A 43,210-nucleotide genomic window follows, 5' to 3' on the forward strand; every position below is an offset into this window, starting at 1 on the left:
GTGGTGGTGGTGGCGGTGCTGCTAGTGCTTCTGCTCAACCAACCCAAACCAAAGCTGCAACAGGCGGCGGTGGCGGTGGTGGTAACGCAAGCGCAGCTCCAGCCGCAGGCTCAAGCATTGGCAAACTTTCCGAAAAATACGAAACCGGCGGACGTGGCCCAGGCACCGTTTCATCGGGCAAGGGCGACCGTGGTGGTCCCTCGTATGGTTCATACCAAATGACCAGCCAAACTATCATCAAAAAAGATGGTCGCGAGGTTGTGGTCAATGGTGGACGGGTCGCCGAATTCTTGCGCAACCCAGCTGGCCAACAATATGCTAAAGAATTCGAAGGCTTGCGCCCAGGTAGCGCCGAATTTACTGCCAAATGGAAACAAATCGCTGCGCGCGATCCAGAAGGCTTTAAAGCTTCACAACATCAGTATATTGAAAATACCCACTATCAACCCCAAGTTAACAAACTCAGAGCAGCAGGCCTCGATGTGAGCAAATACTCACCAGCCCTACGCGATGTTGTTTGGTCAACGTCAGTCCAACATGGCCCAGGCGCAAGCGTTATCACCAACGCGCTCAAAGGCCAAAATATCAGCCAAATGAGCGAATCGCAAATTATTAATGCGATTTACACCGAACGCAGCAAAACGCTGCCAAACGGACGCTTAGCCTATTTCAAAAGCACCAGCGATACCCAACAAATTCAAGGCTTGAAAAACCGCTTCGTCGGCGAACGCAAAGATGCCTTGAATATGTTAAACCACTAAACCTCGTTCTTTTTTTAATTAGTCAACGCCCCGCTGATCAATTGATCAAGCGGGGCGTTGGCCTATCTGCGCTCAGTTTGAGCTACCTATGGCACGATGTACCAAACGTTATCAACTTTTTTCAAGGTTGATTCATTGCCACTTGCGCCTGGGGCAATGCCACCATCGGCTAAGTCGATTGATTGCGATTGACCATCAACCGCCATGACCATGGTGCCACCACTAATTTTGACAACAGCCGTATCGCCTGATTCAGATACTTTTTCAAACTTTACATTTTCGAGTTTAGCTTCAATTTTGCCACCCATCGGAGCCATTTGTTGCAGTTGTTCAAGCAAGGCAGCTTTTTGGGTTGCTCGTTGGTCGGGGGCAAAATAGCCAGCAAGTTTATCGGCAATTTCTTCTTGTTTTGCAGCTTCACCTAAAGCAGGATCGTTAATCCCAGCCACAAAATCCTTGAGAAAGTTTTCTGAACGTACTTCGGGAGTTTCTGCTGGCGAGCCACCACAAGCCACTAAAAGACCCATCACCAACAACAACATCAGACTCGATGCCAAACGACGAACTTGTTTCATACAGCGTTTCCTCACAGGCCCTATCGCTAGGGAAAATTTCCACAATCGCAAGCATAGCAGGCGTGTCAAGCAGTTAACAAGCTGATTGGATCAACCACAGTCGCCTTGGTTGCCACCACCAGCCCAGCATAGGCTGGCAGCCCTAAACGTGGATACCCTACCTCTCTAGCAATTTCATCGCCATAAAACGCTGCAAATTGGGTTGGTTGCTCGCGTGAATCGAGATATTCTGTGATACGCTCACCCATAGCAGCTAACTCAGCTTCGCTATAGGACAGCAAAGCTTGGCCCGCAAAACGGGTAACCGCACCCTCTTGGCGCAGCATTGCAGCCAAGGTCTGGGCCTCGCCATGCACCAAACGATAACTAGCGCGATAGATTGCCGCGCGAAGTGCTTGGCGAACCAATTCTGGCGTTGGGGCAACACTTGTCCAACTATACACTGGCAGCCAATTACTTTTCACATTCAGAATTGGGCTAAAACGATAGGCCCAATCGGTGAAATTATGCTGCGTCCAGCCACCTAATGCATCATCAACCACAACCAACGTTACGCGCATAGAACAATCAAGCGGCGGCAATTCCGCTTGCAACTCGGCGATCGTTTGTTGGGCAATTGTTTCTGCATGAAAGGCTAAAAGTGCAGCGTAATGCGCTGGCACATGCTCCTTGCCCATCGGGTTGAGTGGCGCAAATGGCCAATCAAGTCCATCGCGTTTTTCATTGGTCATACTTGCAAGATAGGCCTCGAAGCGGGCTGGCCCACGCGGCAGATCGTAAATCGCCCGCTGGCGCAGCAAACTTGGGATATAGGCAATCTGCATCGAATCCTCCTTTCCTTACCCATAATCATTGATGAACAATATTTACCTCGCAATAAGCAAAAGCTTTGACCAAAAATATTAATTTTTATTTGCTTCATGCATCCTGATTAAGCGTCTTTTGCGGTATTCCATTCGAGCTATTAAGGCTCAAATAAAATTGTGCCCTATCAATAATTGATGTTCCCAACGGAAAATAGGCTTGACGATTCATTTGAGAACGCTGCTCAGTTAAATGCCACGCAATATGACTAATAAAATAGGCGGGTGCAAGATTCTTATCCAGATCATAGAGATACCATGAATCAAATTCAGCACTTTTATCCAGAAAAGGTCGGTGTGAAAATTGAATAAACATTGATGAACCAAAAGCAACAAAATCAATTACCCGTGCAGAATGGTTGGCTACAGCTTCATGCAATACCTGAAGAATTATTTTTGGATCGATTTGAGGTTCTTCGTAGATAAATAATCCAGCAAAGCAGCGTGTATCAGGTTCGCTATTATAGCGAATATCTGCAATATTATTAGCCAATTTTGTGAGCGTCTCCAGCAATTGTGTCTTAGTTTGTTTGCTCTTGACCTCAATGATTGCGCGAACCGCATCTGAAGTTACAATCGTCAGATCATGATCTTTAAATAAAGTTGGCTTACGACTATCAGTAATTAAAATATCTTGCTGAGTTGAGCCATTACCGTTGGGAAAGCTCACAAAGCCAGTCCCAATCCGCATAATTTCTGGCACATGTTGGCGCAAAATTTTGCGCAGGATTGCTTCTTTATGTTCACCATCACTAAGCCAATGTTTTGTATCGCCCAATAACAAGCGAATTCGGTTTTTAATCGCTTTAAATTCCTCATTGATTGATTCATAGTACCCTAATAAAGATGTGGATTTTGATTGATTAGGCGACATTTGCTTGGCTCCTTGCATAGATGCAGGCACATAATCAGCAATAGGAAGGTCTTGGAATGCGCTGTGGTAGTCGGTAAGTAACTGGGCAGAATCAGGTGTTAATTCACGCACACCTCTAAGTGTTTGTTGATCAATGAGGCCATTAGCCTTAAAAAAGAGCGGCTTCTGAGCATGAGCACTATTAAACCGTAAAGCACGTACAACCTGATCTGGAATACGCTGCTTGAAGTTCATCAGGGTTGCTTGTTGTGCTAGCAGATGATCATCTGCAGGCCATATTTCATCAACCTGCATATTTAAGCGTTTGGCAGCAGTCGCTGCATCACAGATTTCCCCGACCAACATAGCTCCCAACAAATAAAGCAGTCCTTCCTGCACGGTTAGAACATACACATAGTCGCCAACTTGGATGCCGCGCTTAAGGAATAAATTACTCGCTGTATAGTCAAGTAATTGATCCTGTTCAGTTTGGGCAAGAACATCCCAAGTTTGGTTTGTCCAGTAATGGGTAAAGTAACGCGGCATTAGATTATTCCTTCTCGCTATACCAATAGGATAAGTCAATTCAAAGCCACAATGGTGGATTAAACCAACAAATAGTCTACACATCCTAATCAGAACATATTAATCCTCATTAAACGATTGTGTCGGCTGCTTGTTGCCTAAGCTAGGCTGCTTCAAGCAAAATTCATTAATAATTACTTAAAATAGCTGAATGTATGCGTTAATTGAAGCTCATGGCGTAGATGCATTCGTAGGGCTGTCGTAACGCTGCTAGTTGTACTTTTTTCAAGTGTCGCATACAATAGAGTGAGATCGCTACGCCATTATCGCGCTCCATATACCACAGAAAGGATGCAGCGATGCCCCCAATTCAAAAAGCGTTTGTTATGGTTGTCGAAGATAACGCCGACAACATGTGGATTATTACCGAAATGCTCAATGATGACCCACGCGTGCGCTATTGTAATGTTCGGCCATCAGGAAAGCAGCTTTTCGCATTTATGGCAAAAAATGACGTTCCACCAATTAATTTAGTCTTGCTTGATTTAAATTTGCCTGGTGATGACGGATATAGCATTCTCGAAAAGATTCGGGTTCATCCAAAACTACTGAATGCAATCGTGGTTGCAGTTAGTGCCGATAACACGGCAGAAGACGTTGCCAAAGTACGCGCTGCGGGGTTCGATGGGTTTATTGGCAAACCTTTACGCCACGATCGGTTTCCAGAACAATTACAACGGGTAATGGATGGCGAAGGTGTCTGGGAGCCAGATTAGGCCTAAGTACGTCGGGATACAACCATGGGTGCACTCAATGGGTTGAGTTCACCCATTTATTGGTTAAGCAAACAGTTTATAATCACGCGAGCCAGCCAGTTGAAATGCTAAACGCAAGGCATGCTGCAAATCGTTGGTCGTGCGCGTACCAGCTAAATCCATGCTCAACGAGACCAAAATTTGGGCCACATCGGGCGAAATTCCACACAAAATAATTTGGGTTCCGAGCAAGCGCGCCGATTGCGCCAGCTGCAACAGGCTATTGGCGGCAGTGTAATCAAGCGCCGCAATCCCCGTAATATCAATAATACAAACCGTTGCATGATGTTGGCTGATCGTTTGCAAGACGTTGGCGGTTATTTGGCTGGCGCGCTCTTGATCAACCGTGCCAATCAGCGGCAACAGCACCACTGCATCGGCAATTTGCAGCAATGGAGCAGAAAGCTCGCGAATGGTTTGTAGCAATTGCTCTTGCTGTTGATAGACATCGGTTAATCGGCTGAGGGTTTGCTCAAGCTGGGCATTGGCTTGGGCCAAATCACGCTGCTGCTGCTGATCGCGCAAATGCCCAAGCGTAATCGCCAAAGCGCTACCAATGCGGTTGGCAAAAATATTGAATAACGACACCTCAACGGTGCTAAATGTCTGGCCTTTCAAGCGCCCAGCGTAGATCCAACCCAACAATTCACCTTCGTTCCAAATTGGCAGGCTCATAGCCGCTTGCATCGGATATTGGTCTTGCAAGGGATCAATTGGCCATGGCAGCGCTTCGCCAGCCTGCCATGCCTGGCTATAGGTACCAAGTTGGGCTGGCTCGGTTAGCTCGATCGTGGCCAAAACTCGCTTGAGCCGCACGCCCCGCGCAGCCTTGGCAATCAATCGCAATGGCGATTCGAGCAAATAGCAAATCGCCACTTCGCAGGCAAACAATCTGGTTACTTTATCGAGGGCAACATCCAACGTGGCCTCAATCGTTGTTAACGTTAAAGGCAGCGACGATATTTCATAGAGAATGGCTAGTTCGATTTCACGATTGAGCATACAACGTCATCCGTTCAATGGTCAGGCCTGACCAATAGCGTACACAACAACGGTTTTATTGTGAAACAACGCGCCGCCAGTTTCCGCCGCAGCAATTTCGCCAAAGCTAAACATGCCAATCACTGGCACATCCAAGCCTGCGACCTCGCGAATGCGTTGAACTTCGGTTGCAGCCTCGTCGCCAAGCATTGCCAAGCGTGACACACAATCGAAAATAATTAAGGCTGCTGGTGGCCCATCGAGCGCTGCTAAAGCCCGTTTGGTAGCGAGTTGGGCTGCATTAAACAAGGTTTCGGGCGAGCCATGCATAATGTGTGCAACCACGTTTTTGGGCACGCTGGCGATACATTCAATCGAGCCATCGGGATGGGTGCGCAGTGGATCACGAATCAAAAACTCGCCATTAATTTGGGGCAAGCCAATTGGATGGTCAATCACAAAGCGGCCAAAATTTTCGACGGTTAAATCGGGAAACAGTTCTTGGTAGACCGCAAAAGCAGGCCGCCCATCAAGCTCATAGATGATTGTGCCTTCGCTGCGGGTAACGACTAAGCCACGGGCTGCTGGCTCCCAGCCATGTTGCACCCCAATGCCCATTGGCGTGGGCGATTGCAACACGCCAACAGCAGCTCCATCGCTAATGACCTGATCGTTGACAAATTGATAGGTCTGCTTGAACTTGAAACTATCGCCAGCGCCGCCGCCAACCATCGGGCAGAGCGGGCCAAAAGCGGCAGTTGCATGTTGCACAAAATCGGTCAAGGTTCCAGCCAAGCCATCGACCAGCACGAGCGCAGCCTGCGAACCAGCTGCCTGATCCAACGCATCCTCTAATTGATCGGCCAATTGATCGGCAACCTTGCTGGGATCGGCTTTTACGCCAGCCACTAAGCCTAAATCGAGTTTGAGGGCATCGGATGTTAGCGCCAGCACCACCACGCCGTTGGTGTAGGTACCAGCATTGCTAATAATACCGCCTGCGCAGCAACCAATTAATGGCGCTTGCTGGCTAGCAGCGCGAATCCCCTGAACAACGGCTGCTTGATCGTAGGTATCGGTGGTAAAAGCGATTAAACAAGTGGGCGAATGGGGGGCAAGCTGCGAGCAAGCTTGCTCGGCGGCGGAAAAACCAGCGTTATAGCTGTGCTCAATCTGCGATGCACCGGTAGCTGCGTGGGTTGTCATGGTGGATACCTCACAACACAAAAGATGCAGAGACTTCATTGTCGTAAGTGCGGATTAGCTAGGCCTAGGATACGATGGAAAGTGGCATGTAGGCAATCAACAGAAGGGTGAGAATAGGCGTGAAAGATGCATTGCAACGAAGCTGTGTAGTTGCTGAGGCTAGGCTACACAGCTTCGTTAATCTGGAATTAGCCCTCAAGTTCGTCGGCCAACTCGCGCACAGCACGCTTGGCATACAACCAAACCGTACCAAGTTTGGGGGCGGCGATAGTTTTATCGAAGACCATAACTAACAAAAATTGCTTGCCAACATCAAAAATATAAAAATCGTAGATGTCGCCTTCGTGCATATACAGGCCACTGCCAGGATCGTTATGCAACTGGCGGGTATAATCGACCATCGTCGAAAAGCTGGTCGCCAACAAAGGCAAAAACGGCGGCAATGGCAACGAGGTGTGGCCTTCTTCAACCAAAGGCACGCCCCAACGATCGGTCAAAATTGTTGATTGCGCACCGAGCTGCACCCCGAGATCCTTGAGTTTAGCAACCAAGGGAGCCAAGGTTTCGGCAGTCAAGACCAACGAACCACCGCTACGCAACTTCGTACCAAACACATCATCGGCATTGGTTGCTGGTGGTGGGGTTTGCTGGGCTGGCGGCGGCGTTTGTTGGGTTGGCGCAGCAGGCCGCGCTGGCGTTGCCGCTGGGCGCGTCGGTTGTTGGGCCGCAGGCCGTGGGCTAACTGGTGGTGGCGCTGAACGCGTTGCTGGCGCTGGGCGAGCACTCACTGGCGGTGGCGCAGTGCGCGAACGCTGTGGTGGCGCAGTTGGGCGTGGGCTGACTGGTGGCGGCCCTTTGCCGGTACTCGTAGGCACAGGCGCTGGCGCAGTTGTCCGCGCTACGGGAGTTGGTGCTTTAGAAACTGGTGGCGGGCCACCCATTTTGGCGGGCGCAGGCGCTTTAGAAACGCTTGGCGGTGGGGCAAAGCGCGAAGGAGCTTGAGGCTGTGGTTCTGGCTCTGGCTCTGGTTCGTACACTGGTTCTGGCTCGACCGGACGCGGCGGTGGCGCTGCTTGCAATGCTTCATCTAAAGCATCAAGCACCAAAACTGCCGTCAAATTGCGGTCAATGAACCGAAATACGCCGCGCTGCGCTGCTTGCTCGGCAACCTCTGGGTTGGCCGAACGAGCGACCAGAATCACCCGTGTGTCGGGCGCAAAATTTGGCACAAGATCAGCCAAATCCAAGCCGCTAAACCCGGGCAAATCATAATCGGCAATCAAGACATCGGGCGCAATTTGCTGCAATTCCCACAATGCCTCGTTGGACGATTGCAGCATAGAAAGCTCAATTTCGCCTGTGACAGCCGTACTCAGCGATTGAAGCACCGTATTATCACCAGCTACCACAAAGACCCTGTAGCCCATACAAACTCCTACTTGTGAGGCTAAAGCCCCCGCTGTGGCAGTGCAACCGTGAACGTACTGCCGCGACCTTCTTCGCTTTGAACCCAAACATGACCATTATGCAATGCAACCAGCCCTTGCACAAGGGCTAAACCTACTCCAGTACCCCCATACTCACGGGTGAGTGATTGGGCTACTTGGTAAAACCGATCGAAAATTCGTTGCAACTGTGATTCAGGAATCCCAATGCCCGAATCGCTGATGCTGACAAAGACCCATGGCCCAGGTTGCAGCGTGCCTTTGAAATAGTTGTGTTCATAGGGCACTGTTTGCACCGTCTCACACCAAGCCCGCAGCGTAATAATGCCTTCAGCTGGCGTAAATTTCATGGCGTTTGAGAGCAAACTCATCAACACCAAAGCAATTATGGAACGATCTGCATACAAGGTGCAGAGTGCATCGGGCGGAGTGGCCAATGAGATCGTTTGGGCTTTCTTTTGGGCCAGCCCTTGCATTTGCTCGATAACTTCATAGAGCAATTCATCAAGCACAATTGGCTCGACCTGCAACTCAGTTTGGCGCGTATCCAAACGCCGCAGGTGCGTCATATCGTCGATAATTTCCTTCATACGCTGAGCGCTCTCGACCAAACGATCAAGATAGGTGCGAATTGGCTGCTCGCTGCGTTCTTGAATCACGATGCCATAGCCAAGCACCACCGCCAGCGGCGTGCGCAACTCGTGCGAGGTGATCGAAATAAACTCGCTTTTCAGCCGGTCAAGCTCTTGCAACCGCCCATTAGCCTCTTGCACCCGCGTAAAAAGTTGGGCATTATTCAAGGCAGATGCTGCTTGATTCAGCAACAGCATCATGCCTTCGATCTGGGCGCTGGGCAAGGCTTCGGTATAATCAAACAAGGCACTGCCGATCATCGCCCCGCCAACGCGCAAGGGAAACGTAATGACGTTATGTTCAGTATTCGCCAAATTGAGCGTGGTTTGAATTGGCTGTTGCTGGTGATAGGTTTCCTGCAATAACTGCCAACCAGCTTCATTTAATTGGGGATGACTGGCTTGGCCCATCAACAAGCGTGGCGCTTCATCAGGCTGTTGCAACAAGAAATAGCCAAATTGACAACCAATTTCGCTATTGGTGACGCGCACAATCTCGCCGCACAATTCGCTCAGCGAAAGCGTGCGATTAAAGGCGCTGCTTAATTCGAGTTGATGCACAATTGCTTCAAGCTTGACCTTTTGCAGCACCGTTGCTCGTTGATGCAGCACTTGAGCCACCGTCAAGCGCATTTCTTCAATCTCAAAGGGCTTGCTAAGGTAGCTGGTTACGCCCTGTTGCACCGCCTCGCGCAGCGTTTCCAAGGTGGTTTGGCCAGTCATGATAATCACGGCCAAACCTGGATTTAAGGCCCGAGCCTGCCGAGCCAACTCAAGGCCGCTCATCTCAGGCATTTTAATATCGGTCAACAACAAATCGAATACTTGATGGCGCATATAATCTAGCGCGACCAAGCCCGATGTTGTATCAACAACCTGATAGCCGACATTGCGCAGCGCTTTCGAGCAATAGCGGCAAATCGTCGTATCATCATCAACAACAAGAATAGTCGGAGCACGACTATACTCAGAGGCTTCGTTGGGTTGGCGTTCGGTCATGGCCAACTACACTCCTCGATCAACCTAGCTTGGTAGGATCAGGGTGACAGGGGTTCAAGTGCTGCTGCCGGTAGCAGCGTTTGCTTCCCATCACTAAGGGTTATTTCAACGACATGCGAACGAACACCAGAAGGCAAGAGTTGGGGCAAGGCTGGGAAACTACGCACAGTACCAACCGTGCCGCGATGCGGGCCAGCCACAATCCGCGCTGGGCTGCCAACCGCCAAACTTGCTTTAATCACGGCTGCTTGCTCAATATTGCGTACCCGCGAGAGTGGAATCACCACCCGTGGGCGGCGTTGAGGGCTACGGAGTTGGGTAACGCCTTCGATCAATGCTTCTTGTTGATCATACAACGACAGCGTTTTGAACAACGCTTCGTTCATGGGATGCACCCCAAAGCCTTCGGTGATCATCAAGGTCAGGCCGGGATCACGATTGTAGGGCGGGGCTGGTAAGCGCCACGTATTATAGCCTGTGCGCCAAGCATCAAAGCCATCGTCGCCAAGGAAATCACGCAATTCGTGTTCTTCGATACCGCCAACGATTACACCACGCACTTGCTCATCGATTGCCCTGCGTAGGGCTGCTGCCGTAATGCTCGCGCCGCCAATCAAAATTGCATAGGCCGAACGGGCATCAATCGAGCTAATATCAACCTGCTCTTTGGGGTCAGTGACCAACAAGCGCAGCACCCCAAAACGCTCACCGCCAAGGCCAAAAATGCCTTGCACATACGAGGCTGGCGTTTCGATAATCACCGTGCGCGAATCAGGCACTTCCATCACAATCCCGCGAACTTGGGCTTTAAGCTCAATTGGCAGTGGATTAGGCGTGAGGGTGACATAGCCTGTGCTGCGATCAATCGTTGTTATTGTACCAGCAACCGGAGCCACCACGGTAGAGCCAGCAATTAACCCAGCCCGCGCCAGCACTTCACCCTTGGCGACTTTATTGCCCTCTTCTTTTTTCATTTTCGAATAGACTTGGGTCGGCAACACGCCAAGATCGCGCGCAATATTAATAATTTGTGGATCAAGTGGATATTGCGCCCGCAACACGATATCATCTGGCTCGACCCGACTGCCAACCCGCACCAGCACTTCTCCTTCAACTGGCAGTTGGCGTTCGATGCGTGCAACCGTATGCATGACGACCGGGGCAGCACCATCAGGGTAGTAGTGCGTCATTGGTTGGGTCTCCTACAGGGCAGTGGCAACAGGCTGCATTATAGCATAGCCCGGCCCGCTCTATATAGTCGTTTTTTGGGCCATAGCAAGCCCGAATTCGGGTTCGCTTGGAGCAAAAAATAGCTCCTTCGCCACCCTTCCGTGCCTTCGCCGGAGGCAAACGCAGGGGGTTTCAGCCCCCTGCACCCCCAAATAGGTGGGTTGTGGATTGTTATTAAGCTTGCTTAACCCCAAACTTCGCGATCTTCGCGGTTGCCTAAACCAAATCTCGAACCACTGAATTAGCGACTATTCAGCTCGACGCTACAGCGCAACAATTCGGCCACACTCCAAGCCTGCCATGGACAACCACGCGGCGTAATTGGCGTGTCACCATCGAAAATCTCGCTCACCGAACCAATTCCCGCATCGCGCAGGTGATCAGCGAACGGCTGCAAATAGCTACGCGCTTGCTCAACGCCATAGACTTTGCTGACCGAACTGACAAATGGGCCAATCAGCCAGCCCCACGTAATGCCTTGATGATACGAAGCATCGCGGGTTTTCAAATCGCCGCCATAGCTGCCAAGATAGTGTTGGTCGTGCGGAGCCAACGAGCGCAAACCATACGAGGTTACGAGATGGCGAGCGCAACTATCAACGACAGCCTTAGCTTTGGCATCGTCAAGCGGCGAGTGTGCAACCGAAACTGCAAACAATTGATTAGGCCGCAACGCAGGATCAGCGCCATGTGGGCCGTCAATCACATCGTAGAGATAGCCATGCTCAGCCGACCAAAAGCGTTGAAAACCAGTTGCCACTTGTTCAGCAGCCAGCCGAAAGCGCTCAACATCGTGATCATAGCCCAACAAGGTGGCAAATTCGCCCAAGGTGCGCAGCGCGCTATACCACAAGGCGTTAATTTCAACCGCTTTGCCTTCGCGCGGCGTGACCACCCAATCCTCAAACTTGGCATCCATCCATGTCAATTGCACATTAGGTTCGCCAGCAGTCAACAGATAATCATCGGCAACTTTGATCGAGTAGCGCGTGCCGCGTTCATGCCAATCGATAATTTCAACCAGTTTGGGATACAAATCGGCAACCAGTTGAATATCGCCAGTGGCTTGATAGACCGTGCGCAGCGCTTGAAAAAACCAGAGTGTTGCATCAACGGTGTTGTATTCTGGCTCAGCGCCAACATCAGGAAAGCGGTTGGGCAACATGCCTTGGCTCAAAAAATGGCTCCATGTGCGCAACACATCAGCCGCCAAATTGGCCCGCCCAGTTGCCATCAACAAGCCAGGCAAGGCAATCATCGTGTCGCGGCCCCAATCGCTGAACCATGGATAGCCAGCAATCACGCTCCAGCCTTGCCATGTGCTGCCATCGGGCAATTGCACCGCCCGCCGCACCATAAATTGATCGGCGGCATACACCAGTTGCTTGATAAAATCGGGGGCTTTTTGCAAGAGCCGCGCTTGCTCCAACAAGGCTGCTTGGCGGGCTTGTTCCCGCGCCAAAGCTTGAAGGCCAGCGGTGCTTGGCTCGGCCTCGGTCGAAAAGACCAAGGTCAAGCTTTGGCCTGGTTGCAAGGTTGCGCTAAATTCGCCAGCCTGCAATAACCGTGCTGTGTCGGGGTAGCCACGTTCAAGTTCTTCGCGATAGTAAATTTCTTCGACCCACGTTGCTGGCTCGCTTTGCCAGGTTGCTTGGTCGCTGAGCAGCCGCACGTTGGTTCCAGTAGGAGTCGTCATCAGCACGCCATTGGCTAATGCGCCAAAAAGTGGCTGCCAATCGGCCTCAACCGTCGTATCGTGGTGATCGCGCTCTGTGAGCAAAGGCCGCAGGTTGAGGTTAATCGGGTCGTTGCCGCGCTCGTGGGTCAACAGCACATAGGTTGTATTCGCGCCATCTTCCATCCAAATGCGTTGGCTCAGCACTGCTTCGGCCAAAGCATAGCGCGCGGTTGGAATCGTGCCATCTAATTGCCAGGTTTCAAGGTTGCGATAGCCTTCGCTTAATCGGCCATCGCTATATTCAAAGCTGCTTAATGCGTAGGTTTCGCTGCCATACTGCGCGTTTGCTTGCAAGCCACCAACCAGCAAGGTTCGGCCTAGTGGTGGCTCCAAGGCGGCAATCAACAAGCCATGATATTTACGAATTGGCGCATTTGCCAAGAGCGAACCCATGGCATAGGCTCCAGCGCCATTGGTCACAATCCACTCGCGGCGCAAGGCGGCAGCGGGATGCCCAAGAATTTCACGTCCAAACATAGTGTTATGTCCTGCTAAAATGGTCGGCTTTGGCTGCGATTATAGCAGAGCAGCCGGCTCAATTTGAATTTGCTCAGCTCGATAGATTAAGCGTGCCCGCGCTCCATAGCTGATCGTCGCAATCCATGGCAGCAATAATTCCAGCATACTTGGCGATTGAAAATGTTGCATTTTGGTCGCTGGATGGGGATAATAGATGTAGCCCGCATAGGTTTGGGCTTGCCAAAGCAGCTGGCAACGGATAAATGAAAAATCTTCTGGCGGGTGTAAATCTGTCCAGCGCACCGCCCGAAAGCTATAATCTGCTTGGAGCAAACGCCATTGGGCTGGCTGAATATCAAAATTAATTGTTGCCAACTGCAAGCCACTGAGATCAAGCCCCAACGCGGCAAAATAGGGCTGTTGCATGGCAATTGTGCCCGCTGGATACGGCGAATCGCTGGCTTGGCCCGAAGCTACGCCATGGCCACGAATAACGGTTCCATCAACCCACGCTTGCATCATAGCTCCACCGTTCGCTGAATTGCCAGCTAAGTGTAAAACAAAACTGCAGGAATACAAACAGCACCATAAATTCATGGTGCTGTTGCAAAGCAAACTATGTGCTAAATGTAATGCTACATTGGATTGGCAATCGTGTTCCCTCACCCCCCAGCCCCCTCTCCCACTGGACGCGAGCGAGGGGGAGCACCGTTTTCACCGACGAATGACGCAAGAACCAGCGGGTTAAAGCCCCGCTCCCAGCGGATGGGAGCGGGGTTGGGGTGAGGGGATCAGGCGGTTGTTAACGTGATAAACCAGTACAGCTAGGCGTTATTGTGGTGGCGCAGCGTTCATGTCCATATAGAAGAATTCCCAAATGTGACCATCGAGATCTTGAATGGCGCGGCTATACATAGAACCCATTTCAATTGGCTCGCTAAAGCTGGTAGCGCCAAGCGAAAGCGCCTTGGCATACATTTTGTCGACGGCTTCGCGGTTGTCCATCGTCAACGAAACTAGCACTTCGGTCGCGCTACGGGCATCGCTAATCCCAGCATTTTTTGGAATAAATTCTTTGAACTTGGGATGAGTCAGCAGCATCACATAAATTGTTTCGCTAATCACAATGCTTGAGGCAGTTTCATCAGTAAATTGGAGATTTTGTTCGAAGCCCAGGCCTTTGAAAAATTCAATTGATTTGGGGAGGTCTTGCACTGCGAGATTAATAAACACTTGAGTACTCATGTAGTCACTCCTTACATTCAACACAAACTCAATCCTGAACACTGGTTTCATCAGCAAATGTTAGGCCCTTGGCGGCCAACGCCTCGCGCAACTGGCGGATGCCTTTTGGCCCCATGCCATGCAGTTTGCCAAGCTCACGGGTGGTCACTTCAGTCAACTGGGCCAAACTCGTGTAGCCAGCATGCAGCAAGGCCGCGTAGGCAGGTCGGCCTAGCTTAGCCGGAAAGTCATCGGTTGGTTGCTCAGCTGCGTTCATCGGCCAAGTTCCTCCGTTGCTAATAAAACAAATGTTCTATTTCAGTATACGCGCTTACTTCAAAAAGTCAAGTAGCAATTGCATAAAAACAAGCGAATATGTGAGCTAAATTTGGCTATACTACCAATAGATTCTTGCGTGGAGTGAAGTATGATCAAGCCATTATTGTTAAGTGTCGATAGCCAGCCACTCTATCAACAACTGTATCAACATTTGCGCCAAGCGATTTTAACTGGCGAGCTTAAACGCGGCATGCAACTGCCCTCAAGCCGCAGTCTGGCTAGCCAACTCAGCCTTTCGCGCAATACAGTGCTGAATGCCTACGAGCAATTAATCGCCGAAGGCTATCTTGAAAGTTATAGTGGCCAAGGCACATTTGTATCGAGTAGTTTGCCAGAGCTTGATCTCCCAACGCTGCAATCAAATATCCCCGCTCATACCAGCCAAGCCCAACATCGCTTGGCTGACCATGCCTTAGACCAAATGTATGCTCCGCAGATGACCGACAACGCAACCAGTGCACACTTAATCGGCCAACCACTCAGCTCAGGCATTCCAGCCATCGCCGATTTCCCGAGCGGCTTATGGCAACGGTTGCAACATCAACAAATTCGCCATTTAGGCAAGGCCAGCCTAGGCTATCAAGATGCAAAAGGCTATGCACCCTTACGCGAAGCCATCGCCAAGCACATCAGCTTAACGCGCCAAGTGCAATGCAGCCCTGAACAAATTTTGATTACAAATGGTGCGCAGGCAGCGCTCAATTTGGCCATTCATGGCTTGCTCAACCCTGGCGAACAGGCTTGGATGGAAGATCCTGGCTATTTGGGAGTGCGTGGGGTATTGTTGGGGGCTGGAGCGACCATCGTGCCAGTGCCAGTCGATCACGATGGCTTGCAGGTGGCCAGCGGCATTGCGCTCGCACCCCATGCCCGCTTGGTGTATGTTACGCCATCGCATCAATTTCCGCTTGGCAGCACGCTGAGCCTCAGCCGTAGGTTGCAGCTTTTGGAATGGGCCGCCCAGCAACAAGCCTATATCTTGGAAGATGATTATGATAGCGAATATCGCTACGCTGGCCGCCCGATTGCCTCGCTGTATAGCCTTGATCAAGCAGAGCGCGTGCTCTACGTTGGCACATTCAGCAAAGTGCTGTTTCCTGCTTTGCGGATTGGCTATCTCGTTGTGCCGCCAAATTTGGTTGAGCCGTTCACGGTGTTGCGGCGCTTGGCCGATGTGCATACGCCATTGATTAACCAAGCTACCTTGGCCGAATTTATCAATGCAGGCCATTTCAGCCGTCATATTCATCGGATGTGCCAACTCTACGCCCAGCGCCGCGAATATATGCTGCAATTGCTCAACGAACTTGGCTTGGAAGTGAATGCACCGCCGGCGGGAATGTATTGCACAGCGTGGCTCCCAGCGGGCATCAATGCCCAAATGGTAAGCAGTTTAGCGGCGCAGCGCGGCCTGATGATCGAGAATGTCAACCATTTTGCGTTGCGGCCAATCAGTCGCCAAGGAATTTTAATTGGTTATGCAGGCTTTAGCCCCGAGGTTATGCGGGCTGGGATTGAGCAGCTGGGCCAGATTTTGCAGCAACTCCAAACTGGTACCATTAACTGATCAAAAATTGGCACTGGTAGGAACCACAGCCATTGCTAGAATACAGCTATCGAATTTCTTTTGTGTGAGGTTTCTAGCAATGACAGCTCGCTTAGATTATATGGCAACCGTGCCTGAAGCCTTTAAACCCTTATTGAAATTGAGTGACCTTGCGCACAACAGCGGCTTAGAGCCAGCGATTGTCAACTTAATTGAAATTCGCGCTTCGCAAATTAATCGTTGTGGCTACTGCCTCGATATGCACACCAAAGATGCCCGCAGCGCTGGCGAAACCGAGCAACGCATCTATGGGCTGAATGCATGGCGCGATACGCCCTACTACAATCAGCGCGAACGCTTGGCGCTTGAATTAACCGAAGTGCTGACCCAAATTGCGCAAAATCACGTTGCCGACGAGTTCTATCAACGCTTGCTTGGCGCATTTAGCGAAAGCGAATTGGTCAAATTGGTGACGGCAATTAGCACGATCAATATGTGGAACCGCTTTGCAATTACCTTCCAAAGCGACCCTGGCAGCTACAAGCCCGAGCATTTTGTGGCCCAAGCAGCCTTAGAAAAAAACCACTAGACTTAATTCAGCAATACAGCAGCCCCCGCCTCACAAGGGTAGGTTCTCAGCAATTGGTCGGATGTAGAGCGTTCCCTCACCCCCCAGCCCCCTCTCCCACTGAAACGCGGGCGAGGGGGAGCACTCGTTTTCACAACGAATTCCGCAAAAAACCACGGAATGAAAGCCCCTCGCCCGCGCCACGGGAGAGGGGTTGGGGTGAGGGGATCTTAAACTTGATCGCCAAAGTTTGGCAGATCGCTTGGCGCTGTTGCTTGATCGAGTGCATCCCAAATTGTGTCGATGCTGCGCCGAGCTTGAGGCTGATCGTTGGGCGAAACGGGGTTGTTTGAACGTGGCAGATTGTTCGCTTTTGAGTGCAAATTAACTTTATAGCGCCGTGGTTCGCCAGCAAGCAACAGCAAATATTCTTTTTCAAGCAATGCTGCAAGCGCCTGTTGAATTTCAAGGCTGCTGAATGTTTCAGCATCGGGCAACGCAGCCAGTGCCTCGCCAAGCTTCGCCTCAGCAACCTCGCGCTGGCGCAAAATCGCCCGAATCAGGGTACGTTCAGCCAACGCCAAATCCTGAATATCCACCATGCTCAGGCCAGCATGGATTTCGTCGGAATGCTCCATACTCACTCCACGATGATAGGTAATGGCAATTCAGTTAGCTTGTTTGGTCAGGTGGGCGACGATCACGGCGTTGGCGGGCTTCACGCGCTTTTTCTTGCAGATTGCGAAAAAACTCGCTATCAACAATTTCATCAACTTGCTGCTTGCGCTTGCCCTCATCGACAATAATTTGCAATTCGGCAACCTGTTGGCGCAATTTATTCTCCCGTTCGCGCACTTTATCGACCATCATGGCAAAGACGCTGGCAAGCGTTGCTACTTCATCGCGCAAGCCACTGCTGCTTTCGGGAACTTCCGAGCTATAATCGCCATTGCTAATTTGGGTGGCAACCGCAGTTAAGCCAATAATCGGGCGCGTCAGGCGGTGGGCAATCAGATAAACCGCAATCGCCAAGAGCGCAGTCACCAGCAAAAAGCCAGGAATCAAGGTTTGGCTAATCCGATTGCGCACGGCAGCAACTTCGGCTACACACATATCAACCCCAACCGCACCAACCGTCTCGCCTTTGGCATTATAAATTGGCGCAGCGCCTGCAATCCATTCGCCCCATTGATCGGTCGATGGATTGGGATCGATGCTTGGCTCACGCAAGCCACGTGCCATATCGGGCGTAAACCCACCAGCCGCCGTAAATGCAGCATTAATCAGCGGGCGTGTATCGGGCCGAATCGTGCAGCCAGCGCTTGATTCGGTAGCCAAGGCTTGTTCGCGCGCGGTTGGCGTTTGGCCGGGCGGAATCGCCGCGCTCACCACAAAGCGCGCTTGTTCTGGCTCGTTGGGTAATTGCACAAAGCTATAAATGCCCGAAGCCTTGGGATTGATCGTTTTGACTTCACGCAAGTAGGCATTGATTTTGAGATAGGTTGGATCATCGATTTGGCCTTGGGTATACAGCGCACTATGTTCATCGCCATCGATGCCAGCGGCGGCAGTTTTGGCAATCGCCATCAAATCGGCTTCAAGCTCAGCTTGGGCATTGTTGGTGGCATAATTCAAAAACCAGATGAAAACTCCGGTCAACACACTTAAAAACAACATAGTAAAAATGGCCAACAAACGCCAACGCAGGCTCAAAAAACGGCTTTTGGGTGCTACGGCTGTCATAGAATGCTATTCCTCACCGCAACGACGCAAGCGCGTGCTGCACAAAAGGATTATCGTGATCCAAATAGTAGACATCATGGTAAATCGCTTGCACAATTGCTTGAATTGTTGTGAGCTTCAACGGTTGCTGCTGGCTGGGATAAAACACTAAGTGCATCGGTTGCGGCGCAATGGTCAATTGGCGCGCTGCCTGCTCATCGCTATTTTTAATCACTGGCGGCTCAATATACTCAACTGGCAAGAGCACAGCGCCATTATTAAGATGAAAGCGCAACCGCGCCTCGCGCTCTTGACGTTCCTGTTCATGGTGAGCATCCTCAACCCGCGTAACTTCAGCACTATAGCCCAAAACCGCACCATTGCCGCTATACAAGGCATCAAGCGCCAATTGTTGATGCGTTGCTTGCACCAACCAACGGCCAATGCCCGTGCCCCGCATTTGCTGATCGATGCCAATAAAAGCGCCGTGGCCAAAATTGCGCCGATACAAATAGCTGAACATGCGCACCCCAACAGGCTTACCGTTGTGCTCGATCAGCCACAAATGGTCGAGCGTAGCTGGGTGGCTACGTGAAAACGGCTCTGCATACATGGCCAAAAATGGCTCGTAATGGGCCAAATGCGGGAAAATTGTGGCAAATAGTGCCTGCACAAGCCCAATCTCGCTCGCTTCAGCTCCCAAAATAGCCCGTAACTGCATGCCATTAGGTGCATCACGATTGGCTTGCGGCGGAATCATCGGCCAACGCACGCTATCTTGCAATTTATGCCACAATGGCTCTAATTCGCCAAACTGAGCTAAGCGCGCCTCAGAACTCGATGCCATCGAGGACGCTCCTTCGTCGAGAGCGCGACAGTCGCCAGTTCAGCAGACTTTTATCGTAGACATGGCGGATGCGCCAAGCGGCCCACAAGCCAACAGCCGTGGCCAGCAGTGCAAAACCAAGGTACAGTAGTGTGCTCAGCGAAGCAGCTAGCCCACCAAGCCAGCTTGGCAACAAGATCACACTAATCACCCCGCAGCCAACGATTGTCGCGAATGAATAACAATAGCTATCAAGAAAAACGCTTACGCGCCCGCGCCGCTCGTCGGGAACAATACTCTGCACCGATTTGCGCAAGGGTTCATCCCAGCCAGTTTGGGCCAAACGCGCCCCAAAACGGCCAATCAACCCGCCAATCAGTGGTTGCGCCAAAGCTCCCAGAATGCACAGTAACAGAACGATGGGCAGCGCAATAAAGGCTTGTTTGGGGCTGGTTTTGCTGAGCAAGCGCCCAGCCAACAGCCATTGAAACAGCAAAAGCACCAGCACAAAGCCCAATTTGTAGAAGCCATACAGTTGCTGAAAACGCAACGGATCGGCAGCGACAATCTGGTCAATGCTGCGCAAAAAGTGAAATTCAATCACCGTCAACGCCAAGCCGGTTGTAAACAATACCAGCGCCAACAAACGAAACAATGGCACATGCCGAATCACATCCAACCCAGTGTTAAAGGTCGCGCGAATCGATTCGCGTTCACTTTTGCTTTGGCGGGCGCGCAATTCGTATCGATGGAAGATCAGCCAGACGAAGCCAATCGCCAAAAAGCATATGCCAGCACATAAACCCAAGACCAAACTGGTGTTATCTTGGTCGTTGCCAACCAGCCAGGTGGCGATGAGTGCAGCAAGGCCGTTGCCCAAAAGGCTGCCGATAGTCGCGCCTGCACCAAGCAAGGGAAACAAGCGCTTGGCCTCGGACGTGGCATAAATATCATTGGCTAAGGCCCAAAATGCCAAGGGGAAAATTGCATATTGCTGTTCGTTGAGCATCGATAAGGCTGGATAGAGCAGCCACGCAGGAGCCTTGAACCAAAATAGCGCTAGCAGCCCCAGATAGCACGCACCAAAGCCAGCCAACAAGCGTTGAATCAATCTGACCCGCTCAGTTCGATCAACAATTAGCGCATAACTGCCAGCGGCAACGATCGTCAGCACCATGCCAACCGGCCAGAGCCACAAGAGCTGTTCGGTGCCAAGGCTGCTAATAAAGCCCGCCATGGCCACCACATCGGCCAGTTCGAGCACCAAGGTATTCAATGCCAACAAGCCCATGAGCGCAAGCAGCAAGCGCCATTCTTGCGGTTGGACTTTCAAGCCCTGTTCCAAGCGTTTTAGCATGTAGCTCGCATTCCTTTGCGCAAGTACAACAATGTCCGCAGCGATTAAGCGGTCAGGGTTGCAGCCACATTGGTCAACAGTAGGGAGATAGGATGGTCGGGATGGTCGACGACAAAAAGCTGGGCGCTGGCTTGGGTTGCTGGCTGATATTCGGCCAACAATTCGGCATAGGGCAAGGCTGCCAAAACTGGTCGTTGATAAATGTGTTCGATTTTTTGCTGGACTTCACGCAAATTATAATGCTCAGGAATTTGGTTGACAACCAGCACCATCTCGTCAATTCCAAGCTGCTCGGAAATATCGATCACCACGCCAGTGCCTTGCAAATCTTGCTCGCGCAATTGCAAAACCAGCAGCTGAATATCGGAAAAAGCAATTGACGGCAAGGCAGCAAATTGCACGCCCGGCTGAGTATCAATTAACAACACATCCAAGCCCAAGGTATTGATCAACAACTCGAAACTATCGCTGAGCAAGCGAATATCGTAATCGATCGTGCTGTTGCGGGTGGCAAATGGCACGAGATACAGCTGACCTTTGAGTGCATGGCGAATGCGCGGGTTAAGATCAACGGCTGTTGATTCGATGCCACACTTGCCCCAGAGAAAATCATTCAGGCTATGGGTCATGGCACTCTCAGCCACACCAAAAATCGCTTGAATTGAGGGCGAGCTAACATCGCTATCAATAATTGCGACCCGTTGGCCCGCTGCTGCCAAGATGGTAGCGATATTGGCAGTTAATTGCGATTTACCAGTGCCTGGGCGAAACGAATGGATCGAAATAATCTTGGGCATGGATGCCTCGCCATCATTCCACAATTAGACTAAGCGATTGGCGACCGCGCGTAACGATTGGCTTAATGGATGGTCGGGATATTGCAACACAAAAATGCCGGAGCTTGCAAGCGTCATCATCTCATCGGAGTGTGGCAAGACGGCGGCAACCTCGGCATTGTAGGTTTTTTCGACTCGCGCCTTGACCTCGGCAAAGTTGAATGAGGTTGGCACTTTATTGACCAATAAAAAGAGCTGTGGCACATCCAATTTATGCGCCACATCGACCGTCACCCCAGTGCCTTGATAATCTTGCGCGTCTGGGCGCAAAATAATAATTAATGCATCAGAGATCGCAATTGAGAGTAAGGTTTCTTCATTCAAACCAGGGTGAGTATCGATCAACAACACATCGAGCTTCAGCTCATCGACCAAGCGATGAAAGCCATCGTTGAGCAAGCCCACATCGTAGCCTTCGCGCAGCACGCGAGCAATTTCGCCAGCCTTAATGCTCGAAGGAATTAGAAAAATTTGGCCTGCGGTCAAGCCCTTTACCTTGGAGCTAACATCGTAGGCTGCTTGCTTGATTTCGCATTTGCCCCACAAATAATCGTTGAGCGAATATTTCATGCTGGCATCGTCCATGCCAAAGAGCACGTGAATGCCGGGCGACATAATATCAGTATCGATAACGCCAACCCGCCGCCCAGTCGCGGCAATCAAGCTGGCGAGATTCGCAGTTGTGTTTGATTTACCCGTGCCACCCCGAAACGAGTGGATGGAAAGAATCTTCGACATGCAGGTGCTCCTGTAAAATGGCAAGTGCTGGTGTACACGGAGAGGTAGTCACATCATAGTCCATGGTAAGCCAATACGCAACGCTTCAAACTGCCAATGGTTGCTGGTTTTGGCAGTTCTTACAGCACCCGAATCATCCCACAACTGTATCTTTGGTTACATTCGATAGTAGCTCTGTGGGCCTAGAATATGCTGAACACCTCGGTAGAGTGATAGAAAGAAAGGCTGCTATGCTTGAACTTCCTGATCCGCTGGATCAAGCCCCTACCCGTGAATCAATTCAACATTACGTCAATCAAGGCATTATCGATCGTTCGCTGATGCAACGAGCTTTACAGCTTAGCGGGTTTACGCCCAATGCTCAAGCGTGGGTCAAATTTCTGAATCTGATGTTGTTGGTGCTTGGGGCGGGCCTCGCCGTCTGCGGTGTCTTTTTCTTCTTTGCCTTTAATTGGCAAACGATGCATCGCTTTGTCAAGCTTGGTTTAGTGCAAGGCGGCTTGCTGATTAGCACTGTTGCCGCCTTGTGGTATGGGCTTGAGCGCATCGAAGGCAAGATTTTGCTGACCGTCAGTGCGTGTTTGGTTGGCGCACTCATGGCGCTGTTTGGCCAAATCTACCAAACCGGAGCTGATGCCTACACCCTCTTTTTGAATTGGGCCTTGGTCATAACGGGCTTTGCAATTGCTGGTAATTTCGCCCCGTTATGGCTGCTGTGGTGGGCATTGTGCAACACCACAATTCTGCTTTACTACGAGCAAACGGGCAGCTATCGCGACTATAACGAGCTATTGCCATTACTCATCTTCAATGGATTAAGTTTTGCTGTGGTTGAATTTTTGCGCCAACGCAAGCTTGCTTGGCTCCAAACGAATTGGTTTCATCGAGTGCTTGGGCTAGGCTTACTCTGGGTGACGCTACTGATCAGCCTCAACTTTAGCGAACTCTATTTCTGGCGCTATGGAAATGAACCAAGCAACAACTTGCTCTTGCCCTATATTTTGGCAGTTGTGGTTATAGCTGCAATGAGTGCCTACCACTATTTTATTAAGTTTGATGGGCTACTTGCCTTGGCGAGCATTGGCACAGTCTGGTTCTTTGTTGATCGTTGGCTGATCGAATGGCTCTCCGATGATTTTGCCGTCAGTTTCTTAATCGTAGGCATGATCATTCTGGGGCAAACAATCGGCTCGATTATCTGGGTACGCCAACGGCAGCAACTGCAAGGAGGCCATGCATGAACGCTCCATCCTATAGTATTCGCCAATTATTTGCTGACCTTGAGCTTGAGCCGCCAAGCTTTGTGCCCGCCGCCCAACCGCCAAGCGAATATCCGTGGTATATGCGAATTTTTGCCGGCATTGGTGCATGGTTTGCAGCATTGCTGTTTATTGGCTTTTTGCTGATTACACGGATTATCAGTAATGAAGTTGGAGCACTGATTGTTGGCTTGATTCTGTGCGCAGTCGCGGTTGGCTTGCATCAAGTCAGGCAGTCATCGACCTTTGTCCATCAACTTGCACTTGCTTCCAGCATTACGGGCCAAATTTTGGCAGTTATTGGCTGGGCAGAGATAGTTGATGGATCGCTAATTGGATCGGCGCTTGGCGTAATTGTGCTCGAAATCGTCCTGTTTGCAGTGCAACGCGATTTCATTCAACGCTTGATTTCGACGTTAGCAATTATCACTGCCATCCATGTAATTGTTGGTGATCTTAGTCGGTGGAGCGAAAATTTTAATTATATTTATTTGCTGTTGAGTTGCTTAATTATCATGTTTTCGTTCTTGCTATGGCTCGACCCAAAAATTCACGCCGATCAGCTTTGGGCAAGTGCTGCGCCAATAAGCTATGGCATATTGCTATTTATGGGCGCATCAAGCTTATTGACCAATGCTGTTTGGGATGGCCTCGCGTTACGAAGTAATTTTTTCATGCTGCCAGCGCTGGTAGGTATTATCTGCTTAGGCATCAGCATCTGGATGATTATTAATGAATTTACGTATCGGTTAAACCCAATTGAACTTGGCTGCATTGGCATTGGCTTGTTGTTTAGCGCCTTCATTGGATTCAACACGCCAGCAATTATTATTGCCTTACTGATATTGGTGCTCAGCTATTGGCGCGGTTATTGGGTTATGTTTGGGGTTGGCTGTTTAGCATTGATTAGTGCATTGAGCTTGTATTATTACAATCTTAATATCTCGTTGCTTTACAAATCAATCATCTTATTTACTAGTGGCTTAACGTTATTGGCAATTCGCGGCGTGGTGCTCAAATTAAATCAAAAGGAAGCATTATGAGTATTCGGATTGGATTAATTATTCTTAGCTTGGTTGCATGTCTCGGTTTAGTCAATTATAGCGTCGTACAACGCGAAGAAATTATCAATACAGGGCGGGTGGTCTATCTCGAATTAGCGCCTGTTGATCCACGTTCGCTGTTACAAGGCGATTATATGCGCTTGAACTACGAAACATTTCCGCGCTCGTATGATCAAGCGTATTCGCCACGTGGCATCTTGGTGATTACGCTTGATGAGCAAAACATTGGCAGATTCAGCCATTTTGAATATGGTGAGCAACCCTTGGCCGCCAACCAACAGCGGCTTAAATATCGCTCGAATGGCTATGATGTGCAGATTGCAGGCGAATCGTTTTTCTTTGAAGAAGGGACTGGCGAGCGCTTTACTGCTGGCAAGTATGCTGAATTTCGAGTTAACGCTGCTGGCGAGCTGGCCTTGGTTGGCTTGCGGGATAAAGATTTGCAGCTGATCAAATAATTTTTGCCACCCTTCCGTCCCGCCAGCGGGAAACGCAGGGGGTTTTCAGCCCCCTGCACCCCCAAATATTTGTTTGCTGGATTATTGTTAAGCTTCCTTGATCCCCAACATTCGTGCTCTTTGCGCTCTTGGCGGTTTCGGGTTAGGGATCGGGGGTCAGGGGCTGGGGATCTGTTATTTTTTCAATCCCCAAATTCTTAGCCAACCCTAATGATTTACCGATAGCCAAAAGCCTAGAGCCTCACTTCCTCTGCGCCGCTGCGTTAAAACTTCCTGACCCCTCGCCGCTTCGTGCTCTTCGCGCTCCCATTTCCCGATCCCCGATCCCCAACCCCCTCTTCCTCAACATTACAATGCTTCTGCTGGAGCTTGATTGAGGCTTGGCTCATTGATAGTTGCTTCTTGGGCTTGATGGCTTTCCATGGTCATAACTGAGCGCAAACCAAAGCCCAAAACCCCCATTGCAATTGTGACAACTCCGCCAAGAATGTACCAAATGCGTAGCCCAAAAGCATCAGCGATTGGCCCAGCGAGCAATAAACCAATTGGAGCCATGGCTGTAGCAAAACTTCCCACCAAGGAAAAGACCCGACCCTGCAATTCGGGGGCAATTACGCCTTGGATCATCGCGCCAAACGAGCCATTGACAATGGGCAAGCTCAAGCCAACCAAGCCGTTCATCACAATTGCGCCCCAAATCAATGAGCTTGGCATGATGCCCAAGAAGAGCGTAAATGCTCCAAGCAGCACAAGCCCAAACAACGCAGTGACGATGCGGCGTTTGAAGCCACCCCACACACTGAGCAAAACGCCTCCAAGAATAATTCCAATCGAGAGTGCTGCTTCCATCCAGCCCAACTCGCTGGCTCCGCCGCCAAAAATTTTGGTGACCAAGAGTGGCAACAACGAACCAACTGGCGTGATAACCAAATTGATCACGCTGACCATAATCAAGCTAATCAACAAGCCACGCCAGCCAATCACATAGGCGAAGCCTTCGCGCATATCTTGCCAAAAAGTGACAGTGCGGTTGGCATCGCGTTGCGGCTGAGGAATGCGCACAAACAACAAGGGCAAAATGGCCAACAATGCCGTAATTATGTCAATTGACAAGACCGCTTGCAAGGGAAATGTGGCAACCAGCCAAGCTCCCAACGGAGCAGCGACAATGTTCATGCCGCCATTTAAGGCTTGGTTTAGGCCTTGAACGCGGGCTAAATGGGTTTTTGGCACCAACAACACCGTTGAAGCACCCATGGCCGTGGCGTGGAAACGCTCACAGACTGAGCGCAGCAATAAGGCAGCATAAATTTGCCAAATTGCATCCGAGCCTTGCCAGAAGAGCAATGCCAAGCCAATCGTCACCAGCATCGAGCAGGCATCTGCCACCAGCATAATCACTTGGCGATTCATGCGGTCGACCCATGTGCCAATAAATGGCGAGAGCAGAACCGCTGGCAGCATGGCCATTAATGAGGCAAATGCCAAGGTTGTGGCCGAACCAGTGCGCAGGGTCAAATTCCAAATAAGCGCGAATTGAACCAATTGACTGCCAATTAATGAACAAACTTGGCCCAGCCAAATACTGAGAAAGCGACCGAGCCAAGGTGATGATGATTGATCGTGCATTGCTAGCTCCTCTGGTTGAAACTAGCCACACTATAGTTGGCTCAGGCCATGATCGGCAGCCCGCAAAAGGTGTATCTTGCATATGTAGCCAGCATGAGCCTGATTATGGGTCGATTGCCAAGCACTACACCTTTTGGCGTGGAGCAAGCCAACGCCCTTTGATCAGCTCGATCAAAGGGCGCAAATGATTTGAGGTTTAGATTCCGATGACCACTCCCGATTCCCAACACTGGCTGTCCAAGAGGCTACTTGCGCACAACTGGCAAGTAGACCTGCTCTGGCATAAATTCTTCATAGACTGCGGTGTAGGTTGTGGCGCTGGCAGGAGTTGTAAAGCTGCGTGGATTGCTGGTGTTATTATCGCTCCAGCGCACAAACCGCCACCAGCGATTGTTATCGGTATACACTGGCGCAGTTACTTGTAACACATAGCCCTGCCATGAAACAAACGCAGCATCGGCCTCGATTGGGTCGTTGTTGACCACGAAGTTGGCGTTAGCATTCGGCGTTGAAGCCAAGGTTACATTAACTTTGCGTGGTTGGAGCGTTTGGGTAACGACATGGCTCAAGCCGCTATTATCGGTCGCGGTTAGCTCTAGCTCCAAGTAGCTGTTGCTGGCGGCCAGCAAATCTTCCGGCGCTGGCGCGGTAAAGCTAAAGCTATTGGTCGTTGGCTGGGTCAAAAAGGGGTGGGTGTGGGTATCGTGATGCAAAATCACTTTCCACGATAAGGCACTTGCTGGCAATTGGCCTTGTTCCGCATCGCTTGCTTGGCCACGTACCTGAATGCTTTGGCCAACCGCGAAGAGTGCGCTCGGGCTTGGTTGAGTGATGCTGGCCACTGGTGCGCTTGCACCAACCCGCACAACGCTTTGGCTGACGCTCGATATATCGCCATTGCTACCGCGCAGATACAAGGTTGCAGTGTACGTACCGTTAGTTGGATAGGTGTAAGATGTGCTGGCAGTGCTGGTTTGGCGCGTCGTGCCATTGCCAAAATTCCAGAAGTAGGTTGCACCGCTGCTTGGCGTGGTTGCGCTAAAGGTTACTGCTAATGGGGCAGCACCAAAACTGGGGTTCGCAGTAAAGGCTGAGTTTAAGCCAGCTGCGCCATTGTAGCTAATGCGGCGAATTTCGCCACCATTAGCGTAGGTTGCATAATATAAGGCTTGTTGTGCACCATTGGGGCCAAACGCCATATGCGTCACTGAGCCAGGATTATCCGAGAAGGTTATGACTGAGCTATACGGCGCTTGAGCTGAAATCATAAAAATTTTGCCACACACATAATCGCCAAACATATAGCCGCTGTAATTGCTGGGGAAAGTATTGGCAGGCACAAACGCGCCACCAGTAATCGAATTACAGTTGGTAAATGGCGCACCTGCGTTGCCATGACTATATTCATAAATTGGGTCGATCATGTTGGCAGGAGTTGGCGAACATGGGCCGCTGGTATTATTGACGCGCGTACCTTCACGACAATTCCAGCCATAATCCTTGCCTGCAACAACTTCGTCAATTTCTTCGCGCACGTTTTGGCCAACATCATTGACAAACAAGCGTACGCCAGGCGCATTTGGATCAAAGGTCATGCGATAGGGATTGCGAAAGCCCCAAGCCCAGGTTTCTTGGCAAATCGTGCCGCTGGCAGCTGCGCCAGCATTACAACGGGCTGTGCCAGTGCCAAGAAATGGATTATCGCTAGGAATCGTGCCGTCGGCATTGATGCGCAAAATTTTGCCCAGCAAGGTATGGCGTTCACGTGAGGCATCGTTGGCCCCACCACAGCCGCTATCGAGATAATCGCAGCCGCCATCGCCAACGCTCACATAGAGCTTGCCATCTTTGCCAAAGCCAAGATCGCCAGCATTGTGATTGCCATTGTATGACGTAATGTTATCAAGCAAGACCGACTCTGAGCTTAGATCGAGTACATTATTGCTCCAGGTAAAGCGGGAAACCCGATTAACTGGATTGACCGTTTCACTCTGTTGGGGGCAACTGTTGGGGGTTTGGTTAAATTTGTTGAAGGTATAGTAGACATAGACATATGGTCGTCCGCTGGTAAATTGCGGGTCAACCGCAATGCCTAACAAACCGCGCTCGAAATCGTAGCAAACCCGCGAGCCAAGGCTTAGCACCGTGCGCGTGCTGGTGCCGTTCCAGCCTAATAATTGACCATTCTGTTGGGTAATCAACATTTCGCCTGATGGCAACCAAGTAAACGCGGTTGGCGCATCAAGGCTACTAGCGGGAACAACGACGGTTTGGGTAAATCCAGCAGGGACAGCATTGGGGGCGACATTAGGCTGAACTTGGCGAATAAATGGAATCGAAAAGCTCGAAACGATCAGCGCAACCAGGATAAGCCAACGCGACATACTTCCTCCTTAAACACAACCACCGCGAACAAAGCCCTAAAAACCTTGTGCGCGGTGGTTTCCGCTCCGATGGCTAGCGCTGTTTAAGCGTTCCAAGCCTCTTCGTCGTAGGCTGGCAACTCACAGCGTAAGGGCTTGTTTTCGCGCTCTGAGAGCGCAAAATCTGCTTGCAACAACTCTTGAAGCTCGCGGGTTCCTTCGTAGATCACCGCGCCGCGACTGTTGCGCAAGTAGCGTTCAACAGGATACTCATCGCTAAAGCCATAAGCACCGTGAATTTGAATTGCATCATTGGCGCAGTTGAAGCTTTCAACCGTAGCGTGCCATTTGGCCAAGGTAGTTTCGCGGGTGTTGCGAACGCCTTGGTTTTTGAGCCAGCCAGCGCGATAGCACAACAAGCGCGCGGTTTCCAATTTCAGCACCATATGGCTGATCATGCGCTTAACCAACTGGTGTTGGCCGATTGGCACGCCGAAGGTTTCGCGCTCTTTGGCATATTTGACCGAAGCCTCTAAGGCAGCTTGGATCAAGCCAGTTGCGCCGGTTGCCACGGTGTAGCGCCCGTTATCCAAGGCGGTCATGGCAATTTTGAAGCCTTCGCCTTCTTCGCCCAAGCGGTTGGCAACTGGTACGCGTACATTTTCAAAAATGACGCTGCCAGTGTTGCCAGCTCGCACGCCCAACTTGCCATGAATTGGCACCGTTGAAACGCCTTCAAAGCTACGTTCGACGATAAAAGCGGTCATGCCGCGTTGTTTTTTGGCTTTGTCGGTGTAGGCAACCACCAAATAGTGGTCGGCCAAATCCGAGAGGCTAATCCAAGTTTTTTCGCCATTGAGAATATAGTGATCGCCTTCGAGCACGGCGGTCGATTGCATGCCTGCAACGTCGGTGCCAGCGTTTGGCTCGGTCAGACAATAGGCAGCAATTTTTGCGCCAGTAGCTTGCGGCACCAGATATTTTTGCTTTTGTTCTTCAGTGCCCCATTGGAAGACTGCCAATGAGTTGAGGCCAGTATGCACGCTGAGAATCACCCGCAGCGATGTATCGACCCGCTCTAGTTCTTCACAAACGACTGCAAGGCCCAAATAGTCGAAGCCTGCGCCGCCGTATTTTTGGGGTAAACACACGCCGAGAAAACCGAGTTCGCCCATTCGTTTGATAATTGGCACCATGTGCTCGGCGGTTCCGGCATGGTCACCAGCGCCCTTGCGATCCCATTCGCGAATATAGGGGGCGACTTCTTTTTCAGCAAAATCGCGCACAGTTTTACGCAGCATATCGTGCTGTTCGTTAAGCAAAAAACCGTAATTTTCGGTCCAATCAATCATGGCTTGTTCTACCTCGTGTGTGCTGTATAGCTCGTCGCTTGCCCCATTGCAAGCAACATGTAGCTCCTAGCATAGCATATCTTGGCAATTTGCGGGTAGCAGTGAGAACATAGAGCAAAGAGCATAGAACATAGCATTTGGGGGTCAGCGGTCAGGGGCTGGGGATCAGTTGGTCATCCTAGAGCTAAGCCCTTCGCGATCTTCGCGGTTCCGAGCCTTCGTGGATCGTATTTTTAACGCAGAGGCGCAGAGGATAGAATGGCTATTGGCTGTAGGCTATAGGCTTTGGGCTATTGGAACAATAATTTGTGGAGAACAATGAGATCAGTGCTCCCCTCGCCCGCGTTCAGTGGGAGAGGGGCTGGGGGTGAGGGCATGTACCTCGTTGCTAATCCAATGAACCAGTACAGAAAATACATTAAGGATAAAAGATTTCTATCGTTAAAAGCCAATAGCCCAAAGCCTCAAGTGCTTCGTGGTTCCAAAGTATTGATCCACGAAGCACTTGAAACATAGTTTTTGACTTTTGCCTTCTGCCTTTTGATTTTTGCGCTTGGCCATCAGCATTTCATCCCTCATCCCTCATAATTCATCCTTCTAGCGGGCTCCCATCAACAATTCGAAGGTCAGTTGATCGAGCTTTTCGTAGCCGAGGCCGCGTGCGCCAAGCGCTTGGCGATCGAATTGATAGGCTTTGAGCGCGGCAGCCCGTTCTGGCGTATACGCGCCACGGAATGGCTCAACCTCAGCATTTGGCGCATTAATTTGGGCCAAGAGCGCTTGAATTTCGGCATCGGCGTTGAAACGCTTAACTTTTTCGGCCAAGATTTCGTAGGTTCGCATACAGCCACGAGCAAAATCTTTAACGCCCTCAAGATCTTCGCTGCGATAGGCGTGAGCATCGAAGTGCAATGGGCCATCGTAGCCAGCATCTTGCAGCAATTTGACCAAGAAAAAGCTTTGTTTGTAGTTTTGCGCGCCAAAACGATAATCTTGGTCGTAGCGCCCACTATTTTGATCGTTCAGGTCGATATGGAACAGTTTGCCTGCATCAATCGCCTGCGCCACAGCATGGGTAAAGTTCAACCCAGCCATGGTTTCGTGGGCAACTTCTGGGTTTACGCCAACCATTTCTGGTTGATCGAGGGTCTGAATAAAACCCAACATGGCTCCGGTGGTGGGCAAAAAGATGTCGCCACGTGGCTCGTTGGGCTTGGCTTCCAACGCAAAGCGATAGCCATAACCTTGGGCGTTGCTATATTCACACAAGAAGTTGAGCGCTTCGCGGAACCATTTCAAGCCTTCGAGCAAGTTTTTCGAGGCATCGGTTTCGCTGCCTTCGCGGCCACCCCAAAAAACGTAGGTTTTAGCGCCAAACTCTGCGCCCAAATCCATCGCGGCCATCGTTTTTTGCAAGGCATAGGCTCGTACAGCAGGATCGTTGCTGGTAAATGCGCCATCTTTGAAGGCTGCATGGCCAAACAAATTGGTGGTTGCCATTGGCACAACCAAGCCAGTATCCTTGAGTGCTTGCTTGAAATCGGCCACAATTTGGGCTTTTTGGCTGGCGCTGGCATCAATCGGCACTAAATCGTTATCGTGAAAATTAACACCCCACGCTCCAACTTCGGCCAAGAGATGCACAATCTCAACTGGTGAGAGGGTTTTGCGCACTGGTTCGCCAAATGGATCGCGCCCGACATTGCCGACTGTCCATAATCCGAAGCTAAACTTATGCTGGGTCATGATTTAATTCCTTATCTTGATTCACGAAGAGCACGAAGGATGAAACCACGAAGGACACGAAGAGCACGAAGGTTAAGTTTTTTAGCCACAGATTGCACAGATTAGCTCAGATTAATTATTGCCATCGCCTTATTGCTCTTTTGCCTTTTAACGTTAATTCATCCCTCATCCTTCATCCTTCATCCTTTCTCCCCTCTGTTCTTACTAGTCCCTAACTTCCTAGCCCTGCAACTTCACGACCAGCTTGGTTGCCTGACCAAGTGCCGTGAGTTGTACGCCAAGTGGGTGTTGTTCGACTAAGGCTTGATCTGCGCTCGCTACCTGTTGGATGCCAACCAAAACGATTTGCCAATCGCTGGCTTGACCTTCTTGCACGATGCTGATTGTATCACCATCGCGGCGCGCGCTCCACGAGGCAGCAATATCGCCATTGATTGCGGGAACCATGGTATAGGCTGCTTGGCCATCGCCCAGTTCATACAGGTTCAAGGTCACGCCGTTGGTATAATCGTAATCTGGGCGTTCGCTGTTGTTGCCAATTGCAATCAAGCTGTTGGGGCGGGCCAAAAGTGGCAAGCTCAGCATATCGTGGGTTTCACTGACCCAGCGTGGGCCTTCGACAACCGCGCCATTGGTAATTTGGGTCCAGCGGCCAGCAGGCACATAGTAGCTCACCGTGTTGTCGTAGGCAAAGACTGGCGCAACCAACAACGAATCACCAAGCATGTATTGGCGATCAAGATAATCGCAGGTCGGATCGTTAGGAAATTCCAGCAACATGGCCCGCATCACCGGAATCCCACTCGTGGAAGCGGTCACAGCAGCGCCGTAGAGATAGGGCATCAAGCGTGATTTAAGTTTGGTGAAGTGGCGCAACACATCAACGGCTTCTTCATCGTAGATCCATGGTACACGATAGGTATGGTTGCCATGCAAGCGGCTGTGTGATGAAAGCATGCCGAAAGCGATCCAGCGCTTATAAACCTCAACTGGTGGCAGGCCCTCGAAGCCGCCAATATCGTGGCTCCAGAAGCCAAAGCCCGAAAGCCCTAACGATAACCCGCCGCGCAAACTTTCGGCCATCGATTCGAAGGTCGATTCGCAATCGCCGCCCCAGTGGACAGGGAATTGTTGGCCGCCAGCAGTCGCCGAACGTGCAAACAACACAGCATCATTGAGGCCGCGTTCGGTTTGCAACAAATCAAACACAACTTTGTTGTAGAGATGAGTGTAGTAGTTGTGCATGCGCTGTGGGTCGGAGCCGTCGAAGTAGGCGACATCGGTTGGAATGCGCTCGCCAAAGTCGGTTTTGAAACAATCAACGCCTATATCGAGCAGGCCTTTGAGCTTGGCAGCATACCAAGCGCAAGCATCAGGATTGGTGAAATCGACCAGGCCCATGCCCGATTGCCACATATCCGATTGCCAAACATCGCCATTGGGCTTTTTCACCAAGTAGCCATGCTCCATGCCTTCACGGAATAGCGCCGAACGCTGGGCAATGTATGGATTGATCCAGACACAAATTTTCAGGCCGCGATCTTTGAGCCGTTTGAGCATGCCTTCAGGATCGGGGAAGGTGCGTGAATCCCATTCCAGATCGCACCAGTGGAATTCGCGCATCCAAAAACAATCGAAGTGAAAGACGTGCAAGTGCAAATCGCGGTCGGCCATGCCTTGGATAAAGCTGGTCACGGTTGCTTCATCATACGAGGTGGTAAACGACGTTGTGAGCCACAAGCCAAACGACCATGCTGGCGGCAAGGCTGGGCGGCCAGTTAAGGCGGTAAATTTTTCGAGAATGTCCTTGGGCGTTGGGCCATAGATCACGAAATATTCGAGGCTTTGGCCTTGGACGCTGAATTGCACCCGCGAAACTTTTTCCGAGGCAATTTCAAAGGCCACATTTTCTGGCTGATTGACGAACACGCCATAGCCACGATTGGTCAGGTAGAATGGCACATTTTTGTAGGCTTGCTCGCTGCCAGTGCCGCCATCTTGGTTCCAAACATCAACCGATTGGCCGTTTTTGACGAAGGCGGTGAAGCGTTCGCCCAAGCCATACACTTGTTCGCCAACGCAGAGCGATAATTGCTCGTGCATAAACTCGCCTTCACCAGCCATACTAATGTAGCCAACACCTTTGCGGCCACTGCTGGTTACGCGGCGGTTTTCAGCCCAAAAATTGATGCTCCAATCGCCAGTTTTGGGAATTTGTACGCTCAATTTGCCACTGGTCAAGCGAAATTCTTGCTCATCTTCGCTGGTGCTAACGCTCTCATTAGCCGATTCGGCAATCGCGAAGTTGGGGCCTAATGGGCGTTGACCTTCGAAATGCGTTAGTTTGACCCGAATCACATCGGGCATTGGCGAGGAAAAACGGGCGGTAATCGTACCCAAGTTCAAGGTATCGCCCCGATGGTTGATCCGCTTGCCTGGTGCGTATACCGTCAGACTTGTATCGTTAATTTGGCCATCGTAGGCTTGTGATGCGAAGAGGGCATTAACGCCCTCACGCATCATCCAATAACCATCAGTAAATTTCATTGTTAAATCCTTATGTTGATCCACGAAGGACACGAAGGACGGAACCGCGAAGCGTGCGAAGAGCACGAAGACTGTTTTCGCCACAGATTGGCACAGATTATGAGGATTATGTTCTTGTGACCAATAGCCAACAGCCCGATCCCCAACCCCCGCCAACCAATCCCCAAATTACCTCTGTTCTCTGTTCTATGCTCTATGTTCTGATCACTTCACACTACCTGCGGCGATGCCTTTGGTCAGGGTGCGTTGGAAGATCAGGAAGAAGATAAAGCAGGGCAGAATCCCTAATAAGGCCGAAGCGCTGGATAAAGTGGCTTCCATATTGCGTTGGCCTTGCAGCACGCCGACCGCAATCGGCACAGTTTGGCGATCATTGCTAATCAACAAAATCAACGGCAAGAAAAATTCGTTCCACGTCCAGATGAAAAAGAAGGTGAAGAGCACCGCCAGCGTTGGGCGGCTGACAGGAACGATGATCTTAAACAGGAGTTGCAGTTTATTGCAGCCATCCAACATCGCCGCTTCGAGCATTTCCTTGGGAAAGGTGCTGAACACCGATGAAAGCAAATAGGTGCCAAAGGCGCTCTGAATAACCGAGAAAATCAAGATCACCACAAAGCGGGTGTTATACAGGTCGAATTCCTTGGAAAGGTAGTACAACGGATAGACCAGTGATTCTTGGGGCAGCGTGTTGGCAACCATAAACAGAATCAATAGCCAAATTCGGCCTTTAATGCGGCCAATGCCCAAGGCAAAAGCGTTCAGCAGCGATAACAGCACGCCGATCACCGCCACGCTGGCGCTAATCAACAGGCTATTGAGCAACTTCTGGCTGTAATCGACCCGCTGCCAAAACTCCACGATGCCATCGATTGACCATGCGGTTGGCCAGCTTAATGGACCGTAGGTTGCATAATCCTCTGGTGTTTTGAAGGCATTGATAATGACGATGGCAAATGGCAACAGCACAACCAGCAGCACGATCAATAGCGCAGCCAGCACAAAGAAGCGTCCAATGCCAGCCTTGTGTGGTTTTTTGTAGCTTGATTTTAATGGAAGGCTGGTCATCTTAAAGCTCCTCGGCTGATTGGCGACGAATAAAGAAAATCGTCAACCCAATAATGATCACCGTCATAACCGTGGAAATTGCCGAGCCATAGCCAATATTGGCCTTCTCGAAGAAGTTTTGGTAGGCAAAGTAGGACGGAACCAAGGTAGAGCTACCAGGGCCGCCGCGAGTTAGCACATAAATTTGGCCAAAAACTTTGAGCGAGGCAATCGTTGTAGTCAGTAGCACCACAAAAATTTCAGGCCGAATTAAGTGCACCGTGATATAGCGAAAACGATCAAACCAGCTTGCGCCATCAAGCACCGCCGCCTCGTAAATTTCGGGGTCGATGCGCTGCAAGCCAGCCATAAAAATGACCAGCGGATAGCCCAGCTGGAACCACACCATAATCACCATCACGCTGGGCAAGGCAGTTTGGCGATTGCCAAGCCAGTTGCGGGTCAAATTCTCGAGGCCCAGCGTTTCGAGCAAGCCATTCAGCGCCCCATAATTTGGGTGCAGAATCCAAGCCCAAACGATGCCAGCAATTGCCACCGGCAAAATTTGCGGCAGATAAAAAGCGGCGCGAAAAAAGCTGGCTGTGCGCGAGCCAAATTTGTTGGTAATGTAATCGTAGAGCACCGCGGCGAGCAGTAAGCCTAGCAACGTCGGCACAATCGTCATGGCCACCAGCATCGCCAAATTATTACGGAATGATGCCCAAAACGTGCTATCACGAAACAAGCGGGCATAGTTATCAAGCCCAGCCCATTTTGGTGTTCCAACACCCTGCCAATGGGTGAAACTTGTGCCAATATTCATCAAGAAGGGAATGGCGATAACCAGCACAAACAGAATCAAGCCGGGCAGCAAAAACCACCAGTAGCCCCTGTTTGTTGAACGTTTAAGCATCATTGCCGTAACCTTTCGATTGGTAGCTAGAATGTTGATGAGGGATCGGGGGCTAGGGGTCGGGGGTCGGGATCGCTATCTTTTACCCTAAATCCTAGCCACAAACCCATAGCTGCCTCGTTAGCAGAGCTGAAGGTCAAGAAATGAGGCTCAATACTAATTTGCTGACCCCTAGCCCCTAACCGCTGGCCCCTACTCCCTACTTGCCTAAGGTCGCGCGATGTTCTTGGTATGGGATGGCAATTGCATCAAGCATTTCGCTTGGAGTTTTGGTGCCATCGATCAACTCTTGGATATTGGCCACCAAGATGTCGTAGTAGCCTGGAGCTGGCCAGTCGGGGTAGAAGGCCAAGCCATCGGCTTTGGAAATCGCATCGAAGTTTTGGATTAATTCTTTGTTCTTGTCGTTGGTGATTTTGCTGACATCGGCGTTGACTGGCACGCCACCAGAGTTGCCCAACAAGGTCTGGATTTCTTGGCTCATCGTGATGTCGATGAAATCGTAGACCAGATCTTTGTTTTTGGCATTGGTTGGCACGGCCCAGATGTTGCCGCTTGAGCCGGGGTGCAAGGTGTTGCCTGGGAACAAGAACGTGCCCCATTCAAAGCCCTTGATTTCGTCGCTGAAGCGACCATACCACCAGCTGCCAGAAATCATGATTGGGAAGGTGCCATTGGTGAAGGCCACGCCCATATCTTCGGCCTTGATGCCAGTTGCATCTTTGCTGATATAGCCTTTGCTGACCCATTCGGCCATTTTTTCAGCGCCATACGTAAATTCTGGGCCACGGAAATCGACATCGCCTTGATAAAGTTGGAAGGCGTTGACGAATTCGCGGTTGGCTTTGCTCAAGACCAATTCATAGAAAATCTGTTGGGCGGGATATTCAGCGCCACCAACTGAGAGCGGGGTTACGCCTTGTTTGACAAAGGCATCCATCACTGCTTCGAATTCGGCAAAGGTGGTTGGCACTTGCAAATTGGCTTTGGCAAACATGTCTTTGTTGTAATAAACCATGACATATTCTGCATAGTTGGGCACGCCAAACCATTTGCCAGCGCCCATCACGCCTTTATCGTCGTAGCGAGCGGTGGTTTGCAAGCTAGAGCTGAGCAATTTATCCCAACCGCGTTGGGTCGCAACATCTGAGAGGTCGGTCAGCAAGCCTTGGGTTGAAAGCAAGCCAGCAGTTGCATTGCCTTTGTTATATTCCAAAATATCGGGGGTTTCGTTGGAGTTGAGCACCATGCCAGCGGTTTGGCGAATTTGCTCGAAGCCTTTTTCTTCAAACTGAATCGTTACACCTGGGTTTGCTGCTTGAAATTGTTTAATCGATTCGGCCCAAGCAATACCCATGGCGCTGTTGGCACCTTCGTAGTGCCAAAGCTTGATCGTGCGTGGCTCGTTGCTGGTGGTGGTGCTGCCGCTGGGGGCGGTTGTTGCGCTCTCTGAGCCACATGCTGCCAGAATGCTGGTGAGTAATACCAAGAGTAGCATAAATGAGAGTCGGAACGTTGACTTCGATGTGGACATCTGTGTCCTCCTTGGGATCGTTACCATAGCCATTGTTAATTTTCAGCCGACGAGCGAGCAATGGTGAACTATCGTTCTGTGCGCCGTGCTTGACCGGTACTGTTGCGCACAACTAATTGACATGGCAAGAGGGCTTGGGGCAACTCGCGATCTTGGGCTTCGAGCTGTTGAATCAGTAAATCAACGCCTAATGTGCCAAGCTCAGCGATTGGTGGTTCTAAGGTTGTTAGAGTTGGCAAGGTCATTTCGGCAACGCGCGCCGAAGAGACTAACGAAATCAGCGAAATATCGTCGGGAATACTCCAGCCACGTTCGCTGACCGCTTGAATAATGCCGGACATAGCGCGTTCGTTCATCACAATCAGCGCGCTCAAGCCAGGGTGTTCAGTTAATAATTGATTGAACATCTCGTAGCCAGCACTGACTGAATCGTGGCAAAAGGTGCTCACGCCCTGCAATTGAGCCGCCGCGATTGCCTCATCGAAGCGTTGGGCAACCCGCACTGTCGGGCCATAACCAGCTTCAAAGGCTTCTTGCGAATGATTGATAAACGCAATCTGGCGATGACCAAGCTCAGCAAGGTAATTCACTGCAAGCTGGGTTGTGCGATCAAAATCAATATCAACATAGCTCATGCCTGTGCTATCGGCGCTGCGCCCAATCATGCTGAAGGGAAATTCAAGTTCGCGGAGCAATTCAATTCGTGGATCGTTGAGATGCACTTCCATCACCAACACGCCATCGACGAGGCCTTGTTGCAGCAGTTGGCGCAGCTCGCTGGAATCGGTGGGCAACGACCACAACACCAAGTGGTAGCCGTTGTTACGAGCGGCCTCGGCGGCACTGGTCACAAACTCAAGCTCAGTTAAGCCCAAGCCACGTTCAGGCGTTGGAAAAAGCAAGGCGATAATTTTGCTGCGTTTGCTGGCCAAACCGCGAGCTAAGGCATGGGGCTTGTAGCCAAGCTCCTCCATCGCGGCGTAAATCCGCTGGCGGGTTTCTTCTGAGATCGGTCTCGTTCCATTGAGTGCGTATGAGACGGTGCTGAGGGCAACTCCGGCTCGTTTTGCGACATCGACCATCGTTGGCACAATGCCCCCCGTTCTCGCGTGTAGCGGTTACGAAAGCTTATCGAAGCGTGTAGTCGAAACGTATAGTCGAAACGCTTCGATGATTACTATACAAAACATAAGCGTGATTGTCAAGAACAGAGAGCATAGAGCATAGAACATAGAACATAGGAGTAGGGGTTGGGGGTAAGGGGTCAGCGGCTAGGGGTCAGGGCTATAGAAAAAACATAATCCTCATAATCTGTGTCAATCTGTGGCCAACGAAAAGGATGAAGGATGAGGGATGAAGGATGAAATACCAACGTCAAACGTCAAAACTATAAACATGCAGTTTTAACGCAGAGGCGCAGAGGAATGATGGCTTTGGGCTATTGGCTATAGGAAATATAATCAAACAAATCTGTGGAATCTGTGGCTAAAAAATACGTATTCGTGCAATTCGTGCAATTCGTGGCTAAAAAATACATTCTTCGCAGTTTCGGGGATCAGGGGCTGGGGATCGGTATCCCGTGCTGTGCTCATCACCTGTTGTCAATTCCAATGATTTTCCGCTAGCCACAAGCCTATAGCCTATAGCCTCATCCTCTTCGTGCGCTTCGTGCGCCAAAAAGTGGTCTGCTTAAACACTGCAAACTGGTACTTAACCAGACCAACTGCCTTTGCTATGCTCAAGCTAGTTCTGAATTAATTGAGGTAGCCCAATGAACCCAATGTTAGCCAACGATGCAGCCCAACTCGACCAGATTTTAGAGCAGACGCTGGCCACAGCCAAGCAATTTTTGCATAATTTACCGCAGCGCCCAGTTGGTGTAACCTATCCAGCCAAGCACCTTCAAGCATTACCAAACGCTGGCTTGGGCGCAGAACAAACGCTCGAACACTTTTTGAGCCGCTTCAGCAGCACATTAACTGGCAGCACTGGCCCGCGTTATTGGGGATTTGTTACTGGTGGCGCAACCCCAGCAGCCTTAGCTGGCGATTGGCTGGTCAGCACGTTTGATCAAAATCCCAGCGGCACGACTGAAACCGCAGCCATTCAGGTTGAAAACGAAGCCATCAGTATGCTGCGCGAATTATTTGGCTTGCCCACAACCTTCAGCGGTGCATTTGTTTCGGGCGCGACCATGGCCAATTTTGTTGGTTTGGCAATTGGGCGGCAATGGGTGGCCAAGCAACTCAATCACGATGTAGCGCGCATGGGCCTCTATGGGCTTGCGCCAATTCCCGTCTTGAGCGGTGCGGCGCATTCGAGCATCTACAAAGCCATGTCAATGTTGGGGATGGGTCGGCAGCAACTCCAAACGATTGAACTGCTACCGGAGCGCGAAGCAGTGAACATCGATGCATTACGTCAAGCATTAGCAGCCTTGCCAAGCAACCAACCAGCAATCGTGGTCGCCAATGCAGGCACTGTCAACAGCGTCGATTTTGATGACATCGCCGCAATCGCTGCACTTAAGCAGGAATTCAATTTTTGGTTGCATGTCGATGCAGCATTTGGTGGATTTGCCGCCTGTTCACCGCAATTTGCCCATTTGGTGCAGGGCATTGAGCATGCAGATTCGCTAACAATTGATGCCCACAAATGGCTCAACGTGCCCTATGATTCAGCGATGCAATTCACCCGCCATGCAGCTTTGCAAGTTGAAGTGTTTCACAATAGCGCCGCCTATCTTGGCCCAATGGGCGAAAATCCTAGCTTTTTTCATCGCACGCCAGAAAATTCCCGCCGTTGGCGCTCGTTGCCTGCTTGGTTTACGCTTATGGCCTATGGCTCGGCTGGCTACCAAGAAATTGTTGAGCGCGATTGTGAGCTGGCGCAACTGCTCGGCAACTACATCAGCGATTCGCAGTTACTGCGTTTGGTCGCACCAGTGCGCATGAATGTGGTCTGCTTTAGCTTGGCTGGCAACCCCGATAGCGCAAAGATTCAAACCTATCTTGATGCAGTTCGCGCCACAGGGGCGGTTTTTATGACCGCGACGGTCTATGCAGGCCAGCCAGCAATTCGCGCTGCCTTCTCGAATTGGCGCACGACCACCGCCGATGTGGAGTTGGCATGGCAAGCCATGGAAAGCGTTGCAGCAGAACATAGCGAGAAATTATGAAGGATGAAGTATGAGGGATGAAGAGCAAAGTCAAAAGTCAAAAGGCAGAAGGCAAAAAGGATGAGGGGCTAGGGGTTGGAGATGGAGAGGGGTGAGGATTTAACGCAGCGGCGCAGAGCGACCGAAGGATGAAGGATGAAGGATGAGGGATGAGGGATGAGGGATGAAATTAACCAGCTGCTAAATTCGGCACGTTCAACTATCTATTCTATACGAGAGAATAATCAAATAAATCTGTGGCAAAAAAGGGGTCTCGTCGTTGGGGGCTGGGGATCGGTTGCTCGTCCTAGATCAATAGCCAACAGCCTAGAGCCTTATTCTCTTCGGACAATTCGTGGCAAAAATGAAGCCTTCGTGACCTTCGCGCTCTTCGCGGTTCCTAGACTTTGTGCTCTTCGTGGATCAATTTGTGGATCAATAAGGATATTTCATGCTCGCGATACCGCTCAATCCCAACCTAACGAAACCTTTATATTTGCAAATTGCCGATCATGTGACGGCCTTAGCGCGTTCGGGCCAGTTGCAGCCAGAGCAGCGTTTGCCTTCATCGCGCCAATTGGCCGAGCAGCTTAATCTGCATCGCTCAACGGTGGTGACGGCGTTTGACGAATTACGCGCACGCGGCATTATTCAAACGTTGCACGGCAGTGGCAGTTATATTTGTGTTGGGGTTTTTGATCAAGCCCTACAAGCGCCCGCAACCAGCACATTAACCGCCCCAGCGCTGGGCAACGATCAATTGCTTGCTGAATTGTGGCGCTTGAACCATGCCGAGGGCATGATTTCGTTGGCCTTGGGTGTGCCTGCGCCAGATATGTTTCCGAGCCAACGTTTTGCCCTGTTGCAACAACGCATTGCCCGCCGCGACCCACAGGCCGCCTTGAATTATACCCATCCGCAAGGTTTATATCCGTTACGTCAAGCTATCGCCCATGATCTGGCGCGTCATGGCATTCAAACCAGTGCCGAGCAATTGATTATCACCAATGGCGCGAACGAAGCGATTAATTTGGTAACCCAAGCCTTGGCTGTGGCTGGCGATAGTGGCTTAATCGAAGAGCCATCGTTTCATACCACTTTGCTCAATCTTCAGCAAGCAGGCATTCGCTTAACTGGCTTTGGCATCGATCAGCAAGGCCCAAATTGGGCAAGCCTAGAAGCTGCCTTGGGCCAATGTTCAAATCATCCACGCTTCGTTTTAGTCACGCCCGATTTTCATAACCCAACTGGCACACGCTGGAACAGTGCTCAACGCTATCGATTTTTGAATTGGGCCAATCAGCAGGCGATTCCGATTATCGAAGATGCAACTTATAGCGATTTAGGCCTGACTGGCCCAAGCCAACCAGCCTTGCGGGCCTTCGATTCAAGTGTGATTTACATTGGCTCATATTCCAAATCGTTATTGCCTGGGCTGCGGATTGGGTTTATCGTGGCCAATGGCTTGTTGCTTCAGCAACTAGTCAGTTTAAAAACCATTACGAGCGGCAGCAACGAATCGTTTAGCCAACAAATTTTGGCCGAATATCTGCATGCTGGTGAATATCACGAACACGTGGCATGGGTCACAAGCATCTATCAACAACGCCGCGATGCGCTGCTCAGCGCAATTCAACGCTATTTGCCGCCAGCAGTGAGCGCGACGGTTGCCGATGGCGGTTTTTATAGTTGGCTCAGTCTGCCCGCTGATCAGCCAATTATGCCGTTATTTCAACGTGCGCTGCAACGAGGTGTTGTTATTTTTCCTGGTCAAGCCTTTTATCTTAATCAGACACAGAGCCATTCGATTCGGCTGTGTTTTGCGCGCTACTCCGAGGAAGTGCTAACTCATGCCGTGCGCTTGCTTGGCAGTTGTTTTTAATTGGGGATCGGGGTGTGGGGG

36 protein-coding genes are annotated in these 43,210 nt (G+C 50.7%); 9 read left to right on the forward strand and 27 right to left on the reverse strand.

Annotation, left to right across the window (positions count from 1 at the left end; translation table 11 throughout):
- On the forward strand, nt 1-761 hold a 761-nt coding region (locus C5S61_RS26905), incomplete at its 5' end, for a VgrG-related protein (protein WP_205701420.1).
- Nucleotides 762-847: 86 nt separating this feature from the next.
- On the opposite strand, the gene C5S61_RS16605 is transcribed toward C5S61_RS26905, so the two are convergent.
- The 3 genes from C5S61_RS16605 to C5S61_RS16615 all read right to left on the reverse strand — a co-directional run bounded on the left by C5S61_RS16605 (nt 848) and on the right by C5S61_RS16615 (nt 3,598).
- A complete protein-coding gene (locus C5S61_RS16605; RefSeq protein ID WP_110516602.1) occupies nt 848-1,336 on the reverse strand; it encodes a hypothetical protein in 489 nt (162 codons plus the stop codon).
- Between the two features lie 65 nt (nt 1,337-1,401).
- Nucleotides 1,402-2,160, reverse strand: coding sequence for a hypothetical protein (locus tag C5S61_RS16610; protein WP_110516604.1), 759 nt, complete (start codon nt 2,158-2,160; stop codon nt 1,402-1,404).
- A gap of 94 nt (nt 2,161-2,254) precedes the next feature.
- Entirely contained in the window at nt 2,255-3,598 is a 1,344-nt protein-coding gene (locus C5S61_RS16615; RefSeq protein WP_110516606.1) for a DUF6602 domain-containing protein, read from the reverse strand.
- 338 nt (nt 3,599-3,936) lie between these two features.
- On the opposite strand from C5S61_RS16615, the gene C5S61_RS16620 reads away from it, so the two are divergent.
- Complete coding sequence (locus tag C5S61_RS16620; RefSeq protein WP_054537482.1) at nt 3,937-4,353, forward strand: response regulator; 417 nt, start codon at nt 3,937-3,939, stop codon at nt 4,351-4,353.
- Between the two features lie 63 nt (nt 4,354-4,416).
- Here the strand turns inward: C5S61_RS16620 and C5S61_RS16625 are convergent, their stop codons facing one another.
- The 9 genes from C5S61_RS16625 to C5S61_RS16665 all read right to left on the reverse strand — a co-directional run bounded on the left by C5S61_RS16625 (nt 4,417) and on the right by C5S61_RS16665 (nt 14,583).
- A complete protein-coding gene (locus tag C5S61_RS16625; RefSeq protein WP_110516608.1) occupies nt 4,417-5,394 on the reverse strand; it encodes an STAS domain-containing protein in 978 nt (325 codons plus the stop codon).
- A gap of 21 nt (nt 5,395-5,415) precedes the next feature.
- Nucleotides 5,416-6,579 (reverse strand): FIST signal transduction protein, encoded by a 1,164-nt coding sequence (locus tag C5S61_RS16630; RefSeq protein WP_164689565.1) that lies wholly within the window; start codon nt 6,577-6,579, stop codon nt 5,416-5,418.
- 188 nt (nt 6,580-6,767) lie between these two features.
- Complete coding sequence (locus tag C5S61_RS16635; RefSeq protein WP_110516612.1) at nt 6,768-8,006, reverse strand: response regulator; 1,239 nt, start codon at nt 8,004-8,006, stop codon at nt 6,768-6,770.
- Between the two features lie 20 nt (nt 8,007-8,026).
- Nucleotides 8,027-9,655: a hybrid sensor histidine kinase/response regulator gene (locus tag C5S61_RS16640; RefSeq protein ID WP_110516614.1), complete on the reverse strand. Its 1,629-nt coding sequence runs from the start codon at nt 9,653-9,655 to the stop codon at nt 8,027-8,029.
- A gap of 38 nt (nt 9,656-9,693) precedes the next feature.
- On the reverse strand, nt 9,694-10,845 hold the full coding sequence (locus tag C5S61_RS16645; RefSeq protein ID WP_110516616.1) for a hypothetical protein: 1,152 nt from the start codon (nt 10,843-10,845) through the stop codon (nt 9,694-9,696).
- A gap of 281 nt (nt 10,846-11,126) precedes the next feature.
- Nucleotides 11,127-13,100 carry an amylo-alpha-1,6-glucosidase gene (locus C5S61_RS16650; protein WP_110516618.1) on the reverse strand — a complete coding sequence of 658 codons (1,974 nt, stop codon included), beginning with the start codon at nt 13,098-13,100 and terminating at the stop codon, nt 11,127-11,129.
- A gap of 39 nt (nt 13,101-13,139) precedes the next feature.
- Nucleotides 13,140-13,604: a hypothetical protein gene (locus tag C5S61_RS16655; RefSeq protein ID WP_110516620.1), complete on the reverse strand. Its 465-nt coding sequence runs from the start codon at nt 13,602-13,604 to the stop codon at nt 13,140-13,142.
- Nucleotides 13,605-13,913: 309 nt separating this feature from the next.
- Nucleotides 13,914-14,327 (reverse strand): VOC family protein, encoded by a 414-nt coding sequence (locus C5S61_RS16660; protein WP_110516622.1) that lies wholly within the window; start codon nt 14,325-14,327, stop codon nt 13,914-13,916.
- A 28-nt stretch (nt 14,328-14,355) separates the two neighbouring features.
- Nucleotides 14,356-14,583, reverse strand: a complete 228-nt coding sequence (locus C5S61_RS16665) for a helix-hairpin-helix domain-containing protein (RefSeq protein WP_110516624.1) — start codon at nt 14,581-14,583, stop codon at nt 14,356-14,358.
- A 150-nt stretch (nt 14,584-14,733) separates the two neighbouring features.
- On the opposite strand from C5S61_RS16665, the gene pdxR (C5S61_RS16670) reads away from it, so the two are divergent.
- Nucleotides 14,734-16,212 carry a MocR-like pyridoxine biosynthesis transcription factor PdxR gene (pdxR, locus tag C5S61_RS16670; RefSeq protein ID WP_110516626.1) on the forward strand — a complete coding sequence of 493 codons (1,479 nt, stop codon included), beginning with the start codon at nt 14,734-14,736 and terminating at the stop codon, nt 16,210-16,212.
- Nucleotides 16,213-16,291: 79 nt separating this feature from the next.
- A complete protein-coding gene (locus C5S61_RS16675; RefSeq protein WP_110516628.1) occupies nt 16,292-16,780 on the forward strand; it encodes a carboxymuconolactone decarboxylase family protein in 489 nt (162 codons plus the stop codon).
- Between the two features lie 209 nt (nt 16,781-16,989).
- On the opposite strand, the gene C5S61_RS16680 is transcribed toward C5S61_RS16675, so the two are convergent.
- Genes C5S61_RS16680 through C5S61_RS16705 form a run of 6 tightly spaced genes read right to left on the reverse strand, consistent with a single transcriptional unit; the run spans nt 16,990 to nt 22,238 of the window.
- Nucleotides 16,990-17,397: a hypothetical protein gene (locus C5S61_RS16680; RefSeq protein WP_110516630.1), complete on the reverse strand. Its 408-nt coding sequence runs from the start codon at nt 17,395-17,397 to the stop codon at nt 16,990-16,992.
- A gap of 34 nt (nt 17,398-17,431) precedes the next feature.
- Complete coding sequence (locus C5S61_RS16685) at nt 17,432-18,502, reverse strand: HAMP domain-containing protein (RefSeq protein ID WP_110516632.1); 1,071 nt, start codon at nt 18,500-18,502, stop codon at nt 17,432-17,434.
- A gap of 13 nt (nt 18,503-18,515) precedes the next feature.
- Nucleotides 18,516-19,328, reverse strand: a complete 813-nt coding sequence (locus tag C5S61_RS16690; protein WP_110516635.1) for a GNAT family N-acetyltransferase — start codon at nt 19,326-19,328, stop codon at nt 18,516-18,518.
- Complete coding sequence (locus C5S61_RS16695) at nt 19,312-20,664, reverse strand: MFS transporter (RefSeq protein ID WP_110516637.1); 1,353 nt, start codon at nt 20,662-20,664, stop codon at nt 19,312-19,314. Before C5S61_RS16695 ends, C5S61_RS16690 begins: the two co-directional genes overlap by 17 nt.
- A gap of 44 nt (nt 20,665-20,708) precedes the next feature.
- Nucleotides 20,709-21,461: a MinD/ParA family ATP-binding protein gene (locus tag C5S61_RS16700; RefSeq protein WP_110516639.1), complete on the reverse strand. Its 753-nt coding sequence runs from the start codon at nt 21,459-21,461 to the stop codon at nt 20,709-20,711.
- A 24-nt stretch (nt 21,462-21,485) separates the two neighbouring features.
- Nucleotides 21,486-22,238, reverse strand: a complete 753-nt coding sequence (locus C5S61_RS16705) for a MinD/ParA family ATP-binding protein (protein ID WP_110516641.1) — start codon at nt 22,236-22,238, stop codon at nt 21,486-21,488.
- Between the two features lie 230 nt (nt 22,239-22,468).
- On the opposite strand from C5S61_RS16705, the gene C5S61_RS16710 reads away from it, so the two are divergent.
- The 3 genes from C5S61_RS16710 to C5S61_RS16720 are packed head-to-tail and all read left to right on the forward strand — an operon-like array spanning nt 22,469 to nt 25,019.
- Entirely contained in the window at nt 22,469-23,479 is a 1,011-nt protein-coding gene (locus C5S61_RS16710) for a DUF2157 domain-containing protein (protein WP_164689566.1), read from the forward strand.
- Nucleotides 23,476-24,540 (forward strand): DUF4401 domain-containing protein, encoded by a 1,065-nt coding sequence (locus C5S61_RS16715; protein ID WP_110516645.1) that lies wholly within the window; start codon nt 23,476-23,478, stop codon nt 24,538-24,540. The genes C5S61_RS16710 and C5S61_RS16715 overlap by 4 nt, the downstream gene beginning before the upstream one ends.
- Nucleotides 24,537-25,019, forward strand: a complete 483-nt coding sequence (locus C5S61_RS16720; RefSeq protein WP_110516647.1) for a GDYXXLXY domain-containing protein — start codon at nt 24,537-24,539, stop codon at nt 25,017-25,019. The genes C5S61_RS16715 and C5S61_RS16720 overlap by 4 nt, the downstream gene beginning before the upstream one ends.
- 348 nt (nt 25,020-25,367) lie before the next feature.
- Here C5S61_RS16720 and C5S61_RS16725 read toward each other — a convergent pair whose 3' ends face one another.
- The 9 genes from C5S61_RS16725 to C5S61_RS16770 form a co-directional block, all read right to left on the reverse strand.
- A complete protein-coding gene (locus C5S61_RS16725; protein ID WP_110516649.1) occupies nt 25,368-26,648 on the reverse strand; it encodes an MFS transporter in 1,281 nt (426 codons plus the stop codon).
- A 245-nt stretch (nt 26,649-26,893) separates the two neighbouring features.
- The gene (locus C5S61_RS16735) at nt 26,894-29,032 is read right to left on the reverse strand and encodes a PQQ-dependent sugar dehydrogenase (RefSeq protein WP_110516653.1); all 2,139 of its coding nucleotides are present in this window, start codon (nt 29,030-29,032) and stop codon (nt 26,894-26,896) included.
- Nucleotides 29,033-29,115: 83 nt separating this feature from the next.
- Entirely contained in the window at nt 29,116-30,363 is a 1,248-nt protein-coding gene (locus tag C5S61_RS16740; RefSeq protein WP_110516655.1) for an acyl-CoA dehydrogenase family protein, read from the reverse strand.
- A gap of 597 nt (nt 30,364-30,960) precedes the next feature.
- Nucleotides 30,961-32,109, reverse strand: coding sequence for a xylose isomerase (gene xylA, locus C5S61_RS16745; RefSeq protein WP_110516659.1), 1,149 nt, complete (start codon nt 32,107-32,109; stop codon nt 30,961-30,963).
- 219 nt (nt 32,110-32,328) lie between these two features.
- Nucleotides 32,329-34,656: an alpha-xylosidase gene (gene yicI / locus C5S61_RS16750; RefSeq protein ID WP_110516661.1), complete on the reverse strand. Its 2,328-nt coding sequence runs from the start codon at nt 34,654-34,656 to the stop codon at nt 32,329-32,331.
- Between the two features lie 204 nt (nt 34,657-34,860).
- Nucleotides 34,861-35,724, reverse strand: coding sequence for a carbohydrate ABC transporter permease (locus C5S61_RS16755; protein WP_110516663.1), 864 nt, complete (start codon nt 35,722-35,724; stop codon nt 34,861-34,863).
- Between the two features lies 1 nt (nt 35,725).
- The gene (locus tag C5S61_RS16760; RefSeq protein ID WP_110516665.1) at nt 35,726-36,619 is read right to left on the reverse strand and encodes a carbohydrate ABC transporter permease; all 894 of its coding nucleotides are present in this window, start codon (nt 36,617-36,619) and stop codon (nt 35,726-35,728) included.
- Nucleotides 36,620-36,815: 196 nt separating this feature from the next.
- Nucleotides 36,816-38,150 carry an extracellular solute-binding protein gene (locus C5S61_RS16765; RefSeq protein WP_110516667.1) on the reverse strand — a complete coding sequence of 445 codons (1,335 nt, stop codon included), beginning with the start codon at nt 38,148-38,150 and terminating at the stop codon, nt 36,816-36,818.
- 68 nt (nt 38,151-38,218) lie between these two features.
- Nucleotides 38,219-39,232 carry a LacI family DNA-binding transcriptional regulator gene (locus C5S61_RS16770; RefSeq protein ID WP_124033449.1) on the reverse strand — a complete coding sequence of 338 codons (1,014 nt, stop codon included), beginning with the start codon at nt 39,230-39,232 and terminating at the stop codon, nt 38,219-38,221.
- Between the two features lie 689 nt (nt 39,233-39,921).
- On the opposite strand from C5S61_RS16770, the gene C5S61_RS16775 reads away from it, so the two are divergent.
- Both C5S61_RS16775 and pdxR (C5S61_RS16780) read left to right on the forward strand, forming a co-directional pair.
- Nucleotides 39,922-41,328, forward strand: coding sequence for a pyridoxal phosphate-dependent decarboxylase family protein (locus tag C5S61_RS16775; RefSeq protein ID WP_110516671.1), 1,407 nt, complete (start codon nt 39,922-39,924; stop codon nt 41,326-41,328).
- Nucleotides 41,329-41,758: 430 nt separating this feature from the next.
- Nucleotides 41,759-43,189: a MocR-like pyridoxine biosynthesis transcription factor PdxR gene (gene pdxR, locus C5S61_RS16780; protein WP_110516673.1), complete on the forward strand. Its 1,431-nt coding sequence runs from the start codon at nt 41,759-41,761 to the stop codon at nt 43,187-43,189.
- Nucleotides 43,190-43,210: the final 21 nt, after the last annotated feature.

The sequence above is a fragment of the Herpetosiphon llansteffanensis genome, from assembly GCF_003205875.1.
In the GTDB taxonomy this organism is placed as follows: domain Bacteria; phylum Chloroflexota; class Chloroflexia; order Chloroflexales; family Herpetosiphonaceae; genus Herpetosiphon; species Herpetosiphon llansteffanensis.

What these genes read in the sequence shown, in the direction of transcription:
- C5S61_RS16605 (WP_110516602.1), bottom strand. Translation starts at nt 1,336, where the DNA reads ATGAAACAAGTTCGTCGTTTGGCATCGAGTCTGATGTTGTTGTTGGTG.
- C5S61_RS16610 (WP_110516604.1), bottom strand. Translation starts at nt 2,160, where the DNA reads ATGCAGATTGCCTATATCCCAAGTTTGCTGCGCCAGCGGGCGATTTAC.
- C5S61_RS16615 (WP_110516606.1), bottom strand. Translation starts at nt 3,598, where the DNA reads ATGCCGCGTTACTTTACCCATTACTGGACAAACCAAACTTGGGATGTT.
- C5S61_RS16620 (WP_054537482.1), top strand. Translation starts at nt 3,937, where the DNA reads ATGCCCCCAATTCAAAAAGCGTTTGTTATGGTTGTCGAAGATAACGCC.
- C5S61_RS16625 (WP_110516608.1), bottom strand. Translation starts at nt 5,394, where the DNA reads ATGCTCAATCGTGAAATCGAACTAGCCATTCTCTATGAAATATCGTCG.
- C5S61_RS16630 (WP_164689565.1), bottom strand. Translation starts at nt 6,579, where the DNA reads ATGACAACCCACGCAGCTACCGGTGCATCGCAGATTGAGCACAGCTAT.
- C5S61_RS16635 (WP_110516612.1), bottom strand. Translation starts at nt 8,006, where the DNA reads ATGGGCTACAGGGTCTTTGTGGTAGCTGGTGATAATACGGTGCTTCAA.
- C5S61_RS16640 (WP_110516614.1), bottom strand. Translation starts at nt 9,655, where the DNA reads ATGACCGAACGCCAACCCAACGAAGCCTCTGAGTATAGTCGTGCTCCG.
- C5S61_RS16645 (WP_110516616.1), bottom strand. Translation starts at nt 10,845, where the DNA reads ATGACGCACTACTACCCTGATGGTGCTGCCCCGGTCGTCATGCATACG.
- C5S61_RS16650 (WP_110516618.1), bottom strand. Translation starts at nt 13,100, where the DNA reads ATGTTTGGACGTGAAATTCTTGGGCATCCCGCTGCCGCCTTGCGCCGC.
- C5S61_RS16655 (WP_110516620.1), bottom strand. Translation starts at nt 13,604, where the DNA reads ATGATGCAAGCGTGGGTTGATGGAACCGTTATTCGTGGCCATGGCGTA.
- C5S61_RS16660 (WP_110516622.1), bottom strand. Translation starts at nt 14,327, where the DNA reads ATGAGTACTCAAGTGTTTATTAATCTCGCAGTGCAAGACCTCCCCAAA.
- C5S61_RS16665 (WP_110516624.1), bottom strand. Translation starts at nt 14,583, where the DNA reads ATGAACGCAGCTGAGCAACCAACCGATGACTTTCCGGCTAAGCTAGGC.
- pdxR (WP_110516626.1), top strand. Translation starts at nt 14,734, where the DNA reads ATGATCAAGCCATTATTGTTAAGTGTCGATAGCCAGCCACTCTATCAA.
- C5S61_RS16675 (WP_110516628.1), top strand. Translation starts at nt 16,292, where the DNA reads ATGACAGCTCGCTTAGATTATATGGCAACCGTGCCTGAAGCCTTTAAA.
- C5S61_RS16680 (WP_110516630.1), bottom strand. Translation starts at nt 17,397, where the DNA reads ATGGAGCATTCCGACGAAATCCATGCTGGCCTGAGCATGGTGGATATT.
- C5S61_RS16685 (WP_110516632.1), bottom strand. Translation starts at nt 18,502, where the DNA reads ATGACAGCCGTAGCACCCAAAAGCCGTTTTTTGAGCCTGCGTTGGCGT.
- C5S61_RS16690 (WP_110516635.1), bottom strand. Translation starts at nt 19,328, where the DNA reads ATGGCATCGAGTTCTGAGGCGCGCTTAGCTCAGTTTGGCGAATTAGAG.
- C5S61_RS16695 (WP_110516637.1), bottom strand. Translation starts at nt 20,664, where the DNA reads ATGCTAAAACGCTTGGAACAGGGCTTGAAAGTCCAACCGCAAGAATGG.
- C5S61_RS16700 (WP_110516639.1), bottom strand. Translation starts at nt 21,461, where the DNA reads ATGCCCAAGATTATTTCGATCCATTCGTTTCGCCCAGGCACTGGTAAA.
- C5S61_RS16705 (WP_110516641.1), bottom strand. Translation starts at nt 22,238, where the DNA reads ATGTCGAAGATTCTTTCCATCCACTCGTTTCGGGGTGGCACGGGTAAA.
- C5S61_RS16710 (WP_164689566.1), top strand. Translation starts at nt 22,469, where the DNA reads ATGCTTGAACTTCCTGATCCGCTGGATCAAGCCCCTACCCGTGAATCA.
- C5S61_RS16715 (WP_110516645.1), top strand. Translation starts at nt 23,476, where the DNA reads ATGAACGCTCCATCCTATAGTATTCGCCAATTATTTGCTGACCTTGAG.
- C5S61_RS16720 (WP_110516647.1), top strand. Translation starts at nt 24,537, where the DNA reads ATGAGTATTCGGATTGGATTAATTATTCTTAGCTTGGTTGCATGTCTC.
- C5S61_RS16725 (WP_110516649.1), bottom strand. Translation starts at nt 26,648, where the DNA reads ATGCACGATCAATCATCATCACCTTGGCTCGGTCGCTTTCTCAGTATT.
- C5S61_RS16735 (WP_110516653.1), bottom strand. Translation starts at nt 29,032, where the DNA reads ATGTCGCGTTGGCTTATCCTGGTTGCGCTGATCGTTTCGAGCTTTTCG.
- C5S61_RS16740 (WP_110516655.1), bottom strand. Translation starts at nt 30,363, where the DNA reads ATGATTGATTGGACCGAAAATTACGGTTTTTTGCTTAACGAACAGCAC.
- xylA (WP_110516659.1), bottom strand. Translation starts at nt 32,109, where the DNA reads ATGACCCAGCATAAGTTTAGCTTCGGATTATGGACAGTCGGCAATGTC.
- yicI (WP_110516661.1), bottom strand. Translation starts at nt 34,656, where the DNA reads ATGAAATTTACTGATGGTTATTGGATGATGCGTGAGGGCGTTAATGCC.
- C5S61_RS16755 (WP_110516663.1), bottom strand. Translation starts at nt 35,724, where the DNA reads ATGACCAGCCTTCCATTAAAATCAAGCTACAAAAAACCACACAAGGCT.
- C5S61_RS16760 (WP_110516665.1), bottom strand. Translation starts at nt 36,619, where the DNA reads ATGATGCTTAAACGTTCAACAAACAGGGGCTACTGGTGGTTTTTGCTG.
- C5S61_RS16765 (WP_110516667.1), bottom strand. Translation starts at nt 38,150, where the DNA reads ATGTCCACATCGAAGTCAACGTTCCGACTCTCATTTATGCTACTCTTG.
- C5S61_RS16770 (WP_124033449.1), bottom strand. Translation starts at nt 39,232, where the DNA reads ATGGTCGATGTCGCAAAACGAGCCGGAGTTGCCCTCAGCACCGTCTCA.
- C5S61_RS16775 (WP_110516671.1), top strand. Translation starts at nt 39,922, where the DNA reads ATGAACCCAATGTTAGCCAACGATGCAGCCCAACTCGACCAGATTTTA.
- pdxR (WP_110516673.1), top strand. Translation starts at nt 41,759, where the DNA reads ATGCTCGCGATACCGCTCAATCCCAACCTAACGAAACCTTTATATTTG.